This window comes from Psychrobacter sp. CX97, assembly GCF_057396285.1.
In genome coordinates this window covers 1-57671 of record NZ_JBXYJE010000013.1, presented here as the reverse complement: position 1 = coordinate 57671, position 57671 = coordinate 1, and the positions used below count along the sequence as shown (strand labels likewise).

Annotated in this window: 43 protein-coding genes and 2 pseudogenes; 11 read left to right on the top strand and 34 right to left on the bottom strand. The window is 40.5% G+C overall.

Annotated elements, in window-relative coordinates; genetic code table 11:
• Positions 1-128: 128 nt before the first annotated feature.
• The 8 genes and pseudogenes from AC2SLL_RS10560 to AC2SLL_RS10525 form a co-directional block, all read right to left on the bottom strand.
• Positions 129-1040 carry a hydroxymethylglutaryl-CoA lyase gene (locus tag AC2SLL_RS10560; protein WP_486531654.1) on the bottom strand — a complete coding sequence of 304 codons (912 nt, stop codon included), beginning with the start codon at positions 1038-1040 and terminating at the stop codon, positions 129-131.
• 378 nt (positions 1041-1418) lie between these two features.
• On the bottom strand, positions 1419-1619 hold the full coding sequence (locus tag AC2SLL_RS10555) for an acyl-CoA carboxylase biotin carboxyl carrier protein subunit (RefSeq protein WP_486531679.1): 201 nt from the start codon (positions 1617-1619) through the stop codon (positions 1419-1421).
• 390 nt (positions 1620-2009) lie between these two features.
• Positions 2010-3566: pseudogene (locus AC2SLL_RS10550) on the bottom strand (acetyl-CoA carboxylase biotin carboxylase subunit); the annotation flags it as partial.
• 113 nt (positions 3567-3679) lie between these two features.
• On the bottom strand, positions 3680-4123 hold the full coding sequence (locus tag AC2SLL_RS10545; protein ID WP_486531653.1) for a GFA family protein: 444 nt from the start codon (positions 4121-4123) through the stop codon (positions 3680-3682).
• A 17-nt stretch (positions 4124-4140) separates the two neighbouring features.
• The gene (locus AC2SLL_RS10540) at positions 4141-4950 is read right to left on the bottom strand and encodes an enoyl-CoA hydratase/isomerase family protein (RefSeq protein WP_486531652.1); all 810 of its coding nucleotides are present in this window, start codon (positions 4948-4950) and stop codon (positions 4141-4143) included.
• Between the two features lie 145 nt (positions 4951-5095).
• A complete protein-coding gene (locus tag AC2SLL_RS10535) occupies positions 5096-6703 on the bottom strand; it encodes a carboxyl transferase domain-containing protein (protein WP_486531651.1) in 1608 nt (535 codons plus the stop codon).
• Between the two features lie 160 nt (positions 6704-6863).
• Positions 6864-8564 carry an AMP-binding protein gene (locus AC2SLL_RS10530; RefSeq protein WP_486531678.1) on the bottom strand — a complete coding sequence of 567 codons (1701 nt, stop codon included), beginning with the start codon at positions 8562-8564 and terminating at the stop codon, positions 6864-6866.
• Between the two features lie 696 nt (positions 8565-9260).
• On the bottom strand, positions 9261-10472 hold the full coding sequence (locus tag AC2SLL_RS10525; protein WP_486531649.1) for an FAD-dependent oxidoreductase: 1212 nt from the start codon (positions 10470-10472) through the stop codon (positions 9261-9263).
• A gap of 405 nt (positions 10473-10877) precedes the next feature.
• Here AC2SLL_RS10525 and hslO point away from each other — a divergent pair, with 405 nt between their 5' ends.
• Positions 10878-11807 carry an Hsp33 family molecular chaperone HslO gene (gene hslO / locus AC2SLL_RS10520; protein ID WP_486531648.1) on the top strand — a complete coding sequence of 310 codons (930 nt, stop codon included), beginning with the start codon at positions 10878-10880 and terminating at the stop codon, positions 11805-11807.
• Between the two features lie 146 nt (positions 11808-11953).
• Here hslO and AC2SLL_RS10515 read toward each other — a convergent pair whose 3' ends face one another.
• From AC2SLL_RS10515 to AC2SLL_RS10470, 10 genes are all read right to left on the bottom strand, one after another.
• Complete coding sequence (locus tag AC2SLL_RS10515; protein WP_486531647.1) at positions 11954-13750, bottom strand: hypothetical protein; 1797 nt, start codon at positions 13748-13750, stop codon at positions 11954-11956.
• 364 nt (positions 13751-14114) lie between these two features.
• Positions 14115-15854 (bottom strand): alkaline phosphatase PhoX, encoded by a 1740-nt coding sequence (locus tag AC2SLL_RS10510; RefSeq protein WP_486531646.1) that lies wholly within the window; start codon positions 15852-15854, stop codon positions 14115-14117.
• A 319-nt stretch (positions 15855-16173) separates the two neighbouring features.
• The gene (locus AC2SLL_RS10505; protein ID WP_486531645.1) at positions 16174-16929 is read right to left on the bottom strand and encodes a fumarylacetoacetate hydrolase family protein; all 756 of its coding nucleotides are present in this window, start codon (positions 16927-16929) and stop codon (positions 16174-16176) included.
• Positions 16930-17083: 154 nt separating this feature from the next.
• Entirely contained in the window at positions 17084-17809 is a 726-nt protein-coding gene (locus AC2SLL_RS10500) for an ABC transporter permease (protein ID WP_486531644.1), read from the bottom strand.
• Positions 17810-17818: 9 nt separating this feature from the next.
• A complete protein-coding gene (locus AC2SLL_RS10495; RefSeq protein ID WP_486531643.1) occupies positions 17819-18559 on the bottom strand; it encodes an ABC transporter permease in 741 nt (246 codons plus the stop codon).
• 593 nt (positions 18560-19152) lie between these two features.
• Positions 19153-20004: an ABC transporter substrate-binding protein gene (locus tag AC2SLL_RS10490; RefSeq protein ID WP_486531642.1), complete on the bottom strand. Its 852-nt coding sequence runs from the start codon at positions 20002-20004 to the stop codon at positions 19153-19155.
• Positions 20005-20259: 255 nt separating this feature from the next.
• Entirely contained in the window at positions 20260-21099 is an 840-nt protein-coding gene (locus AC2SLL_RS10485) for an ABC transporter substrate-binding protein (protein WP_486531641.1), read from the bottom strand.
• Between the two features lie 144 nt (positions 21100-21243).
• Positions 21244-22017, bottom strand: coding sequence for a transporter substrate-binding domain-containing protein (locus AC2SLL_RS10480; protein WP_486531677.1), 774 nt, complete (start codon positions 22015-22017; stop codon positions 21244-21246).
• Positions 22018-22453: 436 nt separating this feature from the next.
• Positions 22454-23290 carry an ABC transporter ATP-binding protein gene (locus AC2SLL_RS10475; protein ID WP_486531640.1) on the bottom strand — a complete coding sequence of 279 codons (837 nt, stop codon included), beginning with the start codon at positions 23288-23290 and terminating at the stop codon, positions 22454-22456.
• A 355-nt stretch (positions 23291-23645) separates the two neighbouring features.
• The gene (locus AC2SLL_RS10470; protein WP_486531639.1) at positions 23646-24017 is read right to left on the bottom strand and encodes a hypothetical protein; all 372 of its coding nucleotides are present in this window, start codon (positions 24015-24017) and stop codon (positions 23646-23648) included.
• 378 nt (positions 24018-24395) lie between these two features.
• Between AC2SLL_RS10470 and AC2SLL_RS10465 the strand changes: the two genes are divergently transcribed.
• Together AC2SLL_RS10465 and gltS are read left to right on the top strand one after the other, a co-directional pair.
• On the top strand, positions 24396-25694 hold the full coding sequence (locus AC2SLL_RS10465; RefSeq protein WP_486531638.1) for a glutamate-5-semialdehyde dehydrogenase: 1299 nt from the start codon (positions 24396-24398) through the stop codon (positions 25692-25694).
• 690 nt (positions 25695-26384) lie between these two features.
• Positions 26385-27660, top strand: a pseudogene (gltS, locus tag AC2SLL_RS10460) (sodium/glutamate symporter).
• A 230-nt stretch (positions 27661-27890) separates the two neighbouring features.
• Here the strand turns inward: gltS and AC2SLL_RS10455 are convergent.
• The 4 genes from AC2SLL_RS10455 to AC2SLL_RS10440 all read right to left on the bottom strand — a co-directional run bounded on the left by AC2SLL_RS10455 (position 27891) and on the right by AC2SLL_RS10440 (position 32200).
• Complete coding sequence (locus AC2SLL_RS10455; RefSeq protein ID WP_486531637.1) at positions 27891-28643, bottom strand: type 1 glutamine amidotransferase; 753 nt, start codon at positions 28641-28643, stop codon at positions 27891-27893.
• 137 nt (positions 28644-28780) lie between these two features.
• A complete protein-coding gene (glyA, locus tag AC2SLL_RS10450) occupies positions 28781-30037 on the bottom strand; it encodes a serine hydroxymethyltransferase (protein WP_486531636.1) in 1257 nt (418 codons plus the stop codon).
• A gap of 284 nt (positions 30038-30321) precedes the next feature.
• Positions 30322-30777: a chorismate--pyruvate lyase family protein gene (locus AC2SLL_RS10445; RefSeq protein ID WP_486531635.1), complete on the bottom strand. Its 456-nt coding sequence runs from the start codon at positions 30775-30777 to the stop codon at positions 30322-30324.
• Between the two features lie 187 nt (positions 30778-30964).
• Entirely contained in the window at positions 30965-32200 is a 1236-nt protein-coding gene (locus AC2SLL_RS10440) for a GNAT family N-acetyltransferase (protein ID WP_486531634.1), read from the bottom strand.
• 753 nt (positions 32201-32953) lie between these two features.
• Between AC2SLL_RS10440 and AC2SLL_RS10435 the strand changes: the two genes are divergently transcribed.
• Entirely contained in the window at positions 32954-35173 is a 2220-nt protein-coding gene (locus tag AC2SLL_RS10435; protein ID WP_486531633.1) for an NADP-dependent isocitrate dehydrogenase, read from the top strand.
• Positions 35174-35914: 741 nt separating this feature from the next.
• A complete protein-coding gene (locus AC2SLL_RS10430) occupies positions 35915-38131 on the top strand; it encodes an NADP-dependent isocitrate dehydrogenase (RefSeq protein WP_486531632.1) in 2217 nt (738 codons plus the stop codon).
• A 15-nt stretch (positions 38132-38146) separates the two neighbouring features.
• Here AC2SLL_RS10430 and AC2SLL_RS10425 read toward each other — a convergent pair whose 3' ends face one another.
• Positions 38147-38398, bottom strand: a complete 252-nt coding sequence (locus tag AC2SLL_RS10425) for a hypothetical protein (RefSeq protein ID WP_486531631.1) — start codon at positions 38396-38398, stop codon at positions 38147-38149.
• Between AC2SLL_RS10425 and AC2SLL_RS10420 the strand changes: the two genes are divergently transcribed.
• Both AC2SLL_RS10420 and merB read left to right on the top strand, forming a co-directional pair.
• A complete protein-coding gene (locus AC2SLL_RS10420) occupies positions 38392-38997 on the top strand; it encodes a pseudouridine synthase (RefSeq protein WP_486531630.1) in 606 nt (201 codons plus the stop codon). The two genes, AC2SLL_RS10425 and AC2SLL_RS10420, sit on opposite strands and share 7 nt — an antisense overlap.
• A 199-nt stretch (positions 38998-39196) precedes the next feature.
• A complete protein-coding gene (gene merB, locus AC2SLL_RS10415) occupies positions 39197-39823 on the top strand; it encodes an organomercurial lyase (protein WP_486531629.1) in 627 nt (208 codons plus the stop codon).
• 118 nt (positions 39824-39941) lie between these two features.
• Here the strand turns inward: merB and AC2SLL_RS10410 are convergent, their stop codons facing one another.
• Complete coding sequence (locus tag AC2SLL_RS10410; RefSeq protein WP_486531628.1) at positions 39942-40853, bottom strand: DMT family transporter; 912 nt, start codon at positions 40851-40853, stop codon at positions 39942-39944.
• A gap of 296 nt (positions 40854-41149) precedes the next feature.
• On the opposite strand from AC2SLL_RS10410, the gene AC2SLL_RS10405 reads away from it, so the two are divergent.
• Positions 41150-41746, top strand: a complete 597-nt coding sequence (locus AC2SLL_RS10405; protein WP_486531627.1) for a DJ-1/PfpI family protein — start codon at positions 41150-41152, stop codon at positions 41744-41746.
• Between the two features lie 69 nt (positions 41747-41815).
• A complete protein-coding gene (locus tag AC2SLL_RS10400) occupies positions 41816-43282 on the top strand; it encodes an AbiH family protein (RefSeq protein ID WP_486531626.1) in 1467 nt (488 codons plus the stop codon).
• A 202-nt stretch (positions 43283-43484) separates the two neighbouring features.
• Here the strand turns inward: AC2SLL_RS10400 and AC2SLL_RS10395 are convergent, their stop codons facing one another.
• Positions 43485-45362: a M61 family metallopeptidase gene (locus AC2SLL_RS10395; protein ID WP_486531625.1), complete on the bottom strand. Its 1878-nt coding sequence runs from the start codon at positions 45360-45362 to the stop codon at positions 43485-43487.
• A gap of 349 nt (positions 45363-45711) precedes the next feature.
• Between AC2SLL_RS10395 and AC2SLL_RS10390 the strand changes: the two genes are divergently transcribed.
• Positions 45712-46194, top strand: a complete 483-nt coding sequence (locus AC2SLL_RS10390; protein WP_486531624.1) for an FKBP-type peptidyl-prolyl cis-trans isomerase — start codon at positions 45712-45714, stop codon at positions 46192-46194.
• 217 nt (positions 46195-46411) lie between these two features.
• Here AC2SLL_RS10390 and phoR read toward each other — a convergent pair whose 3' ends face one another.
• The 3 genes from phoR to dtd all read right to left on the bottom strand — a co-directional run bounded on the left by phoR (position 46412) and on the right by dtd (position 49482).
• Positions 46412-47791, bottom strand: coding sequence for a phosphate regulon sensor histidine kinase PhoR (phoR, locus tag AC2SLL_RS10385; protein ID WP_486531623.1), 1380 nt, complete (start codon positions 47789-47791; stop codon positions 46412-46414).
• A gap of 223 nt (positions 47792-48014) precedes the next feature.
• Entirely contained in the window at positions 48015-48716 is a 702-nt protein-coding gene (gene phoB, locus AC2SLL_RS10380; protein WP_486531622.1) for a phosphate regulon transcriptional regulator PhoB, read from the bottom strand.
• Positions 48717-49044: 328 nt separating this feature from the next.
• Complete coding sequence (dtd, locus tag AC2SLL_RS10375; RefSeq protein WP_486531621.1) at positions 49045-49482, bottom strand: D-aminoacyl-tRNA deacylase; 438 nt, start codon at positions 49480-49482, stop codon at positions 49045-49047.
• Positions 49483-49887: 405 nt separating this feature from the next.
• On the opposite strand from dtd, the gene asd reads away from it, so the two are divergent.
• Positions 49888-50787 (top strand): archaetidylserine decarboxylase, encoded by a 900-nt coding sequence (asd, locus tag AC2SLL_RS10370; protein ID WP_486531676.1) that lies wholly within the window; start codon positions 49888-49890, stop codon positions 50785-50787.
• Positions 50788-50836: 49 nt separating this feature from the next.
• On the opposite strand, the gene AC2SLL_RS10365 is transcribed toward asd, so the two are convergent.
• From AC2SLL_RS10365 to fadB, 6 genes are all read right to left on the bottom strand, one after another.
• Complete coding sequence (locus AC2SLL_RS10365) at positions 50837-51439, bottom strand: DUF1287 domain-containing protein (protein WP_486531675.1); 603 nt, start codon at positions 51437-51439, stop codon at positions 50837-50839.
• Between the two features lie 29 nt (positions 51440-51468).
• Positions 51469-52071 carry an HD domain-containing protein gene (locus AC2SLL_RS10360; protein WP_486531620.1) on the bottom strand — a complete coding sequence of 201 codons (603 nt, stop codon included), beginning with the start codon at positions 52069-52071 and terminating at the stop codon, positions 51469-51471.
• 123 nt (positions 52072-52194) lie between these two features.
• A complete protein-coding gene (locus AC2SLL_RS10355) occupies positions 52195-52773 on the bottom strand; it encodes an isochorismatase family protein (RefSeq protein ID WP_486531619.1) in 579 nt (192 codons plus the stop codon).
• A 144-nt stretch (positions 52774-52917) separates the two neighbouring features.
• Complete coding sequence (locus tag AC2SLL_RS10350) at positions 52918-53352, bottom strand: hypothetical protein (protein ID WP_486531618.1); 435 nt, start codon at positions 53350-53352, stop codon at positions 52918-52920.
• 178 nt (positions 53353-53530) lie between these two features.
• Complete coding sequence (gene fadA, locus AC2SLL_RS10345; RefSeq protein WP_486531617.1) at positions 53531-54703, bottom strand: acetyl-CoA C-acyltransferase FadA; 1173 nt, start codon at positions 54701-54703, stop codon at positions 53531-53533.
• Between the two features lie 166 nt (positions 54704-54869).
• Entirely contained in the window at positions 54870-57029 is a 2160-nt protein-coding gene (gene fadB / locus AC2SLL_RS10340) for a fatty acid oxidation complex subunit alpha FadB (RefSeq protein ID WP_486531616.1), read from the bottom strand.
• Positions 57030-57671: the final 642 nt, after the last annotated feature.

The following is a 57671-nucleotide window of genomic DNA, read 5'->3' as shown; positions in this document are numbered from 1 at the left end:
GTTTTAGGGCATGTTACTGGCTTACACCCTACTCATCATATTTCTTTATTTTTATCAACAAAATATCTTTTTTATTGACTGCTACATAAGTAACTCTTATATTGCTTGCGTTATTAAGACTGATTAAATTACTTAGACTTACTAAGTAACGCACGAGCCACATTTGAGCCGTTAGCACGCCCTAAGAATTCGCTTATTTTTTGGCCAGTTGCAGTGAGCTTAGTCAAGTCAATGCCAGTTTCGATGCCCATGCCATGTAACATATAAACCACATCTTCAGTGGCGACGTTACCCGTTGCACCTTTCGCATAAGGACAACCTCCAAGGCCAGCTACAGAGGTATCATATTGGCGTACACCCAATTGTAGGGCTGCTAATGTATTGGCTAAGGCTTGACCATAGGTATCATGAAAATGCCCTGAAATATCGGCAACATCAATATAATCCATCGCTGCTTTTAGCGCATTTTGAACCTTGATTGGGGTACCCACACCAATGGTATCTGCCACACCAATATGCTCGGCACCGATTTCGACTAACCGTTTGGTAACATAAGCGACTTGAGTTGGCAAAATCTCTCCTTCATAAGGGCACCCGACACTACAAGAAATAACCCCGCGCACTTTTATGCCAGCTTCTTTAGCAGCAGCTGCAACTGGCGCAAAACGCTCAATACTTTCATCGATACTACAGTTGATATTCTTTTGGCTAAACGTCTCACTGGCCGAACCAAAAATGACCACTTCATCTGGCGTAAAAGTAAGCGCATTATCAAAGCCTCTCATATTAGGCGTTAATACTGAATAACAGACGTCTTTTCTACGCTCGGTATTAATGAGCGTCATAAGCGCGCTATTATCGCCCATCTGAGGTACCCACTTTGGCGAGACAAAACTAGTCGCTTCAAGCTTTTTAATACCAGCATCAATCAAGCCGTTTATTAATTCAAATTTTACATCTGTCGGTACATTCTGCTTCTCGTTTTGAAGGCCATCACGTGGGCTAACATCAATAATAAGAACATTATCTGGATAATTCATTGCTTATACTCTGTTGTAAGCTACGGCCTGTAGCAGGTCATAAGACATCTTATATCTGTCCAAGAAGGTAATTAAACAGTGGCCAACTCGCTAATTCTACTATTTGCCATGCTTGCAAGCCTGTTTATTGCGAATTTTTATGGCTACTATTATTTATAACTACTCTGTTTTAGCTACTCTGTTGTAGCTACTTTAATTTTTGAATCGGATATTCGCGTATGGCCTTATTCTATATCGCAATTCTATATCGCACTGAAAATTATAATTTCAAGAAACAAGGCACAAGCTAGGCTAAGGTGAGGCCTAATGAATGCGATAAAATGGCGCTACTTCTGGTAATACTACTTTTTTCGATACTACTTTTAACGAATGATAGATTTACTCTTCAGTATCAATACGAAGTAACTCATCACCATCTGCTACTAAATCACCGGGAGCAAATAACAACTCTGCTACGACGCCATCCGCCGGTGCATTGATAGTGTGTTCAATCTTCATCGCCTCAATAACAGCCAGTGCTTGACCCTGCTTAACCGTGTCACCCGCGGCTACTTTAAAAGCAACGACCTGACCCGGCATAGGAGACTTTAAACTACCCACAGCTTGGCTATCTTCGCCCACATGTGCCATCGCATCGACAAGGCTAATAACCCCACTACCGTTATCGCTAAATACGTGGATCTCTTCATTATTTTTCCAACTTTGAACCTTTAAACGCTGGTTATCTAACCATAATACATAAGAGTTAGCGTCTGAATTCATGTATTCAACAATGTCATTAAACACGGCCCCACTTAAATCTTCTGCATCGGCTTGATTAGCAATCGCATCTGACGTTTCAACGGGTTTAATGCTCAATTTAAAACGCTGACTTGATTGGTCCTCCTGCTGGCTTCCTCTAGCATCCACTTCCTGCCAATCACTAATAACCGCTATGTAATGCTCATCGGTTTGACCATTATTTAACACTAAGCTGAAATAACGCTGATAGCTCGTATAAGCCCGCCAGCCATTTAGCTGGCTGAACGGATCATTTGACTGGGACAGAGCACTGGCTGTTTTTAAGGCATCAGCTTCTTCTGACAGTTTATGCACCACTGCACTGGTCACTAATTGGGCTAATGGTAATGGTTGTTGATCAAATAAAACATCTTTTTCACGCTCAATCAATGCTGTATCAAGGTTAGCCTGACTAAAGGAGTCCGTTGCCAAAACATGGCGTAAGAATGCGACGTTATTTGGTAAACCAACAATGCGAGTTAATGCTAAAGCTTGATCTAACTTGGCTAAAGCTTGCTGACGGGTTGGCGCATGCACAATCAGTTTAGCAATCATAGAGTCATAAAATGGACTAATGACATCACCTTCTTCAACACCATCATCAATACGAACTGAATCTACCGCAAACTGGCTATGTTCAGGCTTTTGATAGGTATACAAGCTTCCTGTTGCAGGCAAAAAATCATTGTCTGGGTTCTCAGCACACAATCGAGCTTCGATTGAATGTCCATTGATGCTTAACTCATCTTGACGCTTTGGCAGTTTACCTCCAGCAGCAACGAGTAATTGCCATTCTACTAAATCAACGCCAGTGATGGCTTCAGTGACAGGATGCTCGACTTGCAGACGTGTATTCATCTCCATAAAGTAGAAATTCATGTCTACTTGGCCATCATCAGAGACACGTTGCTCAACGATAAACTCAACCGTACCTGCACCTACATAGTTAACCGCACTTGCAGCATTAATGGCTGCCGTACCCATAGCCTCACGCATGGCCTCATCAACATTTGGTGCTGGTGCTTCTTCTAATACTTTTTGGTGGCGGCGCTGTACGGAACAATCGCGTTCAAATAAATGTACGTAGTTACCATGACTATCGCCAAATACCTGAATTTCAATATGTCGAGGTTTTAAAGCATATTTTTCAATGAGAACCGCGTCATTACCAAAACTGGTAATGGCCTCACGGCGGCAGGACTCTAATAGCTCTTTAAAGTCTTCACTGCGTTCAACCAAACGCATGCCTTTACCACCACCGCCAGAGCTGGCTTTAATCAGTAAAGGATAGCCAATTTTATCGGCCTCACTTTGCAAGAAGTCAGGGTCTTGATTAGCACCGTGGTAACCGGGAATAAGCGGCACGCCAGCCGTTTCCATTAGCTGTTTAGATTCTGACTTCAAGCCCATTGCGGTAATAGCAGAAGCTGGTGGCCCAATGAAGGTAATGCCCGCCTCTTCACACGCCTGTGCAAAAGACGCATTCTCACTTAAAAAACCATACCCCGGATGAATGGCCTGAGCCCCTGTTTGTTTGGCAACCTGAATAAGTAAGTCACCTTTAAGGTAGCTGTCCTTAGGCGCAGAACCGCCAATGTATACTGCTTCGTCACACGCATTCACATGTTTAGCATAACGATCAGCCTCTGAATATACAGCAACTGTACGCACACCCATGCGTTTGGCTGTTGCGGCGATTCGGCAAGCAATCTCACCACGGTTGGCAATTAAAATCTTAGTAAACATGACTGTCCTTATCGTTTAATCTAGAAACTTACAAAATTAGTAATATGCTGATGCTAATAATGATGAGCGTGCTATTAAATCGTTTAGTCTTTGCATATACCTATGGTTATTACTTAAGAGAGAAGCTTTAGTAGGTGTTTAAAATCAGGTAATGTTTCAAATTTTTCTGGCTTTGATTTTGACTCTAAGTGGATTTGATGCCAACTAGACTTGGTGCTTAAGCATAAGTGAGCAACGACCTCTACAGACGCCTCAGGATTATCTATCTCAAGTAGGCCAATAGGTATCCAGTAGTACTGATTGGCGAATAAATTAGGGACAGGACAACCACAGTTACCACAAAAGTGTGCGCTAAACCCTGTCTCTTTCTGCCAGCTTTTTATCTGTCCCTTATTCACCCATTTAAAATCAGCCATTGGAATTATAGTCGCTGAATTAGAGCTGGAGCCTGTTTGCTTTTTACATAACGAACAATGACATTGATAAATTTTCAAAGGGTTGGTCTGAATGTCGCATGCAAATTCAGTAACACCGCACAAACATTTACCATGAATCATAGTATGCTCTTCTATATTTAAGAAGCCAGCCAATTTGGCTTACGCTTTTGCAAGAATGACTGCACGCCCTCTTTGCCTTCAGTAGAGGCTCTAATATCGGCAATCCCTTCGACCGTTTGTTCAATAAGCTTATCATCGATTGTCTCACCAGCCACATCGTGCAATATTTGTTTGCATTCTTTGATTGCATTGGGGCTGTTATTACGCCATTTTTTACAAATTTTGGCCACGGTATCGTTAAGCTCATCTGAGCTCACACATTCATGAATCAGCCCAATGCGATAAGCCTCAGCCGCATCAAATACTTCTGCCGTTAAGAAGTAACGATGCGAGGCTCTTGCACCCATCGCACGAATAACATATGGGCTAATAGTTGCAGGTGCTAAGCCCAAACGTACTTCACTTAAGCAAAAGTTAGCGGATTCAACCGCTATGGCCACATCGCAGACAGCAATTAAGCCAACACCGCCGGCATAAACATCCCCTTGAATAGCGGCAATAGTTGGCTTTGGACAGTCATAAATTACCTTAAGCATTTGTGCCAGTTTATCGGCATCTGCTAAGTTCTCTTCACGGCTATAATCCGCCATCGCACGCATCCAGCTTAAATCTGCACCCGCACAAAAGGCTGTGCCCTGAGCAGCTAGAACAATCGCTCTTACCTCATCATCATTGCCAAGCTCAGTAAATGCTCGATTTAACTCAGCAATGACTTCATCATTAAACGCATTACGCTTGTCTGGACGTGACAAGGTTACCGTAGCCACCTCATCCTCAATAGCAATGTTCAGTGTGCTAAACGTGCTGTTGTCCATTGGGTTTGCCATAGCATTCTCTCTGTAGCCTACACATTATCAGGCCAATTACATCGGGTTTATTAAATTCAGTTCATCACATGAAGGCGGAGGATATGTTGTGTCTTACCAGTTGCGGCTGACTAGGAAACCTTAGTAAAAATTAGGGTTAAGCGGATTACATTCTAAACACACCAAACTTAGTTTCTTTAATTTCAGCATTATAAGCCGCACTTAACCCTAGAGCTAACACCTTGCGCGTATCGACTGGATCAATAACCCCATCATCCCACAACCTTGCTGAGGCATAATAAGGATGCCCTTGTTTTTCGTACATCTCTAAAATTGGCGCTTTGAATGCATTTTCTTCTTCCACGCTCCACTCTTCGCCTTTGCGCTCGAAATTGTCACGCTTCACAGTCGCTAATACTGACGCTGCTTGCTCCCCGCCCATTACTGAAATTCGCGCATTCGGCCACATCCATAAAAATCTCGGGCTATAGGCACGTCCACACATGCCATAGTTACCCGCCCCAAATGAGCCACCGACAATGACCGTGAATTTAGGGACTTGAGCATTAGCAACTGCCATTACCATCTTGGCACCATGACGAGCAATACCTTCATTTTCATACTTACGCCCCACCATAAAGCCGGTAATATTTTGTAAAAAGACCAATGGGATATTGCGCTTACAGCACAGCTCAATAAAGTGCGTGCCCTTTTGGGCGGACTCACTAAACAAGATACCATTATTAGCCACAATTCCGACTTTCATGCCTTCAATATAGGCAAAACCACAAACCAAAGTTGTCCCAAAGCGGGCTTTGAACTCATCAAATTCACTGGCATCGACAATGCGAGCAATAATTTCACGAATATCAAACGGCTTTCTGGTATCCGTGGGAATGACACCATAAAGCTCTTTGGCATCATAATTAGGCTCACGGGGTTCAATTTGATTGGGTATCTGTTTGGGTTTGCGGTTTAGATTACCCACAATGTCACGCGCCATAGATAACGCGTGTAAATCATTTTCTGCTAAATAATCAACAACCCCTGACAAACGAGTGTGCACATCTCCGCCGCCTAAATCTTCTGCGGTTACCTCTTCACCCGTTGCTGCTTTGACTAATGGTGGACCACCTAAAAATATAGTGCCCTGTTCCTTAACGATGATAGACTCATCACTCATAGCAGGCACATAAGCGCCCCCCGCTGTACAGCTGCCCATGACGACAGCAATCTGCGGAATACCCGCGGCGCTCATATTGGCTTGATTATAAAAGATACGACCAAAATGTTCTTTATCTGGAAACACATCATCTTGATTTGGTAAGTTAGCGCCACCTGAGTCCACCAAATATACACACGGCAGGTTATTTTCCTGAGCGATTTCTTGCGCGCGTAAATGCTTTTTTACCGTCATTGGATAGTATGTACCACCTTTAACGGTAGCGTCATTACACACAATCATACATTCGATACCATTAACACGGCCTATACCAGCAATCACGCCAGCAGCAGGAATATCAGCATCGTACATATCATATGCGGCCATTGGGGCGACTTCCAAAAACGCCGTACCGGGATCAAGTAAGCGCTCAACCCGCTCACGCGGTAATAATTTACCTCGTGCTAAGTGTTTAGCTCTGGCACGCTCCGAGCCGCCCTGCGCAATTTTTGAAAGGTGGGCATGCAAATCATCAACAATGACCTGCATGGCTGCTGTATTCTCTACAAAATCTTTAGAATTTGGGCTAAGTTTACTGGTAATGGTGCTCATGACGTCCCTTATCAACGGTGTTTGAGGGGTACTTAAGACCTATCCTTTGATAAGTCAGCGAATAACCCACCCTAACAGTATTTTATTTTTTAAATATTTATATGTTTAAAGCTATTACTAAGTCGGCTGTAAATTTTTAAAAAGAATAGGACAAGGAAAACTATAACCCTAACTCTTGTTTCATAATGTCGACAATCTTGAATTTCTGGATCTTTCCTGTGACTGTCATTGGAAATTCTTCTACAAAACGATAGTAGGTTGGTATCTTATAATGAGCAATGTGATCTTTACAAAACTCACGGACACTCTCTTCAGTTAAAGAATGGCCTTTCTTAGTGATAATCCATGCGGCCAAAACTTCCCCATACTTTTTATCTGGCACCCCAACCACTTGAACATCTAAAATATCTGGGTGTCTATATAAGTAGTTTTCAATCTCGACGGGATAAATATTTTCGCCGCCACGAATAACCATGTCTTTACTACGCCCAACAATCTTCACGTAGCCATCTTCATCCATCGTGGCCAAATCGCCTGTGTGCATCCAGCCATCTTGAATCGCTTCTTTGGTCTTAAATCGGCTACCCCAATAGCCTTTCATCACTGAATATCCTTTGGTAAGTAGCTCGCCTTTTTCGCCGATTGGCACAATCTCGCCCGTCTCAGTGTCAACTATCTTAACTTCCAAGTTGGGTTGTACTAAACCAACGGTAGAGACTTGCTTATCCAAAGGGGTATGCTGATTGGTTTGGCAAGATACGGGGCTGGTTTCCGTCATGCCATATGCAATAGTTACCTCATCCATGTGCATTTTATCAATGACTCGGCGCATCACTTCAATCGGGCAACTTGAACCTGCCATAATACCTGTGCGCAATGTAGACAAATCGAATTGATCAAAATCAGGGTGGTCTAGTTCAGCAATAAACATGGTCGGCACGCCATGCAAGCCAGTACACTTCTCATCTTGCACGGCTTGTAATACACTTTTTGGCTCAAACCCATCATTTGGATATACGATACATCCTCCGTGGGTTAAAATAGCTAAATTACCAAGCACCATGCCAAAGCAATGATATAGCGGCACGGGAATACATAAACGATCTTTATGGGTCAGACTCATTGCCTCACCAATAAAGTATCCATTATTTAATATGTTGCGATGTGTGAGTGTCGCTCCTTTTGGTGTTCCTGTCGTACCACTGGTAAACTGCACGTTTATTGGATCGGTATTTTTCAGCTGTGCTTGACGCTCAGCAACTCGAGGATCATCCGCACTACCCTCTGCCATCCAGTTTGAGAACCTTTGCATATATTTAAAGTCTTCATCATTACCTGGCTCATCGATCCAAATAATACGCTCAATTGTTGGAATCTCTACGAGATCTAGCTGGTAATAATCCTTATGATAAATCTCAGGGCAAAGCTCCCGAATCATTAAAGCATAATCGCTCGATTTAAAGTGGCGCATGTGCACCAATGCTGCACAGCCCAGTTTATTCAAGGCATACTGCAACTCGAAACTGCGATAGGCAGGATTAATGTTAACCAATACCACCCCTACTTTGGCAGTTGCTAATTGCATTAACAGCCATTCAACATTATTATGCGACCAAATACCAACACGGTCGCCTATAGAAAGCCCCATCTCAATCATGGCGCTTGCCAATTGATTGACCTGACGCTGAAGCTGTTTATAAGTCCACCTGATATTTTGATGACAGGAAACAATGGCCTCACGCTCTGGATATTTAGCAACAATAGCATCAAAGAAATCGCCAATAGTGGCTTCAATTAATGGAACAGTAGGGCCTTTGTCATAGCTTTTTTTAAGAGGCGCATTAGCAGATTTAGCACCCATATCAATGCGTGCCAGACTATCAAGTAGGTTATCAAGAGTGGGGTTATTTATAGAAGCATTAGATACTACTGAATTAGTAGAGTCAGACATAACGAATCCTTTCGTTTGATTATTTTTGTCGTTAACTAAGGCAGTATAAAACTTACCTACCCAAACGTTAACTTAGTTATATTTACGACTAAATTAATAGTGCTTAACTTAATAGTGCTTAACTTAAATGACACTTCTGAGAATAACTGTATTTTGTTACTTACTTATGAAAGATAGGCATTACTAGAAAGATAGATATTACTAATAGCTATTACTAATAGCGGTCTAAAACAAGGCGTCATGGGTAACCTGCAATCAGCCCTAGTAATTGATGAAATAACTTAACAGCTAAAGCCAAATGTTTGGGGCAGCAATACACTGATTATTGTTACTCCGTGTTACAACAATCAGCCCTCATCCTGCCTTTACCCTATATTCATCACTGTATAGGGCAATAACCAAACAACAATGACCCTGCAAATATAACTTTTAATAGCCATTACTATAAAGTCTAGTTAACACTATTGTCAACCATATTGAGACATAATGTATCGTTTAATTTTTTAGATCCTATATATTATGTTTTGAATGAGGCTATTGGCGATTTAGTAGTTAGTTTAACAGTCATAAATTAATAGCTACGATTGAATGATTATGATTGCATGGTTATGATTTAATCGTTACGTTAGCAGTGGTGTTATCTTGTTCATCCAGTTGCACCATGACTAATTCATCATCTGTTGATGTGACAATCTGCCAGTTCCCAGTATTAGAAGGCACGCCCGTCACTATAACCGAAATGGCTTTGTTTTTTAGGCGAATCATTGGTGGCTTATGAACGTATGGCTGATATTGCACATCTTCTGCTTGACCTGCCAAGACTTGCTCAGCAATAGTCGCGGCTTGCGAACGAAGAGGGGCAACATAACGGCAAGGAACCCCCGAAATAGACATACAGTCGCCAATGGCAAAGATATTAGGTTGTGAAGTTTGTAAAGTAGCCTCGTCGACTCTAATACCCGTTCTTTTATCGAACTCAATATTAGCCGATTCGGGCAGTGCTGCATCAATACTTAAACCCGTACTGGCGATAACATGGTCAACCACTATCGTTTGAGGATGTTGTTCATCGTTGATACTGGCATACACCACTTGCAATTGGTTATTTTCAAGCTTAGTCACGGATTGAACCAAAGACCCTCCCAAAAAGTGAATACCTTGTGAGTCAATCGCCTGTTTAATACGTGCCGTCGCAGCTTCTGGCAACATTTGTGCTAATGGGGCATTGTTTAAATCCATTAAAGTAATATCATGTCCTGCCTTCAACAAATCTTCAGCAATCTCGGTACCCACCATGCCAGCACCGACAATAGCTATCTTTTGAGGCCCCTTTTCTAGCGCTTTCTGAAGCTGGCCAAAACGTTCAATATGGTTAACATGCCATACGATATCTTTCGGTAAACTGGAGGGGAAAATAGGCTGAGCACCCATTGCTAAGACTAATTTATCATACTTAATAGCGCGCGTTGTAACATCAGCCTTAGTGTCAGTGTCAGTTTCCGTATCCTTATCCGCTGCGCTACGAACCTGTACTTGCTGACTATGACTATCAATTTGGGTCACATAGGTGTTTGCTAATAGCGTCACACCAGAAGTTTTTGCAGCCTCTACACCTGTGGCTCGAACCAAATCTGCGGCTGATTTATTTTGGCTAATTGCCATAGTTAGCATGGGTTTATGGTAACGATCTGCATTATCTGAGGTAATCAGAGTAATTGGGATATTTTTATCTTTAGCTCTGATAGCATCAATAACCCCCCAGCCTGCTAACCCTGCACCAATAATAACCACACCTGCCTGATTTGATTCCATCGACATAACTACTCCTTAACATTATAATTTTTGAATGGTGTTCTTCTAAGCTGAAATATAAGCGGTATCATTTTAAAGTTAATTAATAAGCTAAATTAGGCGAGGTATTACCCTACTATATTAATATGTGCTTCGAGTCATAAGTGCTTCAAAGCATGCCTATTTCACTTTAATACCTCGTTTAAAGTTAGCAATCATTGTATCAGTAAACACCTACTCACTCATTATCAATCTCTTTCAGTTTTCTTGCTTATCTGCGTTAAAAAACCACTTTAATTTGAGTTATCGTGAATTTTTTTCGCTTTATACGGTCATCTATGGGCATCAAAAATCAGCATTGATAAACTCACTTTTATCCCAATATAAAACACATTGAATATCTTAGATTATCATGACCTTTAAGAGACTTATATGACTCATCCTACTGATTTACGCCAACGCTTTTTTATTGAAGACTCCCCTGTACGTGGAGACGTGGTGCGCCTGCAACATAGCTACGCTACCATTACCTCTCAAAAAGATTATCCTGAATCTATCAAACGGTTACTTGGGGAGATGTTGACAGCGGCCAGTTTGTTAATTGGTACATTAAAAATTGATGGTACGCTATCGATCCAGCTACAATCGTCTGATGACAATAGTCTACTTAATTGGGCAATGGCAGAGTGTGATCATTCAGGTATCATTCGAGCACTTGCCAGTTGGAAGAACGAGACTGACGAACAAAAACGCGTGTGGGCAGAAAAAACAACTGCGAATGAGGCTTTTTTTGAGCTTGGCGATGTGGGTAAGGGGGTATTGTTTATTAATATTCAACCTGAACAAGGACAAGCTTATCAGGGTATTGTTGAGCGTAATCACGATAATTTAGCGGCATGCTTGGCTCATTATCAACAGCAATCTGCTCAGATTCCAACACTCTTTAATTTAGCGTGCGATGGCTTGCAGGCAGGCGGAATATTAGTGCAAATGCTGCCGCGCAGCGCTGAAGAGAAATTTGAAGTTGAGCAAAATGAAGATGCCGGCATACGTGACGACTTGTGGACGCGCTTAACGGTATTAACCCGCACCTTAAAGCCTGAGGAATTAACCACACTTGATGCCAGTGAAATCATTTATAGACTATACCATGAAGAAGAGGTAGTAGTGCCTGACCCCGTAATGCTTGAATTTGGCTGTACCTGCTCACGTGACAAGTGTGAGATGGCTATTGAACAAATTGGCGAAACCGAGGCATTAGACATTATTGAGCAACAAGGCGGTATTTTTGAAATGGATTGTGGATTCTGTGGTTCGGTTTACAAGTTTAATAGCGCTGATGTTCAAGAAATTTTTGAATAAATGTTTGGTCCATGACTGCCGCTTAACTTAATGTATATCGTTTACTTTAAACACATATTCTTTTTTAAGAACATAAAGTAGCCCTCTCAAGTATGATACTTGAAAGGGCTTTTTTAACACAATCAATTAAGAGCAGTCCACTACTTCTACCACTGTAATCGCATATCAAATTTGCGAGTTTTATCTTTAGGCAACACGGGCGCAGTTGCACCATCTACCTGCTCATAAACATTGGTAGCTTTGGTTATATTAGCATCACGTCCATGAATGAAGTCTTGATCCTCAACAATAGTCATATATGCCTTGTTGAGATCTAAGGCACGCTCAACACTTGGGGTAATCAGTGAGTAAACATCCTTGTCTTTTACTTTTTCAACTATTGGCTGATTATTATCATCAAACCATCGGCTTAGCATCTCAGTATTTTGTCTAAACTCATCGCCGCCACCAACGGCCTGCATATAGTTTAAGAACTCACCAATATTCATACCTTTATTGGGCACGTCCGGCATGCCTTTTAAGTTGATGTAACCCCAACCTGCTGAACCAGTCACTTTGCGTGGAAAGGCGAACGTTTGATCAATAGTAGTCCCTATTGTCGTATGACATCCCATACAAAATGCAGTCTCTTCTTCCGTTTGCCGTCTTAATGAACCCGTTTGGTCTTCAATATAACCGTGTATTGTCCAACCAAAATTGTTTGTAGTACCCTGATCTAATTTAAAGTTATACTTAGGTAGATTTTCATCACGTTTTTCCTGATGTTCATTGTCATAGCGTGAACGCAAATTAGCCTCATTGTAAAATTGTGTCTTTTTCATGTACCGAAGCTCTTTAAAGCGAGGGGGATTAAATATCTCGCCATTTTGTTTTATTCCCACATATCGCACGCTATGAATGAACTCAATACCTTGGGGATAAAGCATTTTATAAGTCTTAATATCTTTGGCACCGCCAACATAGGTATCTTGGGCATTAATCTGGGTAACCACCTCTAGTTGGTTATCGCCATTTAAGTCTCGGCAAACTTTAGCCTCATCAATAGGCGGCGTACTGATGCTGTCTAAATCCTTAATAATCATCTCCATAATAGATAAGTTAGCAATGTAAGCATCTTGACTATATACCAAACCATCACACCCTTGACGAAACACCTCAGGCAATCTGACAATCACATCATCTGTTGAGCCATTAGTTGGCCAAAAGGTGCTTGGAAATGGTTTGTAATTAAAAGCAACCCAATGACTACCATCTTTCGCAAAACCCAACTCATCAAATGCTTCAGCACCCAAATGCAAATTTTTAATGTCAGGCACATAGCCATTCCAGTCGCCAATACTGTTAATTTTTTCTACCAATGGAGAGTAATTATCAGTATAAATATAATCAATTACTGATTGGTCGCTAATCTTAGCAATACGGTCGGTACGGTCTTCAAATAAGTTCTGCCAATGGTTTGTTACTCCCACATCTGAAAAGGCATATTCTTGTTGAAGGTTACCATCATTCATCGCATTAGGTCTTGAAAGCATCTCATAAGTTTGATGGCAGGTCATGCAAGGGTTATATTTTTCTTCATGCTTGGTATAGCACTGAGGTGGTATAACTGCTTCTACGTTGTATATTTTGTTAGTAGTCGGCGCAATTAAAGGCTGCTGAGACTGTTGCTTATAAAGCTCAGGACTCTCAGGAAATTTCAATGAGGCCAGTAAATCCTGCGTATTATCCGGCCTATTGGTTGGATCGGAACTGTTACCATTAGAAGGAGCGTCATCTACATTAGAACTGGCTGAATCATCACCGCCACAGGCAGTTAAACCCATGGCAAGTGCCATACTTATAGACACCACTAAAAATTTAGAATTTAGTATCCATTCGTTGGGATGTTGATTATTGGTATGCTGAATCAATGCGTCTTTTTTAGTTTCTATTTTAAGTTTCATATTTTAAGTCTTATAAATTTAAAATCGGTTTATACCTATTAATGAATATCACACTATTAATTTCTGTTTCTAATTTATACCGCTAACCTATTTTTCTACTATATGATGTGTGTCGCTGACACCATTAACACGCTTAAAACAATAAATCTTGGTTAGTTAAAAAATAAAAATTAGCAAGAAAAAGGTCTAGAAAGCGGGCTTCCTAGACCTAACAATATAATTATCAAGTAAATCGATATGAGCTTCTATAGCCAACCAACTTTAAAATGGTTACAGGGCAAGCAAGCGCAAGTACGACTAGGCCCTTAAGCAAGCTTAACACCGTAACCATTTAAAGGTGGTTAGACTATAAGCAATTATCAAATTACTTAGCGTTAGCATCTCTAAATACCCACAACATATTGTTTTCATGATTACTGGTATCTTCCCCGATAATGATACGACCATCATCTAGGACAACTAAGTTATCTGGATTAGATAAACCATCAGTACCACACTGGTTGGCTGGGGCGTTTTCATCGTAATTTGCACCAACAATTGCTGGCTCCATACGCGTGGTATCGACTAGGCCATCTTTCATTGTTAGCTTCATACGGTAAACAACACCACACTTACCATGAGTACCGTCTAGTTGAATGTCACCTTCACCATCACTCATCGTTTTGGTGTACTCTGACATTGCCATATACATGAATGCAGGCTTACCTGCTTCTAACTGTGATTTGGCCAAGTTATAGTTGATATTTACCCCTTCCATTTTGCGGAATTCACCTGTAGCGCCTTTTGCAACAGCTGCTTTACGTGACTCTAAGAATGCTTCACGATTGTCCGTGTGCTTACTATCGCCATTTGCCCACGCAACAACTTCTTCATCAGTAATGTGTTTGGCTTCACCAAGAGTGCCATCGTAGTCACGAATTGCTGCTTCAATATCTGCTTCCTTGGCATGTGCAAGCTCTATCCACTTGATATCAAAGCCGGCTTTAGCAGGGTCAGAGCCACCTGTCTGCGTAACTTTAGCAGCATACAAGGTACCAGCTGACATATCGCCAGCTTTATCAGCAACAAACTTGAAGAACACCGTACCAGTACCATCATCGCTTAAAAATACAGTACGATTGTCAGGCATAACAACTGAGTTTTCATGTGAGAAACGACCCATTAACTCAAGCTTGTTAACCTCTACATCACTCACATTCATCGCTTTAGCGGTATTGTTAACACCGATTTCAGTAATAAAGCCATAATCATATGGATTAGCCCACTGTGTATTGGCAGTAGGTACGGCATCTTTGCTATCAATATACCCTTTATACAAAGCGACAGACATTGGATTACTGAAATAATCAGCGGTTGGATCAAACCAATCAGCCGTATCATCAAAATATAATTCTTCTGACGTTAATGGTGTACCCCATGGGCTGACTGTGCCAAAACAGTTAACCCAAGTACCGTTAACCGAATCAAAGTTAAGCATGCCTTCCGCTTTAACAGAACTAAACCCTTTACCCATCTTAAAGTCAGATAAATGCACACGGCTCATACCACCTGGACGATCTTCCCAGTTTGTATAAAGGTAATAACCATTACCACCATCAGAGATTACACCGTTAAAGTCTGGGTCGTTTGAACTTTTCAACTCTTTACCATTTTTCATTAAGATTGAACCGATATTTGTCCCGGTTTCGGTTGTATCGCCTTGCTGAGTCAATACTTGGTATTTACCAGCCGCTACTCTCATAACCTGTTTTTCTTCAGCTGTGTTCGGTAAGCCTAGCTCATCAGCATCAACCACATCATTTACAGAGACAGAAACTGCACCAACTGTACCTTTGTTAAATACCTTGTTATTTGCATCTGCAATTGAATTATCATCAGAGGGATGTTGGGCGTTAAAAAACAATTCATTATTATCAGTAACAAAAATACCAGTGAACTCAGCACCTAAAGGTGCTGTGGCAATACGCTTTAATGATGATTCTGTGGGCACATCAACACCAGGATCAGAGGGGGTTGAATCCGAATCGTCATCATTACAAGCAGATAGCATTGTGGCTGATAAGATGGACACAGTTAATGCTGCAAGCTTAAATTTGATAGTCATATTTTGTCCTAATATTCTTTCTGATTGGGGTTGTGAATCTAAAGACATTACAACCTAGTAATATCTATCCACGCACCTAGGTATAATTGCGAGCTACTTACACATTTCTAACCAATAATTATTCTATGTAACCAATGTTAACCTTGAGTGACCATGTGATGACATTTTGATGACTTGCTTCTTTATACATCAAAAAACCGCCTTTACTTGTTAAGTAAAGGCGGCCTTCAAATACTTTGTTTATGTTAATCATCCGTTTTAATACCCAGCGTTTAAGCTTCTAGCTGGTCAGACCTTACTATTAACAATTAACAATTAACTATTTGCTATGGGTTTGCCACGTATGCCAACCCAGTTTTAAGGTTAATTTATCTCCTGAATGGAGCATTCCTACTCCGCTTGGTGTACCTGTCATAATGACATCACCTTTTTGTAGGCTAAACGCGTGACTAATCTCGCTAATCAATTGATAAATTGGGAATAGCATTAGGGAGGTATCACCATCTTGCACAAGAGTATCATTAATAAGTAATTGAAATTTAGTACGGGTAAAGTCGCCAAACTTTGTAGGATTAATCCAAGGACCAAGTACGCATGAGCCATCAAAACACTTGGCCCGCTCCCAAGGATGACCGTTTTCTTTAAGCTCAGTTTGCAAGTCACGCAGGGTCAAATCAAGCCCTAAGGTTACCGCATCAATCAGCCCTGCTGTATTTTTCACTTCGTCTACTGACGCCGACTTTAAGCTTCGACCAATTAATAGGCATAACTCAGTTTCATAATGCACAGAATAGGTCTTATTACGCAGGCTATCAGTCACTGTACTGGGTACAACATCATCAGTGGAGATGACACTCGAACCCGGTTTTATAAATAAAATCGGGCGGGTGGGTACAGCATTACCAAGTTCAGTAGCGTGAGCCGCATAAGAGCGCCCAACACAAACAACTTTGCCAATAGGTTTGATGTTATGTGGATTGAGAATATCGAGTGCTCTTGCTTCATCTTCGTGAGCAGATTCATTAATCTCTTTGGCAATATCATTTACTAATGATAAGTGTGGCGATTTAATCATGATAAGCTCCCTTTATATTAAATGTGTTAATCAATAACAGCCATTTAATTGTAGCGCATTTTTTAAGGGAAACTCAGCATAATCATTGATGGTATTTATGACACTCTGAAGGGTTTAGCTTAAATAAAATTTAGCTTATGAAGAGTTCATATCGTTACGAGATGTTGCCAGTAGCGGCCTCTGGGGGCACATACTTACTATGCCGATTCATGCGTTTTTCTAATAAGTTGAAGGACAACAGAATGACCCAAGATAATATAAGATAGATGACACCTGCCGCAAAATAAAGCTCAAAAATAGTGTAAGTACGGGCGCTAATTGTTTTTGCAATACCGGTAATATCCATTAGAGCAATAGTCATCGCAAGCGAACTACCTTTCAGCATAAAAATGACTTCATTACTATAAGCCGGAAGCATAATACCAAATGCACGCGGTAACTTAATACGAGTTAGCTTCTGCCAACCAGACATACCAATGGCATCGGCAGCTTCTAATTCTCCAGGTGGAATAGATTGAATTGCGCCACGAATAATTTCAGCAATATAGGCGCTGGTATTTAGCGTAAACGCAATAATGGCACACCAAAATGGCTGCTTAAGCACGGGCTCCCACAAAAATGACTCTGTTATAAATTCAAATTGTGAAAGACCATAATAGATTAAAAAGATTTGTACCAGTAACGGCGTTCCTCTAAAAAAGAAGATATACAGAAAAGGGATAAAACGTACCAGCTTATTGTTAGACAAACGCAATAACGCTAAAATTAAGCCAAAAAATAGCCCCAGTATCCCTGACATGACTACCAGCTCAACTGTCAGTACCACACCACCTAATAAATCAGGGAGGTATTTAAAGATGACTTGCCAATTCCAGTCCATGATACCGTCCTATCCTTTAGCTGCGTTCAGTGATTGCGGTACTTGCTCTTTACTCAACCGTTTAGCATATCGCTCTGCTGGATTGGCTCGCCATTCCATAAACATCATTAACGCGGTAACAATAATAGTTAAACCTAAGTAAATAACCGCTGCCGCCATATAAAAAGTAAAGGCTTGCTGCGTTGCTTGGGCACCGCGTGATGCGTGATACATAATATCTTTTAGACCAACTACAGAAACTAGTGCCGTATCTTTTAACAGAACCAAAAACAAATTACCTAAACCCGGTAGTGCCAAGCGCCATACTTGGGGTACGATGATGCGAAAATACAATTGAGTAGGCCTCATTCCAATTGCTTGAGCAGCTTCCCACTGCCCTTTTGGTATCTCTTGTATTGCCATACGAAACACTTCGGTTGCATAAGCACCAAAAGCGATGGACAAGGCTAACACACCGGCTAAAAATGGACTGACCTCAACATATTGTGTGTAACCGAATTTGCTGAGTACTGCCATGATGAGCATGGAGCCACCATAATACAGAAAAAGTACCAGTAATAATTCAGGGATACCACGCATTGTTGCTGTATAGATAGTAGCAACTTTTCGAAAAATCCACACTTTGGACAGTTTGGCAGTTGCACCAAGCAGCCCCAATACCAATCCAATCGCAAGGCTAGATAGAGCAAGCTTGATCGTAATCAGCGAGCCATTAAGTAAGAGATGTCCAAAACCTTGCAAATCAAACACTGGGGTAAACACCTATTTAGTAAAAGTAGTAGATGATAATGATGTGGGGATTTTAACTAAACCAGCTTTCAAATTATAGAATAAACCAATCAAATAGCTGGATGCCTTGATGCGTCGTTATCTTAAGATAAGTCGTCATCTTAGGATAACGACGCAAGCGCCGAATTCTAACATACTATGATGGGTTACGTTAAGCGTAAGATTGATACCCTAAGCCTATTCCCCTTTTAAACCCTAGGTTAACCTGAGCCAGTTGGGTAGCATTATTGAATTATGTCATATGTTATTGAGTTATGTCATATGGTTAATAACCCAAGGTTTATCATAAAAAAAAGCCCCATAATAACCTGAGGCCTTTATCCGCATAACTAGGGCATGTTCTCATTTAGATTATGAGGGTAAAAATGAAATAAGTTATCGTTAAACACGAATGATTTAGCAGATAATAGGGTCATATTTTCTAGAAAACAGACCCCGCTTGACAAAAATTTAGCCATTTTTGACCTATAAAATGTAAATTACTGTCAGTTGTAAGTTGCTGTCAATGAGGACACGACCTGATATGTCTACAAATTATTTATTGCCAACATGTATTACTCAGCAGAAGCAGGTACTGGGAAATGCTCATTGGTAATACGATCATAGGTACCATTTTCTTTTATAGCCGCTAATGCCGTATCGAATTTTTCTTTTATGGCATCGCCTTTACGAACGGCAATCGCAAGATTATCATCGATATCAATCGCTTTACCTTTGAGCTCAAAGCCAGTTTTATTTTTGCTTAACCACTCGATTGCTGGAAGCATATCAGAGACCATAGCATCGACTCGCCCTGCTTCTAAATCCAAAAACGCATTATTAAGAGTATCGTAAAGTTGGGCCTCAGCTTGGGGATAGTTTTCCTCTAACCACTGAGATGAAATGGTTGAGCGCTGAGCTGCGATGCGGCTGCTATTGACGTTATTTTCATTTGATGGATCAAAGTCACTATCATTATTGGCTATAAATACCAATGAGTTAGTGAAATAAGGCTCTGTAAAATCCACTTGCGCTTGACGCTCTGGCGTAACCGACATCGCTGCTACAATCGCATCATACTTACCTGCTTTAAGACCAGGAATAATACCATCCCAATCTTGAGCGACTATAGTGCAAGACGCCTGCATCTCTTCACAAAGTGCATTTGCAATATCTACATCATAGCCACCTAGGTTACCCTCAGCATCTGTGTAGTTGAAAGGAGCATAAGCCCCTTCTGTTGCAATACGTACTACCTCACTATTTGACTCAGATGTTCCCTGTTTAGCTTTCGTCTCTTGTGTCTCAGTAGCATTACTACAGGCTGTCATAAATATTGATAGTGTCAATGTTGTAGTCACGGCTGTTGCAGCTATGGCCGATCTAAATTTGACTGGCTTAGCTCTGACTGACAATTTTTTTAGCATCGATATCTCCAAAATTATGCCCGCCACCCTGACATAGAGATAACGAACCTAGTATATAGTCAAAGTACTCTGAAAATGGTTATATAATTAATAACCGCCCATAGACTACTCAAATCTCACTTACCTTATACACATTTACGCATGTATGCATTTAATCATGCCCGTAGCTATTATCCGCCTAACATTAACCAACTAATATCAACTAAGCTGAGCATGATTTGATAGTGTTTCAGGCTTCTTTACAGTTACAACGTGTTATTGAGCAGCTGCTTGTTGCGCTGCTGCCGTGCTAGCCGTACCAAAATATGGGGCTGCAATGTCATCATATTTACCATTCTCTTTTAGTGCAGCAATCGCTTCATTAAACTTGCCCGCTAATTCATCGCCTTTACGCACAGCAATACCCATTGCATCATCTGCACTAAACTCATCGCCTTTTTGCTCAAAGGAATTACCCTCTGTACTTTGCAACCAGTTGGCAGCGGTTACCTTATCCGATAATAAAGCACGGATACGACCTGATGATAAATCTAGATAGGCATTTTCTTGCGTATCATATAGGTTGATCTTTGCATTAGGATGGTTGTCTTCAATATATTGAGCCGCAATAGTAGCACGCTGTGCTCCTACTGAGACACCACTTAAGTCATTATCAATACTTATATCGTCGCCCTTTTTAGCGACAAAGATTAAACCGTTATTTAAATAAGGCTCAGTAAAGTCGATAACTTCTAAACGTTCTGGCGTAATTGACATACCAGCAATAACTGCATCAAACTTTTTGGCTTGCAGTCCTGGAATTAACCCATCCCATTCTTGCGATGAAATGTCGCAGTTTGCTTTCATCTCTTCGCACAGGGCATTCATTAGATCAATCTCAAATCCAATTAATTTTCCGTCAGCATCGGTATAACTTAAAGGTTTATAGCTTGATTCAGTAGCGACTCTAATCGTCTCAGCTGGTTGTTCAGCTTTGGTTGCATTGTCTGATTCTGTCTCAGTTTGCGTGCTGCTATTGGTACAAGCTGCAAGCATCAGCCCTGATAAGGCAAGGGGTAGTAGCGCCCATTTTTTGTCAGTCTTTACATGTATCATCTTGTCATCCTGATCGTCATTAGAAAGGAGATATGTTTAATAGTGGCTGTGAAGCTGTTAAGTCCGTATAAAGAATTACTACTTATACTTTATACTGGACTACATTAAGCTCAACGATTTAAGCACTCAAAGACTCAAGCGCTACTACTTAGTAAAATTTGCTTGTTCAAGCTTCTCAAGCTCGCCACTGTCGCGTAAGGCTGTAATTGCTGCGTCGAAATCAGCTTTTAAATCATCACCTTTGCGAATCGCAATACCAATGTTGTCATTGTTATCAATCTCATTACCAATGACACCATAATCTGGATTTTGTGGTAACCAATCTGCTGCTGATACTTTCTCAGCCAATACTGCATCGACACGACCAGACTTTAGATCAAGATAAGCATTTTCATAAGTGTCATATAAGTTAACAGTGTTGCCATTTTGACCATCATAATTATCTTGTAGATAAGCGCCTAATGTCGTTGAGCGCTGTCCGCCTAAATCCTTTCCTGAAATATTATTTGGATCAAAACTACCATCATTTTTAGCAAGCCATACCATCGTATTTTTAAAGTAAGGTTCAGAGAAGTCTACTTTTTCTAAACGCTCAGGTGTGATGGACATACCCGCTACAATAGCGTCATATTTATTAGCTAAAAGACCAGGGATAATACCGTCCCAATCTTGGGCAACTATTTCACACTCTGCTTTCATATGCGCGCACACAGCATTTGCCACATCGATATCAAAGCCGCCTAAAGAACCATCATTGTTGGTATAGTTAAATGGGGGGTACGCACCCTCTGTTGCAATGCGAATAGTTTTTGCTTCACTGGTAGAGGCCGCCCCCTCGTCTTGGGCTGTCGTCTCATCAGCGGGTTGGGAACATCCTACTAAACTAACGATGCTTGCTACAGCAATGGAAGACAACATCGTACGAGATAGCTTTTTACTCACTGGCTTTGTACTCCATAGCGGGGTGTTTAAAAAATTCATACTTTCTTTCTCCATAGCCAAATGTGGCTTAAATTATTCATTAACTTTTGCGCAACATAATTAATCTGCTAGTAACCGACCAAAGGTAATTAAGTCGATATCACAGAGCAGACTATAAATTGTTAGCAAGTCTTAAAATGACTATATTTGTCAAGAATAGGAGTAACAATAATGATTGAGCAAAGTTTATATACAAAAATAATACCTTACGGTGGTTGTAAAAACAAACTATTTCGATTGATTGGTCATAATTTTGTCACTAACGTTTGCTAGCGTGTCTCAAACTATATTTAAAAAAAGAGGTAAGCATTGAACATCAATGCTTACCTCTACTCAATACCACTTAATAGATATAAATAACACAATAGACGACTTAATCTAATATTAAAGCCTCAGAAGTGGCAGGTGGTATCGTATTAGCATCTGCACGATGCGATGCCATAAATTCACGCACCCGCACTGAGGTTGGGTTATCAAAAATTTGCTGGGGTGTGCCCATCTCTTCAATACGCCCTTGATGCAAAAAAACCACTTGAGTCGACACATCGCGCGCAAAGCGCATTTCATGCGTCACAATTAACATAGTACGCCCCTCGGCAGCAAGATCACGCATTACTGCCAGTACTTCATTGACCAATTCAGGATCTAGCGCTGATGTTGGCTCATCAAATAATAATACTTGAGGATTCATTGCCAATGCGCGAGCAATCGCAACACGTTGGCGCTGACCACCTGATAAATTAGCCGGATAGGCATCTTTTTTATCAAATAAACCGACTTTGTTTAGCAGCGCTTCAGCGTCGCTTATCGCCTGATCTTTGCTAATTTTTAAGACTTGGGTAGGCCCTTCGATAATGTTATCTATGATGGTTTTATGCGGCCATAGATTAAAGTTTTGAAATACAAAACCTATTCTCGCTCGAAAGCTTTCTAGCTGCTTTTTATTTGCAGCACGCAAGTTACCCGATTTATCAGCGACCAATTCCAGTGACTCATTACCTAAAGTAATACTACCTTGACTTGGACTTTCCAGTAAATTGATACAGCGTAAAAGTGTTGACTTACCAGATCCTGATGAGCCTAATATAGAGATGACATCGCCATCATATGCTGTGAGTGACACACCTTTTAATACCTCAAGTGAGCCAAAGCTCTTATGAATATTTTGCAAATCTAGGGCAATTGAGCGATCTGATGTATTTAGCGGCATAATGAAAGGGTTGATCCATAGTAATTTAAAACAGAAGTTGGATTTATATTATAGCAACTTAAGCTATCGGTGTAGACCAAAATAATTTATACCGTTTAATGCCACTCTATCGCCAAAAAATATTAACTCTTAATAAAAAAATTTTGTAATAAGACATTTCTACAGCAATCGTCAATACGCCTTTAAAAAAATACCAATATGGTAAGGGCTAACCCTAACCATATTGGCAATATTAGGAGTGATACGTATTAATTACTATAACAAACCCTAAGTGAACTTAACGCAACTTATAGATAATTTATAGATTAAAAACTAATTACTAAAAGATTAACCACTATAGAGCGTAATGGACAAATTAATAGGTCGAAATATTTTCTTCTTTCTCAGTGCCATCAACAACATCAGCATTATCAACATTATCAATTTCGCTAACTGCGGCATCATTAATACTCTTAGATTCACTAGCTTCATTTGATTCATCAGAGGCATTAGGAGCATCATTAGAGGTATTAGGCATATCAGAGTCATTTGGCATATCGTTTTGCATTTTACCCGCTTGATTTTGCTCGAGTTGATCTTCCACAATTTGGTCTTGGGGTGTGCTCTGCGTTTCAATATCGCCGCGAGCCTCTGCATCCTCTTTTTGAGAACTACAAGCAGCAACACCGATACCTAATGCCGAAACTAAAACTAACTTTGAAAATAATGATACATTTAGTGTACGCATATGATTACCTCTCTCATTTGAAGTCTATACCGTTTATTTCATAAAGAATCTCATGTTTTACAGTGATACTTTACAAACTATAATATGACACTTTACAAACTCTAAAATGCACTTATTAGCCTAGTTTGGAAAAAGTTTGTGACGGTTTGTAAGTTATATGCAAGGAGTATTTAGTTATCATTAAGCTTGAAGACCAAATGTTTAAAATCCCGATAGTTAAAATAACTCTGATTGTACGAATACTTTATTTTACTGCTAGTTACTCCCCGTTACATGCCCTTTACTATTATGGATATTTGTTTTATGTTAAATAGCAAATTTATGACTCAATTATAAGCTAATCTATCTCAAATACGTTGACTTACTTAGGGATAACTAATGACACAGAATATTACGAATATTAAAAGCTACATGCATCAAGTAGGCAAACAGGCCAGAGAAGCATCGAGATTTCTGGCAGCTGCCAATACAGGAGTAAAAAACAAAGCCCTATTGACCATCCATGACAAACTTCAACAGTCAAAAGCAGATATCTTAGCCGCCAATAAAACTGATATGGATAACGGCGATAAAAATAATTTAGACGCTGCCCTACTTGACCGCCTAGAGCTAAACGAATCCCGCTTTGAATCCATGCTACAAGGTTTAAAAGATGTGGCGAACCTGCCTGATCCGATTGGTGAGGTAACTGATATGACATTTCGCCCTTCTGGCATCCAGCTGGGTAAAATGCGTGTGCCTTTAGGGGTGGTAGGCATGATTTATGAATCACGTCCTAATGTGACCTTAGAAGCCGCCTCTCTAGCCCTTAAATCAGGAAATGCCATTATACTGCGTGGCGGTTCTGAAGCATTTAACTCAAATCAAGCTATTGCTAAATGTATCTTAGAGGGACTAAAAGAATCAGGACTTCCTGAATATGGCGTCCAAGTATTACAAACGACCGACCGTGCTGCTGTCGGCGAACTGATTACTATGACAGATTATGTAGACGTGATCGTACCTCGAGGTGGTAAAGGGCTTATTAAACGTATCAGTCAAGATGCAAAAGTACCCGTTATTAAGCATTTAGATGGTAACTGCCATACGTTTATTGATAGCGATGCCGATCCTAAAATTGCAGTAGAAGTTAGTGTAAATGCTAAAACCCATCGTTATGGCACTTGTAATACGATGGAAACCTTACTGGTTGATACAAACGTCGCTGATAAACTGCTGCCTAAAATTGCTGAAGCAATCGTTGAGGCAGATGATGCCATGCAGCTACGTTTAAACTCTAATGCTAAAGCCATCTTAAAAGACAACGCCAAGCTTGCAGGACATTTAAGTGATGCCAATGATGAGGATTGGGATACTGAGTACTTAGCCCCTATTCTTGCTATCAAAGTTATTGATGGCTTAGATGACGCCATCGCCCATATTAACACCCATGGAAGTCATCATACCGATGTCATCATTACTGATAACTACAGCAAGTCGCAGCGTTTTATCCGTGAAGTCGATTCAGCCAGTGTGATGATTAATGCTTCAAGTCGTTTTGCAGATGGCTTTGAATATGGGCTAGGTGCCGAGATTGGTATTTCAACCGATAAGATTCACGCCCGGGGCCCAGTGGGTCTAAATGGTTTAACCTCCCAAAAGTGGATAGTATATGGTCATGGTGAGGTTCGTGGTTAATGAATAAGACAAAAATTTTTGCTAGTGCTCAATGATTACCCATCATTACTTTATATAACATATAGAAACTTTATATAACATATAGAAGATATAAAATAAAATATAGAACGTCAGCTTTTGCTGGCGTTTTTTAATATCATTATTCACTATTCATTTTCTCTATGCCTCTCTACACACACGCCGATTGGTTTTCTAACCCTATTCGGATGACGGTTTGTTTTTACCTTATGAATCATAATGTTAACTTACCTACTATACTAAAAAGTTGCTATTATTCTACAATTTCAGCCCTATTTAAATCTTTTCTACTGATTATGTATTTCTTATGATCAAATTAGCTTTATCTTTTACCCTAGCACAGGCTTAACACTCGGTCAGACCTATTCTTTGAACTCAGTTTATTTTGCTGACAGGCTATATTTTATTTGCCTCCTATTTCATTTAACTCCTAGTTTTATTTGGCTCCTATTTTATTTGGCTGCTATATGTCAAATCAAATATTAGATAATAATTTAGTATTACTGAAAATATAAACCCTGTTAAGCAAACTTTGATTTAAAAGGATACTTACTCCATTCCAAATTAAGGCAGCTTTTTTCTTAGTACGTTTTTATTAGTAGCTTTTTTGGCAGCTGTAATTTATTAGTAACTATATTTATTCTTTTTACTATATTTATAAAGGAGCTACTGATGGAAGTCACTTTAAATGGCTACTATACCTTAATATTAGCCACCTTAGTCTTGCTACTTGGCCGATTTTTGGTTAAAAAAAATTAATTTTTTAGAAGATTTTAATATTCCAGAGCCTGTGGCAGGGGGTTTGGTAGCCGCTATTATTGTATATGCTCTTAATTTGTTTTGGGGCTATAGCTTTAACTTTCAGCAAGAGTTACAAACTGCCTGTATGCTAATGTTCTTCGCATCCATCGGCTTAAGTGCTGACTTTGGACGATTAAAAGCAGGGGGCACACCGTTATTAATCTTTACCGCTGTCGTCTCCGCCTTCATCGTTATACAGGACATTGTCGGTGTTTCCATGGCGAGTATACTTGGACTTGATCCCTTATTAGGACTAGTGACAGGTTCCATCGCCCTAACAGGGGGTCATGGCACAGCGGGTGCTTGGGGTATTACGCTAGAGGAGCAATATGGCGTAGTTGGTGCAACCACCTTAGGCATTGCCGTTGCTACCTATGGTCTGGTTGCTGGTGGGGTAATCGGTGGTCCAGTAGCCCGTCGACTCATTAATCAATTAGGCGTTAAGCCAACCCCTGAGAATCCAAATCCTAGTGAAACAGAGATATTGGCTGGTAAACAATCGCTGTATAGCACCAAACACAATGAAGATGACGTTCATAGAGATAAAGAGATTTTTGAGAAACCAGATAATATCCGCCTAATCACGGCTTCCTCTACTATTGAGTCGTTAGCTTTGTTTGCGGCCGCTTTAGCTTTCGCCGAAATTATGACGGTTGTTGGCGAAGGGACTTGGTTTGATTTACCCACATTCGTTTGGGCATTGGCTGGCGGTGTCATAATCCGTAATGTGCTAACGATGGTATTTGACTTTGATATGTTCGACCGAGCCATTGATGTGATCGGTAACGCGTCTTTAAGTTTATTTCTAGCGATGGCGCTTTTGTCTTTAAAATTATGGCAATTAACGGATCTGGCAGGCCCAGTACTTATTATTCTGATTGTACAAACTCTAGTCATGATTGCCTATGTATATTTGATTACCTTTAGAATCATGGGTAAAGATTATGATTCAGCTGTCTTAGCAGCGGGTCATTGCGGCTTTGGTATGGGAGCAACACCAACGGCTATTGCCAATATGCAAGCGGTCACCGATCGCTATTTGGCCTCGCCAAAAGCCTTCCTGATTGTACCTATGGTCGGGGCATTCTTCGTGGATATTGTCAATGCAACGGTACTTCAGATCTTTGTAAACCTACCGTTTATGTAGGGTATTTAGTCACTCTTTAAACCTGTCTATATCTAGAATGTTTTGCATAAAGAGTTTAGGTTATGAGATTTAACCTAGCTTCTTATTCTCTAGCTTCTTATTCTCTAGCTTCTTACTCTCTAACTTCTTACTCTCTAACTTCTTACTCTCTAAGTACTAGGACAGTTTATTAAACCGACTGATTCTCTCTGTATGAATTACCTATACATTAAATAATTTTAGTTGCCTATTTAGTTCTTTTGACAATCTACCATACGATTCAAAATTGTAGTCAGCCAAGTATTATTATCATGAATGAACTGTTTACCTAACTCAAGAATCTCTTCCGCTGTTTGAACCGATTCAGGATGGGTTAATAGTGAGTCATTTAAATAGTCCTTACCCTTTTGAACCATATCCTGCATACTTTTAGGGGTCACTTCAAAATGACATTGCCAACCCATTACCCATGTATTCAGCTTTTTATGAGTTTCATTTTGGTAAATAAACCCTTGGTTGTTCCAAAACTTTGACTGAGCAATAGGTGTCGCGCCTTTTGGCAAATCAAACCCATCACCATGCCAATGAAAGACATTAAACGCCTGTTTTGGCAAATCCTGTAATAAATAATGCTGCTTGCCCGCCTCAGTTAACTCAATAGGCATCCAACCTATTTCTTTGATCCCTGACGGTTCAACTTTGGCACCTAGACAATCGGCAATCAGCTGTGCGCCTAAGCAAATGCCCAAAATAGTTTTACCCGCTTTTATAGCCTGTTCTATGAACTCCTTTTCTTCGATTAACCAAGGAAATTCAACATTGTCATGTACCCCCATTGGCCCACCCATAATGATAAGCCAATCAAAGCTATTTTGATCTGGTAAAGCGTCATTATCATAAAAACGGGTGGTTGAAATGCTATAACCTCGTTCATCCGCCCATTGTTTTATATAGCTAAGATGTTCAAAATCGACATGATATAGAGCGTGTATTTTAAGTCGCATCAGACTTCTCTATTTATATTTCGTTGTTGAAAATAATAAAACCGCTTAAACGATTATCTAAGCGGTTTTATTAGCAAACTATTATGATATAAGCTCAGTAGCTATTAGTAACTACTGGTAATAACTACTGGTAATAACTATTGATTGCTTTCGTATACTGGCAATTCTTTGCAAATAGCCTGTACTTTTTTACGGGTATCAGCGATAACTTGCTCATCACCACGACTGTCTAATACATCACAAATCCAGCCCGCTAACTCGCTAGATTGTGCCTCATTAAAGCCACGAGTAGTAATAGCAGGTGTTCCAATACGAATACCTGAAGTGACGAACGGGGATTTAGGATCATTCGGTACGGCATTTTTATTGACCGTAATACCAGCATCGCCTAGCCATTTATCAGCTTCTTTACCCGTCATTTCCTGCTTCACTAAGCTGATAAGCATTAAGTGGTTTTCAGTACCACCAGAGATAATATCATAGCCACGCTCTTGAATAACTTTTGCCATTGCTTGTGCGTTTTTAACCACTTGCTGCTGGTACGTTTTAAAATCATCTTGTAAGGCTTCTTTGAAGCAAACCGCTTTTGCAGCAATGGCGTGCATTAACGGGCCACCTTGGTTGCCTGGGAATACAGCTGAATTTAACTTTTTAGCCAGCTTATCATCACGAGATAAAATTAAACCTGAACGAGGGCCACGCAAGGTTTTATGAGTTGTTGTTGTTACCACATCTGCAAAAGGTACTGGGCTTGGGTAAACGCCAGCGGCTACTAGGCCTGCCACATGCGCCATATCCACAAAGAAGTAAGCGCCAACTTTGTCGGCGATATCGCGGAAACGTTGCCAATCAACAACTTGTGAATACGCTGAAAAACCTGCAATAATCATTTTTGGCTTGTGCTCTTGTGCCAAACGCTCTACTTCATCATAATCGATGAGACCCGTTTCTTCGACTAAGCCATATTGTACGGCATTATAGTTAATACCAGAGAAGTTCACATGAGCGCCATGTGTTAAGTGACCACCCGCATCAAGGCTCATACCTAATACAGTATCGCCAGCATCTAATAGCGCTAAAAATACTGCTGAGTTCGCTTGACTACCGGCATGCGGCTGCACGTTGGCATATTCAGCACCGAATAGCTCTTTGGCACGGTCAATCGCTAATTGCTCAACGATATCAACATATTCACAACCGCCGTAATAGCGTTTTCCAGGGTAACCTTCGGCATATTTGTTGGTTAGATCTGACCCTTGCGCTTCCATGACTGCTGATGAGCAATAGTTTTCTGAAGCGATAAGCTCGATATGGCTTTCTTGACGCTCGGTTTCTGACACCATGGCTTGATATAAATCTGGGTCATAATCTTTAATACTAATATCTTTAAACATATTGTTTTCCTATAAATAAGTCATCGCTGACATATAAAAAATACAAGCGCTGAACCAACCGACCGTCTATTCTCAATCTTAAAACCTATAAGTCCAGTCTAAGTAGGTACTTAGCCTCACTTAACGAGATATTTTAAGGGGGTGGCAACTTCGCACATTAGGCAATAAGTGTAACATGAAATTAGGCTGAAAATAGACAAAAACGCCGCCCGAATATGGCGTTTTTAAGGTTTCGCTGATTCTTAAAAATACCCAAATAAGCTATCTGCAACTTTATAGGCTTTTTAGCTAAAAAATTCTGGCAAAAAGGTTTCACTAATTAATATCTGTCTATGCTGCCACTGATAGACTGTACTTCGTCGCCAACCTTGTGGTGTCAACTGTATCACTCTTTGACTCGGCAAGGTCGCCTGTCGCTTGAACATCACATATCCAATAGGCGTACCCTGCAAATATTTAAGCCGTCTCGCCTCCCCCGCTAAGCTTGTCAGCGGAAATACACTTTGCGCAGCCACCCACGGCATAGTAGCATTGCCATAGAGTAATACCTCACGCACCCATGCCAGCATAGGACGATTCAGTTGGTACCCTTTATAACCCAACTGTTTTTTTTGAGGCAGTGTTAACGGACGATAACCTTCAAAGGTGCGCTCGACTTTTAAAGGTTGACCGGCTTTATTTTCTAATAACGCCGTCAATGAACCGTCGGAGGTTAGCCAAAGTAGGGTTTCTTCTGACAAGAGATTTTTGTTATCCCTAAGTTTAGACCCTGCGACCATTGTTTGATTGTCCTTTAAACTAAAAACAGTATTTCAAGTTTTATTAGATTGATTGAGTTGCATAATCGGATACGGCATGAAGGCTTAGGGAAAAGAGGCTAGCTAAAAAGTTTTATTAAAATTTAACTTAATGAATGGTAATTTTGGCTCAGCCTTTAAACTGAGGCATATTATCAATATTAAATGGCAATGATTCATGAGCTTGCCTGCGATATTGATACATATAGTCGCGATCTTGCTCACAGAACTTGACAATAGCGGGTTCAAATCGATCATCATAAATACGATGTAAAGAGTAGGTCTTAGTCGGCACAAAGCCTCGAATAAGCTTGTGCTCGCCTTGGGTACCGGGGTCAAAATTATGCAAACCTTGCTCGATCGCAAACTCGATACCTTGATAGTAGCACAGCTCAAAGTGCAAACTATCATACTCCTCTAGTGAGCCCCAATAACGCCCATATAACGTTGCATTGGGCTGCGTAGGAGCATCATAAAAAAACAAGCTACTGGCTATGATATTGCCAGTCTCATCTATCCCTTGTGCCAGCATTAGATTGTCTGACATGGCTTGAGCTATTTCATCAAAGAAGTCTTGATTTAAGTATGGATAACGACCACGTACAGCGTAGGTCATGGCATAGCATTGATAGAAAATCTCCCAGTCACGCTCTGTGATTTCATTACCTTTTTTAATCTGGCAACGTAATTTTTGCTTGGCTATTTTCTTACGTTCGGCTCGAATATTTTTGCGCTTTTTAGCAGTCAAGGTAGACAAAAAGTCCTCAAAACTATCAAAGGGCTGAGGCTTACCATCGCAATCTAGCTGGGTTAAATTTTGATTGTGCCATAAAAACTGACAGCCTTGGCGTTCCAATAACTGATGCTTAGATAGTGTTCTGGGTAACGATTTACTTATTTCAACTTGCTCAGGTTCGATAAATAAACCATGCCAGCTTGAGGCGCCAGTTTGCTTGGCTACTTCGTCTATTGCGGCTATTGCAGTTTGCCAAATGTCGTTATCTAGCGTTGCGCCTTCAGCTAGCCAAAACCGCCCTCCACTCACTGGTGTATACGGCACACTGGTCACTAATCTAGGGTAATAATCGACACCATAACGAGCATAAGCCTCCGCCCATGCATGATCAAATACGTATTCACCTTGATGATGGCCTTTAATAAATAACGGCATTACTGCAACAGGCGCATTGATATCATCTTTATAGATAAGAACATACAAAGGTACCCAGCCTGACTCTGCACCAATGGCACCCGTATGAGTAAGGGCTTGCCAATATTTAAATGACATAAAGGGTGTATCTGGCACTTGCCATTTGGGGCGATTTTGCCAATCGGTATCTTGAGTCAGCGCATAGGAATAAGTCATAAGTCAGGTATTAATTATTAGGTAATAGTGAAAGAAGTATTGATAGAAACAGGGGCAAAAACATGAATAAAAACTGTTAAAACAAAGTTAAAACATTAACACTTAACCTAACAAATTTATAAAACTATCTCCGATAGATCGCCAAAGTATAATAAACAAAGTCTCTATCTTATATATATAATGAAATAATGGCAGTTTTTATAGTCTAACCTAATAGATCTCTCTGGTGCCTTTAAGGCTAATATGTGAATTATATACAGGCCCTAGCAAGTATTAAAACATTCATTTTCGAATACTAATAAAACACTAAACTAACCTTTATAGTACCTAATTGTATTGTCCCTATAAGGTAACACTTCGGTAGGTATGGTGTAAAAAAATAGCATAGTACGCTAGATGACTAGCTACAACTGTTACAGAGTTTATCTATCCAACCACATTAGGTAACATTTGTCTGGATTTTTAGTTAACATTTACGATAGGCTTATGACTATATAGCGCCGGCAAGTCACTTTAAGTTAAGTTAGGTTAAATGATATAATTATGTATAGGGCAGATTCAACCAAGGCGATGCTCTATTCAGTTTCACATTTAATAAGAGACTTTTTAATAAGAAACTTTTTAATAAGAGACTTTGTTTATTTTTGCTTCTTATTTATTCGATTTAACCGCACAGTCCATTTTTATATTGTATTATTAGATAATAATTAAGAACCTCTATCAACTATAACCTAAAGGGATAAAATAAAACCTATGTCAAAAATTATTTATACAAAAACCGACGAAGCGCCAGCCCTAGCCACCTTCTCATTCCTGCCTATTGTTAAAGCATTTACCAAAACAGCAGGCGTTTCGGTTGAAACAAGTGATATCTCTGTTGCAGCACGAGTATTGGCTGAATTTCCCGATTATTTAACTGAAGAACAACGGGTTCCTGACAATCTTGCTGAGCTGGGACGATTAACGCAGGATCCAGATACTAACATTATTAAATTACCAAACATTAGTGCATCTGTTCAGCAGCTTAAAGCCTGTATTAAAGAGCTACAAAGCAAAGGGTTCGCTGTGCCTGATTTTCCAGAAGATCCACAAACAGACGAAGAAAAAGAGATTCGTAAGCGTTATGGTAAGGCGTTAGGCAGTGCGGTCAATCCTGTTTTACGTGAAGGTAACTCAGACCGCCGTGCGCCTAAAGCAGTAAAAAACTTTGCTCGCAAACATCCTCACTCAATGGGCGAATGGAAACAATGGTCAAGCACCCACGTGTCTCATATGCATAGTGGCGACTTCTACCATGGCGAACAGTCGATGACCCTAGATAAAGCCCGTACCGTGCGGATGGAGCTGTTGGCTGATGATGGCACTAAGAAGGTATTAAAACCAGAAATAGCGTTACAAGACAAAGAAATCATCGACCTTATGTTCATGAGCAAAAAATCGCTATTAGATTTTTATGAGCGTGAAATGCAAGATTGTAAAGAAGCAGACATTCTGTTTTCACTGCATGTAAAAGCGACCATGATGAAAGTGTCGCACCCGATTGTATTTGGACATGCCGTTAAAATTTATTACAAAGACGCATTCGAGAAGCATGGTGATCTGTTCGATGAGTTAGGCATTAACGTTAATAACGGTATGGCAGACTTGTACGATAAAATATCAAACCTACCCACCTCAAAGCGTGAGGAAATTGAACGCGATCTACATGCCTGTCAAGAGCATCGCCCACGCCTAGCGATGGTTGACTCTGCAAAAGGCATCACTAATTTCCATTCGCCAAGTGACATTATTGTCGATGCCTCAATGCCCGCTATGATTCGTAATGGGGGTAAAATGTGGGGTGCCGATGGCAACTTATATGATTGTAAAGCCGTCATGCCGGAGTCTACATTTGCTCGTATTTATCAAGAGATGATTAATTTCTGCAAATGGCATGGTAATTTTGATCCAACAACCATGGGCACTGTACCTAACGTTGGCCTAATGGCACAAAAAGCTGAGGAATATGGCTCTCACGATAAGACCTTTGAGTCTAGTGATGCAGGCATGGCTCGTATTGTGGACATTAATACCGATGAGGTCTTACTTGAGCAACGGGTGGAAGAGGGTGATATTTGGCGTATGTGTCAAGTCAAAGATGCGCCTATTCAAGACTGGGTTAAACTTGCGGTGCGCCGTGCCCGTGAATCAAATACGCCAGCCGTATTCTGGTTAGATCCTTATAGACCCCATGAAAATGAATTAATTAAAAAAGTTGAAACCTACCTAAAAGACCATGATACCGAAGGTCTACAAATAAAAATTATGTCGCAGGTTCGGGCAATGCGTTATACCTTAGAGCGCGTTGCTCGAGGTCTTGATACCATCTCGGTCACAGGGAATATCCTACGTGACTACCTAACCGACTTATTCCCAATTCTAGAATTAGGCACCAGTGCCAAAATGTTGTCCGTTGTACCCTTGATGAAAGGCGGTGGTTTGTTTGAGACTGGTGCAGGCGGTTCTGCACCTAAGCACGTTCAACAGCTGCTTGAGGAAAACCACTTACGTTGGGATTCACTAGGCGAATTCTTGGCATTGACTGAATCTTTAGAGCATTTGTCTAAAAACGATAATAATGCCAAAGCGAAAGTACTGGCCGACTCTCTTGACAAAGCGACAGAAAAACTACTCTCAAATAACAAATCACCCTCACGTAAAACAGGTGAGCTTGATAACCGTGGTAGTCACTTCTATCTAGCAATGTACTGGGCACAAGAGCTTGCCGCACAAGATCAAGACGCAGATTTAAAAGCACAATTTGCCACGCTTGCCGATAAACTAATCAGTAATGAAGCGGCCATTATTAAAGAACTAAATGACGTTCAAGGTAAGCCTGTAGATCTTAAGGGCTATTACCTCGCTGATGAAAAGTTAGCAGAAAGTGTCATGCGCCCGAGCAAATTGCTTAATGACACACTAGCCACACTGTAATTAACTTAGTTAAATCAGTAGCTAACTTATTCATTAATAGGTCTACTGTATTAAAAGTCTTTATGATTGGACGATAATCAGAACCTGTATTCATAAGCTAACGTTGAATGATTTTTTGAATAAAATGAGTCAATACGAGACACCATCAAGTTAAAAGCGCAGGTTGAATAGTCATTCTATTTAATCCTAATTTTAACGAAGTAGTGGCTTATTATAGATAAAAATAGTCAACCATAGGTTGTGAATACAGGTTATGAGTTAAATTATGACCAACTTTTGAGTCAAAATGAGACAATAAACAACACCCCAAGAGTCAGTAGATTCTTGGGGTGTTGTTTATTGTCAAACTTAAACACTCAAACTTATCAATGTATTAAATGGATTTGTATTAAACGCATTTTTTAGTTAAAAATGCTCTAAATAGTTTAATATAAATTAATATCAGTCATTATAGTAAACAAGTGACACCTCGTTCATTATACTATATTGACATCGTATCGAATGTGTAGTCGGTTAACGTGTCATAAGCGTTTCCAATTCCCTCAAAAGCAAGTTAAATGATATAATTAAGCTAAATTTTAACTCATTAAACTTTTATACCAGTCTTAAGCGTCTCTACTAAAATACCTATGTGAGTTATTAAACGACTCTAGTTTTAAATCTTTGCATTAATATCATATCGCTATTGACCTACCTTTCGAATTTTTAATTAACAACTTGCTAAAGGAATAGACAATCATAATGTCAAAAATTATTTATACAAAAACCGATGAAGCCCCCGCTCTTGCCACCCTATCTTTCTTGCCTATTGTTAAGGCCTTTGCTCAAACAGCAAATGTTGATATCGAAACCAGTGATATTTCACTGGCGGGACGAATTATTGCCTCTTTTGCTGATTATTTGACCGAAGAACAACGTATTCATGACGCCCTAGCACACTTAGGTAAGCTGGTTAATGAGCCTGAAGCGAATATTATTAAATTGCCTAATATCAGTGCGTCTATTCCGCAATTAAAAGCGGCTATTAAAGAGTTACAGAGTAAAGGCTATGCCTTACCTGATTACCCTGACCATCCCAAGAGTGATGAGGACGAAGACGTTCGTAAACGATACGACAAAATTAAAGGCAGTGCGGTAAACCCGATACTGCGTGAGGGTAACTCTGATAGACGGGCACCAAAAGCGGTCAAAGCTTTTGCAAGAAGCCATCCACATTCCATGGCCAAGTGGTCTCCTGACTCCAAAACTCATGTTGCTACCATGAGTTCAGGCGACTTTGCGGCTACTGAACAATCTATTACCATTGAAAAAGCGACTGAGTATCGTATTGAGTTTATTGGTAAAGATGGCAACGTTACCGAGCTTAAATCTCCAGCACCTCTGCTTGAAGGCGAGATTGTCGATGCCTCTATTTTGAGTAAAACGGCGCTAACAGCATTTTTGGAAGAACAAGTCGCCGATGCCAAAAAATCTGGCATACTGCTTTCATTGCACCTAAAAGCGACCATGATGAAAGTCTCTGATCCCATCATATTCGGGGAGGCGGTTAGAGTTTATTTTAAAGAGTTATTTGAGAAGTATGGCGATACCTTCAAAGTTCTGGATGTGAATGTCAATTATGGGTTTGCCAATCTGCTTTCTAAACTTGAAGAGTTGCCCGTAGAACAACGCGAAGAGATTGAAGGCGATATTAATTCAATATATAAAAGCAACCCCGCTTTGGCAATGGTCGATTCTGATAAAGGGATTACCAACCTCCATGTACCCAGTGATGTTATTGTTGATGCATCTATGCCAGCGATGATTCGCAGTGGCGGTCAAATGTGGGGTCCTGACGGTAAGCTACATGACACTAAAGCGGTCATCCCAGACAGTAGCTATGCCGGCCTTTATCAAGAAGTCATCGCATTTAGTAAAGAGCATGGTGCTTTTGATCCGACCACAATGGGTACGGTGCCCAACGTAGGTTTAATGGCACAAAAAGCGGAAGAATATGGTTCGCATGACAAGACATTCCAGATGACAACGGATGGTATGGTTCGCATGATAGATGCGGATGGTAAGGTATTAACTGAGCACAGCGTAGAGACAGGTGATATCTGGCGTATGTCTCAAGTCAAAGACGCCCCTATTCAAGACTGGGTCAAGCTAGCAGTGTCTCGTGCTAAAGCCAGTAACACACCCGCTATTTTTTGGCTTGATAAAAACCGCCCACACCATGCGCAGCTTATCAAGAAAGTTGAGCGTTATTTAAAAGACTATGACACCCGTGATTTAGATATTAGCATCATGTCGGTTAAGGACGCCACTCACTATACCCTTGAACGTCTAGTCAATGGCAAAGATACTATCTCTGTCACAGGCAATGTGTTGCGTGATTACCTCACTGACTTGTTCCCTATTCTAGAGCTGGGCACGAGCGCAAAAATGCTATCTATTGTTCCCTTGATGAAGGGTGGCGGCTTGTTTGAAACCGGTGCCGGTGGCTCAGCGCCTAAGCATGTCAAGCAGTTACTCAAAGAGAATCACTTACGTTGGGATTCCTTAGGCGAGTTTTTAGCCTTGGCAGTAGCGCTGGAGTACTTGGCGGAAAAGCATGACAATACTAAAGCACAAGTGTTATCTGATACGCTTGATAAAGCTACCGAAACACTTTTATTAAATAATAAATCTCCCTCTCGTAAAGTAGGCGAGTTAGACACTCGTGGCAGTCATTTTTATCTGGCACTGTATTGGGCGCAGGAATTAGCCGAGCAAGACCAAGACAATGCGCTAAAAGCGCAATTTACACCACTTGCTCAAACACTCTCTAGTAATGCAGAGTCTATTATCAAGCAGTTAAATGATATTCAGGGGAACCCAGTTGATATTGGGGGCTATTATTTGCCTAACGAATCGTTAGCAGAAAGTGTCATGCGTCCAAGCACCACGTTTAATGATGCGATAGCCTCGCTTTAGCTTTAATTTGGCGACTCAAATTTTATGACATTCATTATGTAGCTTATCCAGCTTTCCACTTGTAGTGAGTAGTTTACGTGGCACAGCGCCTAAGCACAATTGCGTTCCTGTTGTCTCGATACCGCCCTTGTACAAGGCGCTGTCAGCCACGTACCCTACTAAGCTACCGCTACAATCTGGGCTAAACCGCTCCTCCCATTCAAACTTAACGTTTAGGTCATGGTAAACTTGACCTATTCTTTCAACTATTCGAAATATATATGCCATCTGTCATCCTCTTTAACAAACCCTACGGCGTACAAAGCCAGTTTAGTGACGATGCTAATAATAAATTTGCACCACTGTCACAGTTCTTTACTGATAAAACGTTGCGGGTGGCAGGTCGATTAGACGCCACCAGTGAAGGACTGCTTATCTTGACCTCCGACGGTCAAGTCAATAAAGCCATCACCCATCCACCGAAAGCCAATCAAGGTCGCAAACAGGGTAAAACTTATCTGGTGCAAGTCGAAGGCATACCAACTCAAGAACAATTGATTCAGCTACGAGACGGCATTGTGTTAAAAGATGGCAAGACGCTACCTGCTGAAGTCAAACACCTAAGCGAAGACGAGCTACCCATGCCACTGTGGCAACGAGATCCGCCCATACGCGAGCGTAAAAGTGTGCCTGACTCATGGTTGATGATGACCATTTATGAAGGCAAAAATCGACAGGTTAGACGGATGACTGCGCATGTTGGCCTACCCTGCTTGCGACTTATCCGCTGGTCGGTAGCTGGGTTTGAATTAGGCGACTTGGGTGTGGGCGAGTTTGTGCGGGTGCATTTAAATGACAAACGCTTGAAAGAGTTGGGATTGAGATAACGTTTATTAAGGCGTTTATTTAGGCGTATGTGAGTTTTAATAAAAGGCTTTAGTCAGTCAGACGTTCTTACCAGTTTATCTCTACCGATACGCTGACTTTAAAGGTGTATTCACAACCGAGAAGCTTTTTTTAGTTGCATCACGATAAACCAGTATATAAAATGTTATGTTATAACATTTTATATACTGGAAAATATTTATGGAAGTACTAGCTGTTGATAGCTCCAAAAGTCTATATCACTTATTAATTGACGATATAAAAACGCTAAAACCTATTGCAAAACAAAGCTTACAACGTTTATACGAGCAGTTTTCGCAAGGGTTATCTCCGATAACACAAGACTATCAACTCATCATGCAAGATAGCACTCACGCATCATTATGTATTGACAGTCATGCTGGCAGGATAACGTCCTGTTTCGGATGCCAAAATTCTCATTATATTGATGATAAAAATAATAATGCCACTGAACACGTTATTGAATGGTCATCCGCAAATGTTTTCGCTTGGTGTATTTGGGATGCTTTTTTTATTACCAAGCTCGTAGGAAAATCCGCTACCATTCGTACCGTCGACCCTATTAACAATACTAAAATTGAGATTGAATTTGATGGTACAGCGTTTAATTGCCATGACTGCTGGTTTAGTTTTCCGCTGGGCGACACACAAATGATTGAGTCAGTACGGGCTTGCTTTTGCTGTCGAACAAAAGCATTTACCAACCCTCAAAATGCCCAAATATATGCCAGCCAATATAACTGTGAAGTCGTCGATATGACTGAAATGTTGGATCGTACTCAAAAGATAGTGATGGCATTAGCATAGACGTTACATCCTCTCTGCAGTCGCTACCAATCAACAGACCCTAATGCGTCAGTCCTACATACTTTCAAGGCTTTTATGTTAGTTTCGAAAGAGGTCTATTATCTTTTATTATCCTGCATCACTCTGCGCTATGCGTCTCTTCCCATAACACCTCGACAGGGTTGCGACGACGCTCATAATGAGTAACAAATATCACTGAAGCGATAATCAGTGCAGAGCCTACCCAAAGCATACCGGGTGGTACCCAGCCAAACACAATAAACCCTGCCAGCACATTCAATGGCAACTTAATATGATCAAAGGGCTGCACAAAAGACGCATCCGCCACCGAGTATGCTTTAGCGATTGCCCACTGTGCGAAAGCGGTTAATGCGCCTGCCAATATTAACATTCCCCAAATATGCCAATCACTTGGCAATGATAGCTGCGGTATGCCAAACAACAGGTTAAACGGCAGCATTAATACCAGTAAATAAAATACAAGGGTACTTGGCGTATCGTGGCTAACAGTGAATTTGGTCATCAGTGAGGCACAGGCCCAAAAAAATGCCGCCGCCAATGGTAGCAAGCTGGCTAACATAAACGCATCTGACCACGGCTGCAATACCAACATTGCCCCCATAAAACCCATCAATGTTGCGACCCAGCGCACCATACTGACCGACTCACGCAAGATAAGCCCCGACCCCACGGTGGCAAATAAAGGAGATACCATCAGTAGCGCAATCCCTTGCCAAATCGGTACCGGATACGCCAGCGCCCATGTCCACAATTGAATGCCAATGACTGAAAAGCCCACTCGAATAACATGCAGCACTCTAAAGTCGGACTTGACCGCCGCTCGAATAGTACCTGTCCGCATTAATGGCAAAAATAACAGAAGCGCAATGCCATATTGAAATAACACTGCCGTACCTGAGCCTAGATCGAAGTTGATACCTAAGTATTGAATGGTAGTATTGATAATAGCAAACATGAAGCCTGCTATGACCATCCAAAACGCGCCTTGTAGAGGCTGATGATATGACATAGTATGCTGTTAACCAAAGTATGAGGTTGAATTTAAAATATCAAATGATACCTAAATTCTAAAAGAAAATCTTTATAATGCAGTATATTTTTTAAGCTTAATTATTAAATCGCATAAATGATGACTTATTTATTAGGTAGCCAATTAGTGAAACCAAACAAAAGAAATTAAAAGAAATCAATGAAAGCTTATTGACTCAAACCCTACTTGTCGGTACAAAAGTGTATAACGTCACAAAAGGTAGCCCTTACCAACCCCGCTTTGCTAAATACAGATAAAGTCGAGACTTAAACTTCATGCAACATATAACCGCTTTGATATTTGATGACTTCGAAACCTTAGACCTCTTCGGTCCTATTGAAATGTTTGGCAGACTTAATAACCACTATGCCATTCAGTTTTGTTCCATAAACGGCGGGTTAATTCATAATGCCCACGGTGTATCCGTGCCGACTCACTCTGTTGCCAATATACCGAACCCTACCGATATTTTACTGATCGTTGGTGGACTAGGCACTCGAAAGCAGGCTAAGGATATTCAGTTTTTAGAAGGCTTACATCAACTTGCTGATACCGCTGAGTGGGTATTGTCTGTTTGTACGGGCAGTGCTTTGTTGGCGAAAGCAGGCTTACTCGATGGCAAGCAAGCGACATCTAATAAAATAGCGTGGCAATGGGCAACATCACAATCTGATAGCGTCAACTGGATTAAACACGCCCGCTGGGTGGTCGATGGTAAATACTACACCTCTGCTGGCGTCAGTGCTGGCATGGATATGGCATTGGGTTTTATTGCAGATCGGCATGGTATTGAGCTTGCTCAGCAAATTGCTAAAGAAACAGAATATCGATGGGCGTCTGATAGTGGTATGGATGAGTTTGGTGAGAATTAAAATAGTAAATACTGACTTATACAAATATATTTATAAATAAAATTTTTGATAATTGAATGAGCAAATAATATGAGCGGTACACGAAAAATATTAATACTTGGTAATGGCTTCGATTTAGCTCACTTTTTACCAACAAAATACAATCACTTTATTCATGCAATGAGCGTTATAGAAGATAGTGAGGATAAGGCTGAGCTATCTTTTGACCAACTATTTGAAAGCTTGATAGAGAAAGAGAAACAAGACTTAGAAGAAGCAACAACTAAAATAGAAGATAGTGACACTGAAAAAGAACTTAAGAAAAAGGAAGTTGACCAGTTAATCGAAAACTATTTCTTCCACTGTACTGCAAAGCTTTATAAGACTAGTGAAGTTAAGCTTACCATTAATGAAGTCGTATATCTAAAGGAAAGACTCGTTAATAATGGATGGTATCAATACTTTAAACACTATATAGATAGTGGCATTGAGACATGGATAGACTTTGAGAATGAAATGGTTATCGTTTTAAAATCATTATGCTATATTTTTGATACTTTAAATGAAAATCCAAATCAGTTTTCTTGGGTTAAACACGGGAGAAATCCTTATATTGGGTACTTAAATATACAAGTATCAAGGAATAAAAGTTATATACATCATCCATTTCTAGAAAAAATACTTACATTCTTTTCAATTTCCCTAGATAGGCAAGAAGATAAAGATAAAATTTTTATTAATTCTAAGTTTATTAAACATATAAATAAAGTTCCTTTTCGTTTAGATGAAGCAAGCATATTCAATTCATTGGAAAATCAACTTAATAAGTTTATTGAAATATTCTCTATTTACATTCAATTTATTGAAAGACTTGAGCCTAAAGAAAATTTAAAGCTTCCACTAGTTTTGCAAGATAAATTGGAGTCCATATACAGCTTTAATTACTCATCTACTGTTAAGCACCTATATTATAAAGGAGATGTTTATTATTTACATGGCAAAGCAGGTGAAAAAGAACGAAATAAAATCGTGTTAGGTGTTTCAGATTTAGAGCATGAGTTGTTGAAAAAAAATAAGTCCTATGGATTCGTTAAATATTATCAAAAATTAGTCAATAATACAGATTATCAGTTCTTAAGACCAAAGTCATTAATCACAGAAGTTGAAGACAGAAAGATGAACGGAGAAAATGACATTAGTTTTTGGCATCCAATTGAGATTTATATTTGGGGGCACTCTCTTGACTCTTCCGATAAAGATTATATTGAAGAGATATTCTCATTCAATAAAGCTGAAAAGCCATCGATTCGAGTTGTCATATATTATTATAGTACTCCAGACCAACAACTAGCTAACTTGATTCATATTTTAGGGAAAGAAGTTATTCTTTCATGGATGAAGAATGAGTGGTTAGAGTTTATTAAAATGCCAAACATATATAAATTGAACTTTGAAGAAGGTTACTCTGATAGTTTAAGTAATTTTTCCAGTACAATTAACGACCCTATTGAGAAAAGAAAGCAAAGTTATGGCTTTGAGGGAAAACGGATTTTTTAAAACTCCTATTATTTGTCATAACAAGGTCGTTTAGCCCAGATTGAAGCGGTATCCTGCCCGTCTGTGTAGGTGCAGTGACTTGGGCTAGAGGGGGTCTCGAGATAACAGGAACGCATCTGGCCTTAGACACTGCCCCACACAGACGGGCAGATACAAGCGAAAAAGCTGGATTAGCTCCACCAACTGAAACTACTTTACCAAACTACTTCAGAAAACTAGGCGTCAACCATTGCTCATACCCTGACTCGTTTAAGCTCAAACTCACTTTGTCTAAACTAGGATTGGCGGTGATACCTGATTGGGTTTTATTGGTCACAGTAAAGAGCATTAGCTCATCACGGCGGAACGCATGACACTCAATAGCTTCAAGAGTTGACTCTGCAACGCTTTGTAGTTGTTTTTTGGTCGCTTTAACACCGTCAATCGCAACTATGATGTCTTTCGCTGATAGCCCTGCTTCACTTGCCACGCTATCGCGCAATACTTTATTGACTTTTAGCCCCTCTGAGGTTTCGGTAACGGCAATACCCCACGCTAAGGTGTTGTCTTTATCGTCAACGCTGAGACTAACGCCATTGGCCTCAAGTAGCTGCTTGAGTGGTAACTCTTCTACGCCGTCAACATAACGGGCTTTGAAGTCTTGCCATATTTGTTTGTCGATAAACTGGCCAATGACCGCTTCAAGATTGTCATTGTTCATACCGATGCGGTTGATGTTTTCAGCTTTAGCTTTGGCATAGAAGGCTTTGACCACATCGAATATACGATATTTTCCACCGCTTTCTGACATTAAGGTAAGGTCTAAACATAAGGCAACAAGTGCCCCTTTATTGTAATAGCTAATGCCTGCGTTACCGGTGTTTTCATCGGCTCGGTATAGCTTAATCCACGCATCAAAGCTGGATTCTGCGACGCTCTGCAGGTGACGTCCGTGAGTTTGGGTGTAGCGGTTAATCTGTGCGCCCAACAATTTAAGATAGCTGTCTTTGTTGACCACGCCTGAGGCTTGTAGCATAAAGTCGTCAATGTATGACGTAAAGCCTTCAAATACCCAAAGTAGTGGCGTGTAAGCCTCACGGCGTAAGTCCACGTCAAGCATAACATCAGGGCGAACGGTTTTTACCCACCATGAGTGAAAATATTCATGACTACATAAGCCTAAAAAGCGCTGATACGCTTCGCTAGGTTCATCGGCTTCTTGTTGCGTTGGCAGGTCGCTACGTGGGGTGACAAGGCTGGTGGAGTTAATGTGTTCTAACCCGCCATAGTCGTTGCCACTGGCATAGGTCATAAAGGTGTAGTCTTTAAAAGGGGCATCACCTAGCCAATTTAGATAGGTTTGGCAGATGTGGTTCACATCTTGTTGCAGTCTGCCCATATTGGCTGTGTGCTTACCTGCAATATAAAAACGATGGGCAATGGTGTTGTGACTGTCATCGTGTATGATGAAATCAAACTCGTCTTGTGGGGCTATCTCAAATGGATAGTCAATTAACTCGGCATAATTATCGGCTTCAAGATGGTAATAATATTGGGCGTCGTTATGGATATGAGTATGTTTTAGTCCACAAGCGATTTTGACTTGTTTTTGATTGTCACTATCATGTTGTAAGTCATAGAAAGCTTGAGGAACACTTAATGTAACGTTAACTTGCAAATCCTCTAGCCCTTCTACCGCTAGCGCAAGTGAGGTAAAGTTGCCATACAAGCGCTGTTGATCGACATAAGCGGTGCGCACCGATAAGTCATAGCAGTAGACTTCATAAGTGACCTTAACGGTCTCTCCTGACTTTAGTTCCGATAACTGCCACTCGTTTTTGCTAAGTTTGCTCGCTCGCATCATATTGCCACTTTGAGCTTTATCGTCCTCATAAGTTTGATAATGCACAGCAGTGATATTGCGTGCAAACTCACGCATTAAGTAACTGCCCGGTATCCAAGCAGGCAACCATAAGGTTGGTGCGTCTTTATGAGCGACGAACGTTAAGGTGACATCGACCAGATGTTGGGTAAATCGAGTAAAGTCGAAACGATAGCTCATCGGTTGGGTGTGAGCTAATGTTTTATTAGAGGTTATCATAAGGTTTGATTCATATAAATGTTATGTTTATTTGTTAAGTTAAAAAGGCTTAAATAACTTAGGGGTAACTTAGAGGCTGTATTTATAGTAAGTCCACATTCGGTAAAGTGCAACTTATCTAATACGGCTAAATGTCTTTCTCATTCAATGTTAACTAAACAATGACTTATTCATTCTCTTAAAAAACTCAACATTTTTTAAATTTTATTGAAAATTAGACTTGAAACCGTTAACCTGCATCACAATCTACTAAACAAGGCAATAAAAAAGGTATGGCAGTGCGTGTGTGAACCCTTACTTATTGTGTTTTTTTAATGATTTACCGAACTCTTATAATCTAGGATTTTTTATGACAACAATTGCAAAAGATACGGCAGTACGTTTCAACTACACACTCAAAGACGACCAAGGCAATGTTATCGACCAGTCGCAGGGCGAGCCTCTAGCCTACCTTCATGGCCATGGCAATATCATTCCCGGTCTTGAAAAAGAGCTTGAAGGGAAGTCTGCTGGCGAATCATTAACTGCCGTTATCGCGCCTGCTGATGCTTATGGCGAATACCAAGAACAAGCGGTACAAAAAGTGCCACGTTCAAACTTCCAAGGTGTTGACGATATCCAACCTGGCATGCAGTTCCAATCAGAAGCTGAAGGTCAAGTGATGCTAGTAACCGTTACTGATGTCAATGAAGAAACGGTAACGGTTGATGCAAACCATCCATTAGCTGGCAAAACCCTTAGCTTTGACGTAGAAATCGTTGAAGTGCGTGCAGCCACTGAAGACGAATTAAACCATGGTCATGTACATGGTGCTGGTGGCGTTCAACACTAATTTCCATACCAATCCTCAGCCCACTGCCAGTAAAAGCTGACGCATTGATATGAAGATATAAGCATGAAACCCTATAAGATATATGTTAAATAAAGATGAGCCCGTCCTACTTGGATGGGCTCTTTTTAGGTCTTTGTATTTTTATCTTTGTTACGCTTAGGGCTGATGAAGCTTAACGTTGGTACGGTTTAATACGTTTTACTGAATGTTTATAGCGTTACTGCGAATTAGTAATGCTCTCACCGCAAACCCGCTCTTCTGGAAAAAAGGCATGGAAAGTTGAGCCTTTATTTAATGTCGATTCAATAGTCAACTTTGCCCCATGTTGATACAGCACATGTTTAACAATGGCTAAACCTAAACCTGTGCCCCCTGTGGCTCTGCTACGACCACTATCTACTCGGTAAAAACGCTCTGTTAAGCGTTCAATATGCTCTTCGGCAATACCAATACCATTATCACTTACTGAAAACAGACATCCCCCTTTAACCTCTTGCCACGAAATGCTAATCTCGCCGCCTTTAGGGGTATATTTAATGGCATTGGTCACTAAATTTAATAATGCACTATTCAGATAAGTCTCTGAACCATAGAGGTTTTTTTGAGAATCGATATGTAAGTCAATTAAATGACCATACTCTCTATTGTATACTTGGGCATCATCGAAAATATGAGTTAATAGACGGGGAATATCTACACAGGCTTCACTAGATATCTCTTCATTCTCTAAGCGTGAAAGCAGCAGTAAATCATTAATAATACTATTCATGCGCCGAGTTTGCTGAGTCATTAATTTAAATCCACGGCGCCACTTTGGATCTAAGTCTGGCTGATCTGAGAAAGTTTCAATGTAACCCATAAGTACTGTAAGCGGTGTACGTAGCTCATGCGAGACATTACCCACAAAGTCTTTACGCATTTGCTCCAGATGCTGCAAACGGGTTACGTCATATATAATTAGCAGCTTCTCACTACCAAAGTGAGTAACCTCACACTGTAAGAACCGAGTGGAATCTCGCCACGAGGTTAATCTAATCCCCTCATTTGGCGAGGTAACGGTAGTATAGTAATCATGGAACTCGGGAATTTTGATGAGTTCAAGAATATTACGCCCCTGATCCTCAGAACGTAACTCAAGCAAGTTTTCAGCAGCCTGATTCCACCACTCAAGCCTGTCATTGCTATCTAGTAATATCACTGTATCTTGCAGAGCTAATAGCGAACTGCGTATTTTTTTGACCAACCCCATCATTTTTTGATGGGTAATCTGCTCCTGCTTTTTACTTTCGTACAATTGACTAGCAGCAAAAGAGAGACTACCTGAAAAATCAGGTGGGGGGAGCGTCAATGAGCCACTAAGCCATTTATAAAATTGCTCCATAGCATAGGCACGCCAAATATAAAAGCAGAGCATACCAGCAACGATGCCCCAAGCAAGAGAGTTTAGATACCATCCAGATATACCGCCAATGATTACCCAAGTCAGTAGCCACTTAAAATCTGCCCAAAACAATGTGGATGCATTAGGCGTTAAAGCAAAAGACGCCTTTCTACTCTCTCTTTTCGTTGTTTCGACCCGCTCAGGCTGTTGACTCATAACACTCTCAACTTCACATCTTTGGCTTTTAAAATACACTTTTGTTATTTTCAAACAAAAACCGCTAAATCAATACAGCCACTTCAGTCTCAAGCTACTTGGCTGTGCCTATCAAAAATACCGGTAGAGAGTGCATATTGAAAAGCCCTATTAATAGGCCACGTTACTAAGCCATGCCCCAGCTACTAACATCCATTGACCAATGACGCTAACTAACTACTGACTAGCCATGAATTTTTGTTGAGAAGCGATAACCCGTACCGCGTACCGTTTGAATAAACCCCGCATAGTCATGTGGCTGTAGCACCTTACGCAAACGTCTAATATGAACATCAATTGTGCGGTCTTCCACATACACATTACCACCCCATACTTGGTCTAAAAGTTGGGTTCGTGTATAAGCACGTTCAGGATGACTCATAAAAAAGGCGAGTAAACGGTATTCAGTAGGTCCTATTTCTACTGGTGTGCCATCAGCTGTTACTCGCTGACTTACTGGATCAAGGCTCAACCCTTCAGCCTCAATGGGTTTATCACCCGATAAGGCACTGCTACGGCGCAGTACTGCCTTAATTCGAGATATCAGTTCACGCGTTGAAAAAGGTTTAGTAATATAATCATCTGCCCCAGCGTCAAGACCTTGGACTTTATTATCTTCTTCACCTTTTGCGGTTAACATAATGACGGGAATCTCTGATAGTAAGTCATCCTTTTTTAATCGACGACAAAAATCAATGCCAGATTGCCCCCCTGGTAACATCCAATCCAGTAAGATGATAGCAGGGCGATGATCCACTACCTGATGGTGTGCTTCACTGACATCTTCTGCTTGCAGACATTCAAACCCCGCCATCTCAAGCGTGGTAACTATCATTTCACGAATGGCTGGTTCATCCTCAACCACTAATACGGTTTCATTATTCATTTAAAATACCCCTTAAAAGCATCTCAGATTGCGCAGTCTGTAAAATCGCTGGTTTAAACTAACTTGTTTAATAGCGAGTTTAAAACCGACGAGTTAAAGTGACCAAAGCCAATTTGATGACTGAAATATTACGGTTATATTACAACGTAGAAATATGACAGTGAGATGACAAAAGGTAAGTATAGTTACTTTTAATGAATACTTTTTATGATTTTTGTCCTATTGAAGAGTCAAAGTCGCTTATTGTTTAATGGGTAAAGTTACTTTAATGTACTTTAATAGCATTGTGTATAAGATGATCTATGCTGACACAGCAGCTACTTCACTTTTAAATCTCTAATATGAAATTTATCGGACCGTCATTGGTGGATTTTACCTGCATAAATGCACCAAATTGCCCAGTGGCGACGTTCTGATACTGGGCTTGAGCATATGCCACCAACTCACTAAATAAAGCCTCGGCATCAGCAGGTTTCATTGCACCGCCAAAATCGGGACGACGCCCTTTGTCTGTTTTTGCCATCACAGTAAACTGCGACACCAATAGCAAGCCTCCGTCAACTTGTTGCACATTTTTGTCAAGTTTGCCCTCTTTATTCTCAAAAATGCGATAGGTCAATATTTTATCGATTAACTTTTTAGCAGTGTCGACGCTATCATTATGGCCAATACCAATATAAGCCAATATACCCTGCTCAATATGCCCTATCATGTCGCCATCTACTTGCACACTCGCCTGAGTTACTCGCTGTATTAATGCTTTCATTCGCCCTACCTTACAATATACTTTAAAAAAACACTTAATTAATAGGCCTATAAAACCGTCATCTAAGTTTCATAGTCATCAAATCATGATAAACTTTATCTTATAAATCAAGCGAATTACCATCAAAGTTGTCTAGAGAAACAATGAAAGACGGTAGAGGGCAACCGAGGGTAGACATTAGCTTTTTGGTTAAAACTGTGAACTAAAAGCTGTAAATTACAAAAAAGTATAACCCGTGAAATTAACTTTTTATAACGTTCTCTAAAACTGTTTAAGATTGCTTTGACTATGCTACTATTGCTCTGCCATTATGACTCTGACCCTATTGTATTGTCTTACCCTCCTTTTCTCTACCCCATTCATTGAGTGTGACACTCATTAATACCTAAAAACTTACTTATGACTATGATAAATATTGACATAAAAAACACCTTAAAAAAAGTTGCTACTAAAGACACTCTCTTTACCACGTTGCAACACATGGTGCCGCAGCAAAAGCTTAGTGAAGTTGCTGGCAAACTGGCTTCAAGCCAAAGTCCGCTGGTTAAAAAGGCATTTGTAACGGCTTTTGCTAAAGCCTACGGCATCACTTTAGATGACTATGGGCGCAAAAATTTAAGCGACTTTGACAGTTTTAACGATTTTTTCACTCGTGAATTAGATGATAATGCCCGCCCCATTGATGACACCAATGGGAGTATTGTCTCGCCTGCCGATGGTATGATTTCTCAAATCGGACACATTGAATCCAATCAGCTGTTACAAGCGAAAGGGCGTCATTATGATGTGGGTCAATTAATAGCGGATACCAAACTTGAGTCTGGTAATTATTATGAAGGTGGTAGTTTTGCAACAGTGTATCTGGCGCCAAGCAATTACCACCGTGTCCACATGCCATTTGATGGTAAGCTTATTGAAACCCGCTATGTGCCGGGCACACTTTTTTCTGTGAATAATGTGACTGCTGCAAACGTACCCGATTTATTTGCCCGTAATGAGCGCTTAGTGTGTATCTTTGACACTGAATATGGTCGTGCCGTTGTGGTATTGGTTGGCGCAATGATTGTTGCTGGTATTGAGACAGTGGCTACTGGTAAGATTAAGCGTAGTAAAGACATTCAAATGCAAACACACGATATATCACTGAAAAAAGGTAAGGAACTGGGTCGTTTCTATTTAGGTTCTACGGCTATTTTAATTATGCCAAAGTCAACTGGTGTGACATGGCAACAAGATCTGGCACATGGATCAGTGGTTAAAATGGGTCAGCTATTGGGTATAGTACAGAGTCAATCAACACAATAAGCAAAACCATTTATCGAAGCATATTCATGGTTATTGACACTGTTTGAGCCTAATAGCGATAATGCCCCTTAATCGGGAAACGGAACAGTACATTGTCTTCTTGTGTGCCTCTTCCAATATTATGAATAATCAAAGGCGTGCCATCGCTTGCGCTTTTGTTTGAAACGATGCCGATATGAGGCAAGTTGTTATTTGGTAAACGCCAAGTGACGATATCGCCTGCCTTAAAGCTGGATTGGTCGGTGGTGCTTAAAGTCTGTCCATTTCGTTCAAAAAACACTTCAAGGTTGGGGACACGGCGATGGTCAATATTCTTATCAGTACCATTTAATCCCCAAATATTGGGATAATCTGCAAAGTTGTTTTTCATATCAAAATTGACCAATTGTTGCAGATCGATATTTTGCAAGCGATACGCTCGTATGACGACATCTGTGCAAACGCCCGTTGATTGTGGCACATCCCCGCGAGGAAATTCTAAACGACGATACGCAGGGTCGTAACTGACGGTTACGCCAATTTGTTTTTTGGCATCTTCTGCCAATTTATTACCATTACTCAAAAAACCGCTTGCTTGGACTATCTGAGACACGGCAAATAGACTGATAAAAGCGACCGTCTTAAATATGGTCTTGTTGATTAATAAGCGCATCATTTGTCTTTCCTTATATATCCTATTTTTTAACTACGCCTCAACCAACCTTGGCTAGTCGCATAATCAATTTGTGTCGATATCCAGCTATGAATAGCAGGAAAGCTATCGGCTATAAACGCATGTGCTTTTTCCACTTGGCTACGTTTTATATCTAATTCTACCCATGTTTTACCCTGAGTATTTAGATTTAATAAAAAGGGCAACAGACGATCTACGACTTTTAATAGCTGAGTTTCTCTGCTTACTCCAGTCTCTTGCTCCTCCCATATATCGAGCAAATTGTAAATACCATTGCCGCGCTCAGCTTGCAACCGTTCAATGCCTTTTCGCTCCTCTACATGAGCTTCACTTCGAGTATTAGCATATAAGAACGTATCCCCTGCATCTATCTCGCCTAAGTCATGCACTAATGCCATTTTAAGTAATTTTTCATGATTCACATCCAGTTTAAATAGCTCAGCAATAGACCAACACGCCATGGCTAAATGCCATGAGTGTTCTGCTGAGTTCTCTAATCGAGTAGTCTGTGTCACATAACTACGACGATTGACCCTTTTAAGGGCATCTAGCTGCAATAGAAAATGAGTAACATCATTGATATTAATGTTATTGGTTTGAGTAAGTGGCATAGTCGGCTCGCTAATTAGACATTCATCATTCAAACTCAATTTTATTTATCATGATAAAAGGTAAATCAAAAATCCCATTATATATAATGGGATTTGTTAACTGATACTAATAGTAAAAATAGATTACTTAACTAAGTTACTGATGGTCTTAAACGCTGGGTCTTTGCTTGAACGGCATAGCTCAAACAAGATAGCCTCTGTAGTAGTAATAACCGCACCAGCTCGGCGCATACGGCGGATGGCTTGTTTACGGTCATACGCACTACGTGAACCCGTGGCATCAGCAATAACGACAGGCTGCATACCATTATCAAGCAAGTCAAGCACCGTTTGCATCACACAAACATGTGTTTCTACACCAAACACCAATACGGACGTTCTGTTTTGCTGTGCTAAATAATTCCATGCTTGATCATTATCACACGCACTAAAAGTGACCTTTTCTACCGCTCGGGATTTATCGGTGTCTAACACGTCCATAATTTCGGGCACGGTATTGCCTAACCCCTTTTTATACTGCTCATTAAGCAAAATTGGGATCTCTAATGCCTGCAATCCTTGAATCAAGGTAACCGTTTTATTAAGGATGTCTTCATGGCGATAAATGTGCGGCGTTAGTTTTTCTTGTACATCAATAATGATAGCTTGGCAATTATCACGCTTGATGCGATAGGTTTTGTCTGTAGTATAGGTATGTTCCATAATACACTCCTTGTATCTGCAAAAAAATTGGGATTCTTAATTTAGCTTATTAAGTAACATTTAACGCAAGTGGTCAAGCCCTTTGTTTATACACGTCATTTAGCCAAATATTTATTATCGCTAATAAGCCCGATGCATCGTAAATTATTTATCCGCTAACTGTAAGATAGTAATCTGACGCTTATAAAATCCCATATGGCCGTATTTGCCAACGCCACTGATCATTGCTTTAATTTTTACCCCGTCCATCTCATACAAGCTATTGTGTATATTTTTTTTCTTAGCAAGCTTATCGAGGACATGATGAGGATCATAAACGTGATATTGAAGACCATCATCAGTTGTGAGACTAAACTGCTCTAGCGTTTTTGTAATATGACCGGTTAAAGTATGCGGTTTTAAGTCACTAATACCTTTTATCTGAGTAGTATCTTTGAGGTTAGCGGTACTGTTTTTGACCTTAATAGTGCTCTCTGCAGTAGTATTATCTGCGCTGGCTAGTTGACCGATAAACATCGCAGTAACACCAGCAAATAGTGATAATAACAGTACGTTGGTAAACACTTTTTTCGGCTTCAAATTCGAGCTCTTGGTTTTATTACTTTTAATCATATACACTCTGCCACTGGTAGGTTGTCTAGATTAATTAGAAGAGAAAAGCACCTCTAACATTACGCTAGAGGTGCTTTTTATGCAAGAAAATATGATTTCTCAATCGCTATAGTATATTTGTCATCACTTTAAACAAATACGACAGTTACACACGCTCGATAATGGTTGAGATACCTTGACCGAGGCCAATACACATGGTAGACAGACCAATTTCAGTATCCATCTGCTCCATAGCGTTTAGAAGCGTTACCGTAATACGGGCACCAGAACAGCCCAGTGGATGACCTAAGGCAATTGCACCACCATTGATATTAATGATATCTTGCTTATCTGTTAAGTTAAGCGCTTTTAATACCGACAAGCTTTGAGCAGCGAAGGCTTCATTCAGCTCAATGGTTTGCATATCATCAAGACTCATGCCAGCACGTTTCAGTGCTTTTTTCGTCGCTGGTACAGGGCCATAACCCATAATAGCGGCATCACAGCCAGCAATTGCCATACTACGGATACGAGCACGTGGTTTTAGACCTAAGTCTTTTGCTTTTTGTGCACTCATAACCAGCATGGCAGAGGCACCATCTGATAACGCAGATGAGGTGGCAGCTGTAACCGTACCATTCGCAGGGTCAAACACAGGACGCAACTTCGCTAGTGACTCCATCGTAGTGTCAGGACGGATGACTTCGTCAACGGTGCACAGCTGCAAACGACCTTTCTCATCATGGCCTTCAATACCCACGATTTCATTGTCAAAACGACCCTCAGTAGTTGCTTCCCAAGCACGGCGATGTGACTCAAGAGCGAAGGCATCTTGCTCTTCACGTGAGACGTTATTCATACGACCTAGCATTTCTGCCGTTAGACCCATCATGAATGACGCTTTAGCGAAGTGCTTAGACGCAGCGGGGTTAATATCCACCCCGTGCATCATGCCAACGTGACCCATATGCTCGACACCACCAACGATGAAGATATCACCTTGGTTGGTCATGATTTGTGCAGCAGCAGTGTGAAGTGCTTGCATAGAAGACCCACAAAGACGGTTGACCGTTTGGCCACCAGTGGTCTTAGGGATATCTGCCATTAAAGCGCTGTTACGTCCAATGTTGTAAGCTTGTTCTAATGTCTGCTGCACACAACCCCAGATGACATCTTCAATATCATTGGGATCAAAATCATTACGCTTTATTAAAGCACGCATCAGCTCAGCTGATAGGTCATCCGCACGTACATTGCGGAACATACCATTCTTCGATTTACCCATTGCAGAACGTACACCATCTACGATGACCACGTCTTTTGGACTTAAAGTTGTCATTTAATACTCCTTAAATTTTTGTGTATCTGCCTAAGCCAATTGAACTGACTCATAAGTTTTTATGTCATGTCTTTGTGCGTCATATGTTTTAAAAGTTATTATGAATACTGGTTAAGCAGATAGCTCATTAATTGTTTATTAATTGGTCATATCGAGCTTGTAAACGTTATGCTTTTGGGTAAAAAGTCTCGCCAGCTGATGCCATATCACGGATCTTCTGCGGCGCTTCATAAGCTTTACCTAAGTGAGCATATTTCTCACACAGTGCTAAATAGTTATCAAGACCGACTTGATCGATATAGCGACATGGACCACCGCGGAATGGTGGGAAACCAACACCCATTATCATCGCCATATCAGCCTCAGCAGGGGTTGCGACGATATTGTCTTCTAGGCAACGAACCGTCTCATTACAGAAGGCTAACATCATGCGATCAATAATGGTTTGATCTTCAAACTCTTGAGTTTGGCTATCTGTGGTCTCTTTTAACAGCTCATAAGTAGCGTCATCTGCTGTTTTCTTAGGCTTACCCCGTTTGTCTTTTTCGTATTTGTAGAAACCAACACCGTTTTTCTGACCAAGGCGTTGATTTTCAAATAAGTGTTTAATTGCGCCTTTATAGTCAGGCTTCATGCGATCTGGGAAACCTTCCGCCATCACTTCCGCACCATGTACACCGGTATCTAAACCAACCACGTCAATTAAGTAGGCAGGACCCATTGGCCAGCCAAATTTCTCCATAACTTTATCCACATGGACGAAGTCTGCACCTTGTTTCAATAGCAAGTCAAAGGCACCGAAGTATGGGAACAACACACGGTTCACTAAGAAGCCAGGGCAATCATTAACCACAACGGGCACTTTACCCATACGCTGCGCTAGTGCAACAGTCGTGGCAATCGCTTCTTCAGAGGACTTTTCACCGCGAATGACTTCTACTAATGGCATACGGTGTACAGGGTTAAAGAAGTGCATACCGACGAAATTTTCAGGACGCTCTAATACAGTAGCAAGGTGTGTAATAGAGATGGTTGACGTATTAGATGCTAAGATGGCATTTTCTTTAACGAGGCCCTCTACTTCTTTTAATACCGCATGTTTCACTTTTGGATTTTCAACAACGGCTTCGATAACAATATCCGTTTCACCAAAGTCGCCATAGTTAAGCGTCGGACGAATACGGCTTAGCGTTTCACCCATTTGCGCTGGGGTCATCTTCTTGCGCTCAACCATTTTGCCCAATAGCTTGCTGGCCTCACCCATACCTAAGTCTAATTGCTCAGACTTAATGTCTTTCATGATAATAGGCAGACCTTTTGACGCCGCTTGATAGGCAATACCGCCACCCATGATGCCAGCGCCCAGTACTGCGGCCTCAGAAATATCATGCGCTTGCTTACTGTGCTTCTTGGCCAGCTTCTTAACAGCTTGATCATTTAAGAATAGACCAACTAAGCTTTCAGCTTGCGGTGTTTTCGCCGCTTTTGCGAAACCAGCTGCTTCCACCAAAATTGCTTTATCACGTGGTAAATTAACGTGTTTTTCGATGGTTTCAACGGCAATAGCAACGGCTGGATACTGTTTTGGATTGGCCTTAGCAAAAATTGCACCTTTGGCACTATTAAATGCCATGGCTTGCTCAAGCTGGTTTAGCTTAACTGGGTTTAACTTCTCATCACGTTTGGCTTGCCAATCAAGCTCTCCTGCGATACATTTTTTGACTAAATCCACAGCAGCGGTTTGTAGATCATCTTGAGCCACAACCGCATCAACTAAACCGAGTTTTAACGCTTCCTCTGGCTTTTTAGCTTTACCCGTAGCGATCATTTCTAAGGCATTATCAATACCGATAACGCGTGGTGTCCGCACACTACCGCCAAAGCCTGGGAAAATACCCAGTTGCGTTTCTGGAAGACCGATCTGAGCTTTTTGGCCCATCACACGGTATTCACAGACCAATGTCATCTCACAACCACCGCCTAATGCTGCGCCGTTAATAGCTGCTACTTTAGGGAAAGGGAGGTCTTCAAAGCGGTTGAATACACCATTAATCTCAACAATCCACTTCTCAATTTCAGCCGCTTCTTTGTTGAAATGCCCCACAAATTCTGTGATATCAGCACCCGCAATAAACACGCCTTTGCTTGACGTCACAATTAAACCTTTAACGTCACTAGACTGCTCTAAAGCAGTTACCGCTTCATCAAACTGTTTATTCGTATCAGCGTCAAATTTATTAACGCTTTCGTTTTCTGCATTAAATTGCATGTTAGCGATACCATCGTCTAACATCGATACGATAATACGGTTACCTTGATATATCATGTAAATCCCCTTGTTTCTTATAGATAGAAGTTTTATCAAACTTTTGATTGTATTCTAGGCCGTGTCCTCATTTAGATTATTAACGCATAACTGACTATAAATGAGGAGACGCTCTAATACATACAGTCGACACACATTAGATTCTAAACAATATTTATGAAGGTTTAGTTAGATTTTATAAATTTCGGTTAGAGGTTTTAAACGAAATTACTTAACCACGGATACTGGTGCAATATGATACTCATGTCAAAGCGCAATGCTTGACTCATAGGTCATACTTAATCTATTTTGTATGCGCAAATATCCAATATCAAAGCATGAAAAGTATCTAATTAACTAACCCTATTTATTAGGTATAATTTATACTCTTTGCTTTTCTACTACTTAATTATCTGAAAGCTGTTTAAGTACGATTTAACGAATGTTATCAAAGTACTTACCGTCAATGAATATAACCTTTTTTTTAATAAAAAGAGCCCAAGTTCATGGTTATAATATCTACTATAATTTTTTATGCTTCATGCTAAACTAGCTCATTACCCAGATACCCCTATATATCATATATCTTTATATAACTTAAGAAATATAATTTAAAAATTCTTTATAAAACAATATGTTAAATAATAATTACTATTAAAACCC

Coding starts and splice junctions, on each gene's coding strand:
- AC2SLL_RS10490 (WP_486531642.1), bottom strand. CDS start 20,004: ATGCTAAAAAAATTGTCAGTCAGAGCTAAGCCAGTCAAATTTAGATCG.
- merB (WP_486531629.1), top strand. CDS start 39,197: ATGGAAGTACTAGCTGTTGATAGCTCCAAAAGTCTATATCACTTATTA.
- AC2SLL_RS10505 (WP_486531645.1), bottom strand. CDS start 16,929: ATGATTAAATCGCCACACTTATCATTAGTAAATGATATTGCCAAAGAG.
- AC2SLL_RS10455 (WP_486531637.1), bottom strand. CDS start 28,643: ATGCGACTTAAAATACACGCTCTATATCATGTCGATTTTGAACATCTT.
- hslO (WP_486531648.1), top strand. CDS start 10,878: ATGACTCATCCTACTGATTTACGCCAACGCTTTTTTATTGAAGACTCC.
- AC2SLL_RS10470 (WP_486531639.1), bottom strand. CDS start 24,017: ATGCGTACACTAAATGTATCATTATTTTCAAAGTTAGTTTTAGTTTCG.
- asd (WP_486531676.1), top strand. CDS start 49,888: ATGATAAATATTGACATAAAAAACACCTTAAAAAAAGTTGCTACTAAA.
- AC2SLL_RS10360 (WP_486531620.1), bottom strand. CDS start 52,071: ATGCCACTTACTCAAACCAATAACATTAATATCAATGATGTTACTCAT.
- AC2SLL_RS10440 (WP_486531634.1), bottom strand. CDS start 32,200: ATGACTTATTCCTATGCGCTGACTCAAGATACCGATTGGCAAAATCGC.
- AC2SLL_RS10540 (WP_486531652.1), bottom strand. CDS start 4,950: ATGGCAAACCCAATGGACAACAGCACGTTTAGCACACTGAACATTGCT.
- phoR (WP_486531623.1), bottom strand. CDS start 47,791: ATGAGTCAACAGCCTGAGCGGGTCGAAACAACGAAAAGAGAGAGTAGA.
- AC2SLL_RS10545 (WP_486531653.1), bottom strand. CDS start 4,123: ATGATTCATGGTAAATGTTTGTGCGGTGTTACTGAATTTGCATGCGAC.
- AC2SLL_RS10525 (WP_486531649.1), bottom strand. CDS start 10,472: ATGTCGATGGAATCAAATCAGGCAGGTGTGGTTATTATTGGTGCAGGG.
- AC2SLL_RS10435 (WP_486531633.1), top strand. CDS start 32,954: ATGTCAAAAATTATTTATACAAAAACCGACGAAGCGCCAGCCCTAGCC.
- AC2SLL_RS10400 (WP_486531626.1), top strand. CDS start 41,816: ATGAGCGGTACACGAAAAATATTAATACTTGGTAATGGCTTCGATTTA.
- AC2SLL_RS10410 (WP_486531628.1), bottom strand. CDS start 40,853: ATGTCATATCATCAGCCTCTACAAGGCGCGTTTTGGATGGTCATAGCA.
- AC2SLL_RS10510 (WP_486531646.1), bottom strand. CDS start 15,854: ATGACTATCAAATTTAAGCTTGCAGCATTAACTGTGTCCATCTTATCA.
- AC2SLL_RS10500 (WP_486531644.1), bottom strand. CDS start 17,809: ATGGACTGGAATTGGCAAGTCATCTTTAAATACCTCCCTGATTTATTA.
- AC2SLL_RS10420 (WP_486531630.1), top strand. CDS start 38,392: ATGCCATCTGTCATCCTCTTTAACAAACCCTACGGCGTACAAAGCCAG.
- AC2SLL_RS10395 (WP_486531625.1), bottom strand. CDS start 45,362: ATGATAACCTCTAATAAAACATTAGCTCACACCCAACCGATGAGCTAT.
- AC2SLL_RS10530 (WP_486531678.1), bottom strand. CDS start 8,564: ATGGGTGCTAAATCTGCTAATGCGCCTCTTAAAAAAAGCTATGACAAA.
- AC2SLL_RS10535 (WP_486531651.1), bottom strand. CDS start 6,703: ATGAGCACCATTACCAGTAAACTTAGCCCAAATTCTAAAGATTTTGTA.
- AC2SLL_RS10425 (WP_486531631.1), bottom strand. CDS start 38,398: ATGGCATATATATTTCGAATAGTTGAAAGAATAGGTCAAGTTTACCAT.
- AC2SLL_RS10405 (WP_486531627.1), top strand. CDS start 41,150: ATGCAACATATAACCGCTTTGATATTTGATGACTTCGAAACCTTAGAC.
- AC2SLL_RS10555 (WP_486531679.1), bottom strand. CDS start 1,619: ATGCCGGGTCAGGTCGTTGCTTTTAAAGTAGCCGCGGGTGACACGGTT.
- glyA (WP_486531636.1), bottom strand. CDS start 30,037: ATGTTTAAAGATATTAGTATTAAAGATTATGACCCAGATTTATATCAA.
- AC2SLL_RS10365 (WP_486531675.1), bottom strand. CDS start 51,439: ATGCGCTTATTAATCAACAAGACCATATTTAAGACGGTCGCTTTTATC.
- dtd (WP_486531621.1), bottom strand. CDS start 49,482: ATGAAAGCATTAATACAGCGAGTAACTCAGGCGAGTGTGCAAGTAGAT.
- AC2SLL_RS10475 (WP_486531640.1), bottom strand. CDS start 23,290: ATGCCGCTAAATACATCAGATCGCTCAATTGCCCTAGATTTGCAAAAT.
- fadA (WP_486531617.1), bottom strand. CDS start 54,703: ATGACAACTTTAAGTCCAAAAGACGTGGTCATCGTAGATGGTGTACGT.
- AC2SLL_RS10390 (WP_486531624.1), top strand. CDS start 45,712: ATGACAACAATTGCAAAAGATACGGCAGTACGTTTCAACTACACACTC.
- AC2SLL_RS10430 (WP_486531632.1), top strand. CDS start 35,915: ATGTCAAAAATTATTTATACAAAAACCGATGAAGCCCCCGCTCTTGCC.
- AC2SLL_RS10560 (WP_486531654.1), bottom strand. CDS start 1,040: ATGAATTATCCAGATAATGTTCTTATTATTGATGTTAGCCCACGTGAT.
- AC2SLL_RS10355 (WP_486531619.1), bottom strand. CDS start 52,773: ATGGAACATACCTATACTACAGACAAAACCTATCGCATCAAGCGTGAT.
- AC2SLL_RS10465 (WP_486531638.1), top strand. CDS start 24,396: ATGACACAGAATATTACGAATATTAAAAGCTACATGCATCAAGTAGGC.
- AC2SLL_RS10515 (WP_486531647.1), bottom strand. CDS start 13,750: ATGAAACTTAAAATAGAAACTAAAAAAGACGCATTGATTCAGCATACC.
- AC2SLL_RS10485 (WP_486531641.1), bottom strand. CDS start 21,099: ATGATACATGTAAAGACTGACAAAAAATGGGCGCTACTACCCCTTGCC.
- fadB (WP_486531616.1), bottom strand. CDS start 57,029: ATGATATATCAAGGTAACCGTATTATCGTATCGATGTTAGACGATGGT.
- AC2SLL_RS10480 (WP_486531677.1), bottom strand. CDS start 22,017: ATGTTGTCTTCCATTGCTGTAGCAAGCATCGTTAGTTTAGTAGGATGT.
- phoB (WP_486531622.1), bottom strand. CDS start 48,716: ATGAATAATGAAACCGTATTAGTGGTTGAGGATGAACCAGCCATTCGT.